We start from the raw sequence: 57,671 nt of genomic DNA, 5'->3' as shown, positions 1-57,671 counted from the left end.
AGTTGCGCTCAAGCACCAGGTGAAGCGGCTAGTCAGCCTGGGTTTCATTCGTGTTCATGTACCGGGTGTATCCAATGGTTTTTTCGTTGGGGCCAAGGTTCGCAGTACCTACTACCTGAACCTCGATCATCCGCAACTGGGTGAGCAGCACCCTAGATGTGCCGTGCTGGTTTATGCGGAGGCTGGGCCATCTCGCAATGAAAGGCTGGCCAGCGGCCTGCCTCCTGATGTTACAGGGGCTCTTCTTTCTTTGGGGCCCGCGGTGCTGGATGTGCTCTATCACAAGGTGGCCAGGTACACGTCGCATCTACTTTCATTGACATGGGGAGAGGGGCAGTGTGAGAAGTATGGCAACGTTCCTGCGTCTTTGGACGGCATGATCTTCCGAGAGCTAGAGCAATTGAAGGTCGGCAAGCCGGGGCAGAGCGATGCCGGTTACTACTGGCCTGGAGCGCCCGACCACTTCTTTGAAGTGGCATTTGAGTGGGCGGAGCACCTGAAGAAGAGGCTCAATGGAAAGGCTTGGCCGGGATACAAGCCCAAGTTGATCAGGCTGATCCCGGAGCCGAAACCAAGGTTGGAAGAGGGGGATGACCGCTTGAGGGTCGTTTCCCTGATCGTCTATCCGGTTCCCGAGAATCAGAAGGCCTGCATTGTCTACAAGGATGTCCGTGGTGGATTCCTTCGTGAGTTCGACAGCGAGGCTGACCTGAATGTGCGGAACCGCTACGAGTTTGGCTTGCTAACCGAGTAGGTGTCCGAGCCTTCGAGTTTTTTCATACCGCCTTTGCAGATCCTCTGAGCCACAGAGGAGCCTGCTCATGCGAATCATCCGCCTGAAAGAAGTCATCGACTCGACCGGCCTGGCCCGGTCGACCATCTACAAATACATCGCGGAAGGCACCTTCCCGAAACCGGTATCACTGGGCGACCGCTGCGTTGGCTGGGTCGATAGCGAGGTGCACGATTGGATCCTGGCAAGGATTGAGGAGCGTGATCTTGCAGAGGGCACTGCAGTACGGTCCACCGGTCACCTGAGTATGGCCAGCTAGAAACCACCATAAGCGCCATGACCGGTTGATAACTGGTCATGGCGCTTATGCCGCTAGGGAAAAGCCTGTGTTCTCAGCTAACTCTCCCAGGATCCAAATGGGTCAATCTCTCGACAGGCTTGGCAATGTTGCTCCCCATTGCCAAGCCTGATCGGAGTCGTCCGCCTTGGGCTGAGGTGCTTCTAGTTATATAGCTATTAACTATCAATCAGCAGTCATTCAATAGCCAATCTATTTCATAGCACCTACTGCTCAAGCTAGCGATACGTCATCGGTTAAAAGTAAACCCACCACGTCCCTGATATGCGAAAAACTAATCAGGTACACCACCATGACCAAGCGCAATACCTACACCTACCTTTCCCAGTCCGACATCGCCATCCAGATTGAACGACTCGTCAAGGCTATCGAACAGCATGACAGCCCAGCCTTTCGGTTCAGGCAAACCCGTATAGGTTATGAGCGAGTTGAGGAGACCAGACTCTCCAGATACTTCACTCACATCCGGCAGATGATGGATCTGTTCGATGACCGGGTTGAATACCGCTACAGCGAGCACCTACGAGCGTTTAGGGAAGCATGTCAGGACATTGGACTGGAGCGTCACCCTGATGGTCCTGTCTGCCTGAATGAAAGGGGTACGGCTTGGCTCGATCACCATCACAGCATGAACGTTTTGGTCGCTCGGATCCGTCAGTTGACACGCGAACTATGGTATCGCCGTAAGAAGGATGACCGTCGTCTTCAAGCCAGGCAGCAGGAGGGCCGTGTTTGTGATTATTCCGATGCCTTATGGGAGCTCTACTCGCGTATCACCATCGTCAGGGTCGACTTTCACTACCGTTCTGAAGCCCAGGTCAGGCTACGAGCCGAGTATGTGTTTAAGGACTTGGAGCAACTGATTGCCGAGCACCGGCGTAACTCAATCTTCGACCACCTTATTGGCCATATCTACTCGGTGGAGCAAGGGGATCGGAATGATGGTGGGGGTTACCACATCCATGCTGCCTACTTTTTCAATGGCAACGAGGTGCGTAGAGATGTCTTCAAGGCCATTCAGCTCGGCGAGTTGTGGGAAGACATCACGCATGGCCAGGGCTACATGTACAGCTGCAACCACGATAAGGATCAGTACGGCGACGAATGTGGTATCGGTCGCATCGAGAGGAGTGATCGAGCGATTCGGCGCCATGTCCACAAGGTGGTGAAGTATCTCGTCAAAGATGCTCAGCACCTGCGCTTGAGGCCTGAGGGAGCTCGATGCCTGCGGACTGGTCTGCTGAAACGTCCTCGTCGAGGGTAGCGGGCAGCGTAATCGTGCAGGGTTCAAGCTAAGCCACTGTTCCAGGGGGCTTGATGTGCATGCCTCCCCTGGAACAGTGGCTCAATCGTTTCAGTGGCAGTGGGTTTCTACACGACCGAAAAGAAACCGAAATTGGTAAATAGCCACATGTTGAGATCCCTCGCTGGGGGGGTAGGCAGCGCAGTGCCTGAAGATTGTATTAGGCTATTACGAATCAAAATGATCTGTAAATATCGTTTTTATGATTTTTGGTTGCTGGCGTTGTGATCGCAATTTATGCTGTCCACCGCTTTCACCACGACCAGCGTAGCCATGACCACTGAAGCTCTCTCGCAGCTAACGCAAGCCCAACGCGACCGCCTGGCTTACCTCGAATTGCGTCTGCGGTTTGTCGGAGAGATAGGGCGACAGGATTTGATTCAGCGTTTCGGCATTCAAACGGCTGCAGCCACGCGCGATCTAGCCACCTATCGCGAGCTGGCAGGCAACAACCTGGAGTACGACCGTAGTAGCAAAATCTATACGCCGACCAAAGAGTTTCGACCGATCTTCACCTTCTCCGCTGACCGGGTACTGGCCTGGCTCGCAGAAGGGTTTGGCGATGGCGAGCCGGCGAGCAGTGCGCCGGGAGTCTCCTGCGTAACGTCCGGGCGGCTTACCCAGCCGGATCTGGACACGCTGGGTATGGTGACCCGCGCCATCTATCACCGCTGCCCTCTGCGAGTGGAGTATCACTCCCTGGCCAGCGGCAAGACCCAGAGAGAAATTGTTCCGTTTGCCTTGATCGATACGGGCCTGCGCTGGCACGTGCGTGGCTATGATCGCAAGCGCGAGGCATTTCGGGACTTCGTGATCACCCGCATCAGACGGCCAAAGCTGCTGGCGGAGTCTCCTGTCGCTGAATACGAGCGCCCAGAACAGGATGTCCAGTGGAGCCGGATACTGGAGGTCGAGTTGGTGCCTCACCCGGATCAACCGCACTCGGATATCACTGAGATGGACTACGGCATGAGCGGTGGGGCATTGCGTTTACGCCTGCGCGGTGCCACCGCTGGTTATGTACTGCGCAAATGGAGCGTCGACTGCTCGCCGGATCATCGGCTGCGTGATCCGGAATACCGCCTTTGGCTGAAAGACCCTCTATTGCTCTATGGGGTTGAAACGGCGTTGCTGGCTCCAGGTTACCGAACAGGGTGAGCAAGTAATTACACACAAACAGTGATTAATCACCCTTGGCTCCGTTGCCTCTGATAGCCGGGGTAAGGCGTTAGGTTCTCTTAGCCTGTCATGGCTGGAAGGCCTCAAGTTAAAAGGAATTGTTTTTCCAATGATCTACAGCCCCTACCAAGCCAAGTATTTTGCTCACTTCTTAACGCGTGAAGGTATCGGTGCCGACGAGTCTTTGACCCAGTCCTTGTCTTCGGCGCGTGTGGATCTGAACCCGCACCAGGTCGATGCGGCTATGTTTGCCTTGCGTTCGCCCTTATCCAAAGGCGTGCTACTGGCAGATGAGGTAGGGCTTGGCAAAACCATCGAGGCGGCGTTAGTGCTCAGCCAGCGTTGGTGGGAGCAGCGCCGAAACCTTCTGTTGGTTGTGCCGGCCTCTCTTCGCAAGCAATGGGCCACGGAGCTCCGTGAAAAATTCTCATTGCCCTCGGTCATTCTTGATGCCAAGCGCCTTAAAGACTTGTCGGCCAGCGGGCAACCCAATCCCATTGGGCGTAAGGAAGGCATCATCATCGTCTCTTACGAATATGCCGCTCGTATCGCCCATCAGCTGCAAAAGGTTGCTTGGGATCTGGTCGTGTTTGATGAGGCGCACAAGCTGCGTAACGTCTTTAAGGCTGCTAACAATTCCCGAGCAGCGGTCCTGCGCGATGCCTTACAGGGTTGTCAGAAGCTTTTGCTGACGGCAACGCCGTTGCAGAACAACCTGATGGAGCTCTATGGCCTCGTTACGATCATTGATGAGGCTTACTTTGGTTCGGAGCAGGCCTTTAAGGCCGAGTTCGGAGGCAAGGGCAATCTTGCCGCTATGACCTTGCTACAGAATCGTTTGGAGCCCATCTGCAAGCGCACCTTGCGCCGTCAGGTCCAAAAGGCTGGACTGATCAACTACACCAACCGCTTGCCGAAAACCTTTGACTTTACCCCCAGCAAGCTTGAGCTGGATCTGTACGAGTCAGTGTCGGCGTACCTGCAAAACCCAGACACCCTTGCCCTAGGTAGAAATGGCCGTCACTTGGTGACCTTGTCCCTGCGCAAGATCCTAGGTTCATCCTCATTTGCCATTGCCAAAACCTTGGACAAGATGGTCAACCGCCTGCAAGCCAAGCTAGTGGTTGATGACGACACCCTAGATGATCTCGATGGCTTTGCTGAGGACGCTGAGGATTGGCGTGATGCTGGTTCTATCGCCGCAACCGAAGCGGATGCTGTCGAAGACCATTCGGATGATGATCTTGATGAGATAGACCCGAAAAAACTTCAGGCCGAGATCGCCGAGCTGACGCACTACCGGGATATCGCCACCTCAATTAACGACAACGCCAAAGGGCGAGCGCTCTTGGAGTGCTTACCCATCGTTATGGCTGAGATTAAGGAAGTCAAAGGCGGTCAGCACAAGGCCGTGGTTTTTACCGAGTCCGTGCGCACCCAAGCCTACTTGCGTGATCTGCTGGAACAAAACGGCTTTGCTGGTCAAACCGTAGTACTCAACGGCTCAAACACCGATAAAGACAGCACAGCCCTCTACAAAGCCTGGCTTGCCAAAAATAAAGGCACTGAGGTCGTCTCCGGCTCTAAATCTGCCGATATGAAAGCAGCCATTGTCGATGCTTTCAAACATGACCGCTCCATCCTCATTTCCACGGAGTCCGGTGCCGAGGGTATCAACCTGCAGTTCTGCTCGCTGCTAATCAACTATGACTTGCCCTGGAACCCCCAGCGGGTTGAGCAGCGCATTGGCCGTTGCCACCGCTATGGGCAAAAGATCGACGTCACCGTGATCAACTTCCTCAATCGCAAGAACCAGGCCGAGGAGCGCATTCACCAGCTCCTAGAGCAGAAGTTCAAGCTCTTCGAGGGCGTTTTTGGCTCATCTGATGAAGTGCTAGGTGCCATTGAGTCTGGCGTAGATATCGAACGGCGCATTTTGGAGATCGTCCAAACCTGCCGCTCGAATGATGAAATCAATGAGGCCTTCGATCGTCTGCAAGAAGAGTTCAGTGTCGAGATTGATGCGGCCAAACAGGATGCACGCAACAAAATCTTGGCTGAGATGGACGAAAAGGTGATTGAGCGCCTGATGAGCCGCAAGGAAGGCGTTCATGCCGCCCTCGGTGACTTTCGTAGGGCTCTGCTGACCCTTGCCCGCGCCGAACTGCCCGAGGCCCGTTTTCACGCTGATCATGCCGAACGCTTTGATTATCAAGACAGCACCTGGTCTACCGAATGGCCTGAGGCAGAGGATAATGGCTGGCGCTTCTTCCGTTTGGGCGATGGAGGATTGGCCGACCAACTGGTGGCGCAGTCTAAAGCGCGATCAACTCCCATGGCCGCGCTTGAGTTTGACTACAGCGCCTACGCTGGCAATCTCGGGGATGTGGCCAGCTTGCGTGGCCAATCAGGCTGGATGCGGCTCTCGCGCCTAACGCTACAAACCCCCGCTCGCACCTGGGATGAGCTGATCTGCGCAGCCTTCATCGATGACGGCAGCATGCTTGACCCGAGTACCGCCGAACGCTTGTTGCATATTCCTGCCCGAGAGCTTGGCTCGTCTATGGGGCAGGCTCCTGAGGCAGAATTGGCGGGCGTTACTGAGGCGCGGCAAACGGCGCTAGTCGGGCATGCGCAAGAGCGTTTGGGCGAGTTTCTCAACGAGGAAGAAGACCGCCTTGATGCGTGGCGTAATGACGCCCGTGTGGCCTATGACCAGCAAATCAAAGAGCTGACTAAGCAGGCCAATGAAAAGAACAAGCTCGCCCGTGCAACAGCTAATCTGGCCGCCAAGCTGGAGCTGCAACACGAAGCCAAGGCCTTAAAACGCCAGGTGGATGATCTGCAGCACCAACTCTATACCCGCTTGCGTGAGATCAATAATGAGCGTGAAGTTATGCTCGACGCCATTGCCGAACAACTTAACTTGACGCCACAGGTGGATCACCTGTTTACGATTCGATGGAGCCTAATATAATGGCCGGTAAAACAAAACTTGAACTGACCTGGATTGGCAAAGACGAGCGTCCGCGCCTTGAACCGCGAATTCTGATTGAAGACCCCGAGTTTTCCTATCACGCCGAAACACGTCGTGAGGGTGATCACTTCGATAATATGCTGATCCACGGGGACAATCTTCTGGCGCTAAAGGCGCTGGAGACTGAGCCAAATGTGCGCGGCAAGGTGAAATGTATCTTTATCGACCCCCCGTACAATACTGGGTCGGCGTTTGAGCATTATGACGACGGAATTGAGCATTCGCTTTGGCTCACAATGATGCGAGACCGAATTGAATTGCTATACAGCCTCCTCGCAGAGGATGGCTCAATGTGGGTAACAATTGATGATAATGAGGCTCATTACTTCAAGGTCATATGCGATGAAGTTTTTGGGCGTTCGAATTTTGTTGCAAACGCCGTTTGGCAAAAAAAATATACAGTAGCAAATGATGCCAAATGGCTTTCCGATAGCCATGATCACGTGATTATTTACGCCAAAAATAAAATGGCTTGGCGACCAAATCGATTGCCTCGAACGTCAGAAATGGATGAGAGGTACAGAAACCCAGATAATCATCCTAAGGGGCCATGGAAAGCCACACCTTTATATGCCAAAAGAACGGGGTCAGAAAAGGAAAGAGCGTTTTCATTTCAATTTAAAAATGGGTTTATCTGGACTCCACCACGGGGAACTTCGCCACGTTTCCCCGCTGATACTCTACGCATGATGGATGATAATGATGAGATCTGGTTTGGCGTGGATGGCACCGCAAACCCCTCTCGTAAAACATTTCTTTCGGAATTGAAAATTTCTGGCACGCCTGCTTCCACTTTGTGGCTACACAGTGATGTGGGCCACAATCATGAGGCGAGAGATGAAGTTAAGGCGATTAATCCGGATGATCCGTTCGACACACCTAAACCTGAGCGCTTAATCAAGCGAATACTTGAGCTGGCCACCACCCCAGGAGACCTCGTACTAGACTCGTTTGGTGGGTCAGGCACAACCGGGGCTGTCGCCCACAAAATGGGGCGTCGCTGGATTATGGTTGAGCTGGGCGAGCACGCTAAAACCCATATCGTGCCGCGCATGCAGAATGTCATCAATGGCACCGATAAAGTCGGCGTCACTGGGGCAGTAAATTGGCAAGGCGGCGGTGGCTACCGCTTTTTCCAACTTGCACCTTCGCTTTTGCAAAAAGACAAATGGGGCAATCTGGTCATTAACAAGGATTATCAGCCGGAGATGCTGGCGGAGGCCATCTGCAAGCATTTCAACTACACCTACGCGCCATCCACCGAACACTACTGGATGCACGGCAAGGCCACAGAAAATGCGTTTATCTATGTCACGACCAACAGTTTGACCATTGATCAGCTCAAGACCCTGTCTGATGAGGTAGGGGAAGAGCGCAGTCTTTTGGTTTGCTGCATGGCTTATGAGGCCGCTGGCGATAACTTAACGAACCTTACCATCAAGAAAATTCCCCGTGTGGTGCTGGATCGTTGCGAGTGGGGTAAAGACGATTACTCCCTAAAAATCGCGGCGTTACCCATGCAAGACGAAGAGCTTGAAGCAGTCGAAATCACGGCGGCTAAACCTAAAAAAAATAAAGCATCGGTAGCACAGGCCAACCTGTTCGACAGTACTGAGGAAAATTGAGATGACTGAACTAAACAAGGATCGTGTAGTTGCCCAAATTAGTCAGCGCCTCTCTTTACGGAAGCCTCAGGCAGAGGCGCTTCGGCGCCTCGATACCATCGTAGGGCTCATTGATCCGAAAAAACGTACTGATGTACAGGCCGCTCGGGAGCAGGTACGTCAGGTATTCAGTGAGGTCACTGATGCGGACTTTGCAGATTTCGAACGCGACTTCCCATCAGTTTGCTTCTCCGTTGCCACTGGGGTCGGCAAGACCCGCTTAATGGGCGCTTTCATCAGCTATTTGCACATGATCGGCAAGAGCCGGAACTTCTTCATTCTGGCGCCGAACCTGACGATTTATGAGAAGTTGCTGTTCGATTTTGATCCGCGCAGCCCTAAATATGTGTTCAAGGGTATTGAAGCCTTTGCCCATACCCCGCCTTTGATTGTTAACGCTGAAAACTATGAAGAAGGTCGTGGTGTGCGCGGCGCGGATCTATTCGGCCGCGAAAGTGTGATCATCAATATCTTCAACATTTCGAAGATCAACTCCGAGGTACGAGGCGGGGCTGCTCCTCGTATCAAGCGCCTGCAGGAGTACATTGGCGACAGCTATTTCTCGTACCTGTCTGAGCTTGAGGACTTGGTTCTGCTGATGGATGAAGCGCACCGTTATCGAGGTAGCGCTGGATTTAAAGCTATTGCCGAGTTGCAGCCGATTATGGGCCTTGAGGTAACGGCGACGCCGAAAACTACGGGTAGTAAGCCCCAGCCATTTAAAAATGTGGTTTACCGCTACGACCTGCCTGATGCGATGGAGGACGGTTATGTGAAGGAACCTGCCATTGGTACTCGGGCGAACTTTAATCCGAAGTCAGTCGATCCCGATGCGCTGGAACGCATCATGCTTGAGGACGGAATTAACTACCACGAGCATGTCAAGGTGGCACTGGAAACCTTCGCCAAAAACTACGATAAGCCGATCGTGCGACCGTTTATGCTGGTGGTGACCAAGGACACCACGCATGCCTCCGAGGTAAGACAGTTTGTGGAGTCAGACGGATTTTTCGGTGGCCGTTACAAAGGTCGTGTTATCGAGATTCACTCAAAAACTTCCGGGGAAGAGAGTGATGAGAATGCGCAGCGCTTGCTAAACATCGAAAAAAGCGGCGATACCGACATCGTTATTCACGTTAACAAACTCAAAGAAGGCTGGGACGTTACTAACCTGTTCACCATTGTTCCATTGCGTGCCTCAGCTTCCGATATTCTGACCGAGCAAACCTTGGGGCGTGGTCTGCGCTTACCTTATGGCAAACGCACGGGGGTGGCTGAAGTCGATCAGCTCACCGTGATTGCACACGACCGCTTCAATGAACTGATTGAGTTGGCCAAAACGGAAAACGGCGTTACCAAGAAATTTAAGCAAGTTTTTATTTGTGAGGACGGTGACGTGACCTCAACGAAACCTGAGGCCGTCACTACGCCAAATGTGGTGCAGCACTTGGTGCAATCCATGCTGCCGAAAGCAGAAGGTAGTGAAAGAAGCACTGCTTACAAAATTCCTGCTCCCTCGAGTCCTGCCGGTGTGGCTGAGGCGCCAGCGCCTTTTATTCTGCAAACAGCGCAAGAAGTGGAAGTGGCTGAGAAGACCCTTCAGATTGTGGTTCAGCAGACCGCTAAACAAGTAGGAAGCCTTGCGGATATCAATAGGCCGGAAGTGCAAGCCGCTATTGTTCTGGCCATTCAAGCTGAGCAAACACCGCAAGCTGAGATTTTCCCGGTTGAAACGCTGAAAATTGAAGCAATCGTGAAGTCGATTTGCAGTCAGTTCGTTGAGCGAATTATTGCCATTCCGGCATTGACCATCACACCGACCCAAAATGTGTCTTTTGGCTTTAAAGCGTTCGCGCTGGATCTTAAACACTGGAACCATCAACCGCTCTCGAACGAGTTATTGATTCAGGTTTTACGCACAGAGAAAACGCAGTCCATTAGCGGCGATGCCCATGATGAGCAGCAAGAGTGTCTAGAAAACTATATCGTTGCCAAACTCATGGACTTCCCAGAGATTGATTACGACACGCACTCCGAAGTTCTTTACCAGCTGGCCGGCCAAGTAGTTGCTCACTATCAAGCCAAATACGATAAGCCCGAAGAGTTGCGTAGTGTGCTGCAAGGCCACTCTAGGCAAATGGCCGACGCCATCTTTGCGGACATGAAGAAAAATATGTGGCGCGGGAAAACAAATTACCGCGTTACTGTGAGTGCGGCCTTCCAAGACCTGCGTCCACAAACTTTCGAGAATGCGGGTAGCCAATATTCATTGGACTTTCGCCAGGCACCGCCAAAGCTTAACGAGATCAAGCGTTATATTTTTAGCGGTTTCAGTAAATCCTGCTATCCATTGGCTAAGTTTGACTCAGATACGGAACGTAAACTGAGCGAGATTTTAGAAAAAGAAAATGGCGTTAAGCTGTGGATGAAACCCGGCCCCAACCAATTCAAACTGTATGACTCAGATGGCTTGCCTTACCAGCCGGATTTTGTGGTTGAAATGCAAGATCGCATTTTGATTATTGAGACCAAGCGCGCGGATGAAATTAGCGATGCGGTGGTATTGCGCAAAGCAGAAACCGCAGCGCTTTGGGCACATATCGCCACTGAGTTCCATGCGAAGAAAACTGGCGGTAAGCCGTGGTCTTATTTATTAGTGCCACATACGGACGTGGTCGGAAACTCTACGTTGGCAGGTCTTGCCGCAAAATACACGCGCCAAGCAGACACAGAGCTTTTGACTCGCTATGAGCTATCTGGCGAGCTGGATGTTGCTCTGCAGGCATAGGGGGGAACCACACAAAAAAGGGTAGCTTCGGCTACCCTTTTTTGCTCATGAATGAGCCAGATCGCATACTTTTCGATAAATCCAACACGCCAGAGCCACGACCAAAATGAGTGGCGGAAATCGCACTATCAGAATCATCAGCAGCAACACTGCACAGCAGCCTGCAAGGATACCTACAAATAAGAATAGTGCCGCAATGGTTCGTAGTAGTTGTTTCATTTGAGCCCCCTCACAGAACACCAAGTTCTGCCATTGAATTGCAACCGTCACGCCCAACCACTATATGGTCGAGCGTACGTATCCCCACAAGACACAAGGCCTCCTTTAACTTTTGGGTAAGTACACGATCTGCCTCACTGGGCTCGGGATCACCGGAAGGGTGGTTGTGTATCAGGATCATCGCTGCAGCGTTGTATTGCAGCGCGATCTTCACTACCTCTCTTGGATATACGCTGGCACCATCCAACGTGCCTCTGAACAGTTCGTGAAAGCCCAACACCCTGTGCTTGCTGTCTAGCATGAGTAGTGCAAAGACCTCATGTTCGTAATCTGCGAGAAGTGTTTGCAGGTGGCTGAATACCTCTTGGGGTGAGGTCAGAGCCCGCCCACGACGTAAGCGCAGATTGGCCAGTTGCCTGGCCATCAGCAGAATGTCGTCTTCGGTTACAGGGGATTCAACTTCATACGCGCCAGCCGTTTCGCTGGCTTTGAGTTTGTGTAATCTCATCTTCAGCTCCGTTGGCTGCTAGGCCCGGTTAGTGGTTGAGTGATTGATGTTGTGCTTCAAGCTTTTCAGCCAAGCTGACCTTGTTGATGGTGACTAGGGTTGGTGTGGACGCAGATGGTTCAGTGCTTTCAGCGGTAAAGAACTCTTCAATCAACGCGCCGCTATCTTCTTCGCTGTCCTCGAATGCACCGTTAGCAAAGCCACGTCGCGCGGCCTCATCCAGTGCGTTCTGATCGAAGCCGGTGCTTAGCCGCTGTTCATCGAGATTGTTGGCAGCTTGCAGCGCCTCGGCCATGTCCATGCCACTGCGTACGGTCAGGTCGACGTAGAAGATCGGCGTGCCATGGCTTTGGCGAGTCGACTTTCCGCGCAGGCGTAGCTCCAGCGGTAGGCAGGCCAGGCGGTTGCCCGAGATGGCCTGGAAGTAATGCAGGCGAGCCGCCAGGGTGCGGATGCTGTTGAAGCCAGTGGTACGGAAGACAAAGCTGCCCAGCGGATCATCATCACCAATCAGCACATTCAGCCGGCCGTAAGGCTTACAGGCGCCACCCTTGGCCAATGGGCAGGCATCTGGCGAAGGGCAAGGCAGCGACTGCATGCCGTCCTGGGTGACTCGCTTGCAGGTCTCGCCATTACCCACGCACAGCGGCCGTCCGGATTGCCTGTCGAACAGTGTGTAGTCGGCACGGAAGTTCAGCTCCGGCTCGTTGAACAGCAGGCGCACCGGAATGCTGCGCAGCTTGTCCTCCTGGCTCTTACGCAGCTCATCATTGAGCGGGTGCAGCAACCAGCCGTCCTTGCCTTGCACCTGGGAGGTGATGGTGAACTGGTCATCCTTCTCCGGCAGGCGCTTGCCGTTCTTCTCGATGACCTTGCCGATGGAAATCCGTCCGAGGACGGGCGGGGTGATTGCCAGACCTTTGAGCATGGTGGTTCTCCTGCAAACGAAAAATGGCCAGCCACGCAGCGCTAACTGCATGGGCTGGCCAATGGGGGGAATGGTTGAGCGGTGTGGGAATCAGCCGACCAGGAAGCGTCGACTACCTTCTTTGAGCTTGGTGTAGCGAACCTGCAGGTAGGGCTTATCTTTGAACAACTGGTTAACATCGAGCACGTTGCTGTCCTTGGACTTCTTCCAGCTGATAAAGCCGTGGCTGAACTCTGCGCGGGTGGCGTCACCCATGGCTTGTTGCAGCATCTGCTTGAGCTGGGCTTCGCGTGTTTCTTTCTCGCTGATGGATTGGCGCACAGCCTTAAGCTCCAGGTAGGCCGCTGCCAAACCGGCCCGGCCACTGAAGTCGACTGTCTGACCGTTGTCCTCTGGGTACAGGCAGCGCAGAGCGGTCTCAGCCGAAGCAGACCCATCCGCAGGCGGTGGCGTATCGGTCTCCACGTACTGCCAGAACTTACGCTCCAGCTCGATCAGGCGGCCAATCATCTGCTCGTCCCGTTCGATGCGGTGGATCTCCAGCGTCTGGCCGCCCAGCAATACAGCGACATCCGCAGCCTGCTTGCCGGTGACTGCAAGCTGATGCATCACCTGTAACTGCACATACTCCGGAACGCCCTCCTTCCAGAGGCGTGCGCCGTTTATGCCGGCTGTCTTGCATTCAAGGATCTGCACATCGTCAGCACCGATTACCTCGCGGTCGATGTTGGCGAGCATCCAAGAGAGCTCTGGATCTGGATGCTGCAGCACGGCGTTGATGCGCCGCACCTTGTTCTGCGTTCGTTTGCTGTAATGCCAGGCCACGGTGGGTTCCAGCACATTGCCCCAGTACATCGGGCTTTCCTCATCGTGCGGATCGGCCTTTGGCAGCGTGGTGTCGCGACCGGTTTTTTCCAACCACAGTTCCAGCTGCGACTTGTAGGGGTTTAGTCCTACCGCAGCACCGGCATCCGAGCTGCCGATGCCCTGTTTACGCACGGCCAGCCAATCTTCACGCGGTAATTCCTTGGTACTGATCAAGCGCAGTGCCGGGCGCGACTTGCTGGCGCTGGTCAACGGATTAGCTTTCATAGCGTCCACCTCGCGGCAAATAGAAGCGCCCGATCAGCAACAAGGCTGATCGGGCGTTATGGGGGGAGTAAGTAAGCGGTCAGGCGACCAGTTGCAGAGCGGTGTCCAGGGCGCGTTGCTTGATCTGCGCACCTTGGCCGAACCAGGCCGAGTCCATGCGGTACTCGTTACTGCGAGCACGGCGTTCGTGGTCGACGTACTCGGTCACAGCGTTGAGCAGGCCCCAGGCCGTGCCGCGTGCCGAGTCCAGCTGGCTGCCTCGGCCACGGACCTCGTACAGCTCTTGGACCTTCCGCAGGGCGCGCTCGTTGGGCAACACCTCCGGCAGCGCGCCGGTCGGATTGGTTTCGCAGAGCACATTCATGAAGAAGCCCAGCGCCTCATGCCACTGCACTTTGCGTTCGGCTAGGGCACGCATGCGGTACATAAAGTCGTCCCATTGCGAGACGGCAATGCCGAGCTGCTTCTTCACCGCCTTCGGATCGAAGCGCGTGTTGTGCGGGACTTTGATCGCACGGCTAGTGCCGTCCAGGGCGATGGTCAAGGTATTGTTGCAGACCACGCGCACGGTGGTGGGTGTTGCTGTGGTGGCCAGGGTGCCGTCGCAGGACGTGGCCAGCAGCAGGTAGCCGTTGACCTGATCGTTACCCTTGAGCGCAGCACCTTGACCGGTACGCGCCAGCGCCCAGAACTTGCGACCGCCCTTGAGTACCCCCGCAGTCTCCAGCTCGTAGCCGGAGACCTCGGTGAGGTCGCGGTAGAACTCGAGCACCTCTCGCGGCTGCACGGTATGGTAGCGCTGGGAAACCACCGACAGCGGTGCTTTGGTGTCCGAGCGGAAGAGGACCTTCTGCTCGGGGAAGGAATGGATCGCGCCCAGGTGGCCGACGGTCTCTGATTTGAAGTGAACCGGGCTTTCCTGGATCTCCCAGTCCATGCCGGCTTCGCGTTGCCAAACTTCGATGGGTTGCTTCTGAGTGAGCTGATTGCCCAGGCCATGCCAGGGAGTTTCGCCAGCATAGGCCATAGTTTCGACGAGATGAGCCATGGTTGTAATTCCTTTAGGTGCAAGCCGGCATAAAGCGCCACGCAGAGCGCAGCACCGTCCGGACGTAATAAATAGAAGGGAAGTTGACTTGGTTAGGTCGGGAGGTTGAAGCGATGGCCACATAGCAAGCAGAGGTTGTGGGCCAGGACGTGGCGATCTAGCGACTCACCCAGTTGGGCGCCAAGTGCGCAACCGCCAACACCGCCGGCTAAGCCACCAAGAATGGCACCTGACACTGAGCCGAGGGTTATGCCGACAGGCCCGGCGATAGCGCCGATGAGCGCACCAGCCTGACCACCTGCTAGAGCTGCGCTGACGCCACGGGCGGCACCGCCCACGGTGCCGATGGCAGCCCCGATTTTCATGGCGTGATGGAAAGAGGCTACTTTGGGGGAGTGACAGCGAGGGCACTGCAATGACATGAATCGAAGCTCCGTGGTGGGGATGTCATGGCAATGATGTAGGGCTGAGATAATTTTGAATCGAATGGCTGTTTGGCTGGATACTCAGTTGTAGGAAAGACCCATTTCGGTGTCAACGCACGACCCGTCCGCGGAGTCGAATTACCAACATACGTAGATTTGACATGACCAAAACCTTATCCGAGTTCAAACGGTTCCTAGCGAAAGCCGGTCCAAGCTTGACCGCTAAAGAAAAGCAGCTTGCCAATTTGATGCTGGATCGTTTCTCAGATGTCGAGAATTCCTCGTCGGCGGGAGGGAAACGCGGGAAAGTTTTGGCGAAAATGATTGTCGAGAAAGGAGAGGCTGCGTCTCCGGAACTCAAGATCGAAACCGAAGCGGCGAACACCGGCAAGGATGGGATCGTTCGACTGTCCAAATTGACCGTCGAGCATTTCCGGGGCTTTTCTGACGAGCATACTTTCGAGTTTAAGAATCCCTACACTTTCGTGTACGGTCCGAACGGGACGGGGAAATCAAGCCTGTGTGAGGCTCTCGAGTATGGCCTGCTCGGGTCGATCCACGAAGCTGAATCCAAGCGGATCCCTGTTGCCGAGTATGTTAAGAACGCAGTATCGAAGAAACCGGGGAAACTTCAACTTTTCGGAGACACAGCCAACGCTAAGGCCGTGAGTGTAGAGGCGGATCCGAATCGTTACGAATTCTGTTTCATCGAGAAGAACCGGATCGACGGATTCGCTCGGGTGGCGGCGAACACGCCAGCTACCCAGCAGGCTAGGCTGGCAGCGTTGTTCGGTCTTGAGGAATTCAACACTTTTGCTACGCAGTTCAACGAAAGTATCGAGGGATATTTGGATTGTGTCGGCAAGAAAGGGAAGGAGTTCGCCGAGCTAGCGAAAGGAATTGCCGGCCACCAGGAAATCCTCAAGGGCTTGCCAGCAAAGGAAAAGGACGCCGAAACGCGCTTCGCGGCGATGCTTGCGAAATTCCCGGAATGCAAGACCGATGCGGACATCAAAGTCCAATTGTCCGGCCAGGACGGAAATGGCGGAAAACTGAAGGCGAACAACACCGAGATTGGTCGACTACAGAATTTGAAGTCAGTGGAGAATCCGGGAATCGATGCTCTATCCGGCGATGTCCAGGGCTTGCTCGGATTACTCGCAGAAAGGGCAGAAGCCACCGCGCACCTGAGCCAATATAAAGACCAGCTTTCCCTTCGGGACCTCTACGCCGCTATTCTCAAAAACCGGGAGCAATTCGGGAACGCTTGCCCCGCCTGCGCTTCGGAGCTCTATGTGGGTGGGCAGCTCGTCGTTCCAGTGGATCCTTACGGCCATGCGGCGGAAAAGCTCACCCAATTCGACGAGGCGCTGAAGAAGGAAGCACGTATTGCGGAAATACTGGAAACTTTCAAACAAGGCTGGGAAGGATTGCAAGCGCGATTAGGCAAGCTTCAAGTGACGGCCGCCGCCGTTGGCTACGAGCGAAAGAGCCAAGTTGAAGAGCTATGCGCCGAGGGCTCTAAAGCCAAGGAGTTGGCGACCGTCCAACAATTCCTCAGCGAGGTGGTGGCGGCGCAAGAGCTCATGCAGGGGTTGGCAGCAGCGATCACGTCCCACAACCAAGCAGTAACCGAATCGAAAGTTGCCATCAAGAAACTCGATGATGAGAACGCGTCCATCGCCAAGAACCTCGAAGAGATCGTCTCGATCTCGACGATCCGTAACGCGAATGCCAAGAGTGAGAATGATGCACAACAGGCGATAGCCAAGTTCAACTCCGATAACGAGACCCTCATCAAAGAGGTCGAGACTGAAGCCCCAGGGGTCACGAGGAACCGTGACTACTGCATCGCATATGTTACGTTCCGCAAGAAGCTTCTGGATTACAACTCGTCACTTCCACTTTCCCTTGCGAAAGATCTGAACGAGAAAACGCTCGGGTTCTACAACGAAATTAATAAGAACGACCATCTTTCCGACAAGCTAAAATCCCTGACACTGCCCACGGGGGCCGGCGGGAAAATTTTGATCGAGTTTGAAACTGGCGGAGAGTGCGACGCGCTCCAAGTCCTGAGCGAGGGTCACATCCGTTGTCTGGGATTGGCAATCCTGTTGGCGAAAATGACACGTGACGATTTGCCATTCCTCATCTTCGATGACGTGGTGAACTCCATCGACGACGAACACCGGGGCGCGATCATCGATCTCATCCTGAACCCGGAAGAGATTGGCAAGCGGCAGCTCGTAATCACGACTCACGGAGAAGATTTCGTAAAGCGGCTCGAGAATGCCGTGCCGATGAATGCGTATAAGGAAACGGTAACCCGCATAGATTTCCTGCAACCGTTATCAGCGAAAAAAATCACCGTGAAACTTGACTCACCACGACATTATCTCACGGTCGCCTCGAGAAGCTTCGAAGAGGGGAGGACGCGGGATTCGCTTAGCTACATCCGAAAGTCATTCGAGGAGCTGCTCAATCGGCTTTGGAAGAAGATCGCGAGCAAGGATCTTTCCGCCCAGATCAGCGTGGGTATGAGGGGGCCTGGTTTGCCCGACCTCATGAGTTTGGCGACGGGATTGAACAAATTCTTGGAAAGAAAGGACGTGACGGTTTTCCAAGACGCTCTGCCACATCTTGCCGAGATTCTGGGGCAGGGAGAAAAGAATAGGATCGAGTGGAACTACCTGAACAAGGGGACACACGAAGAGGATCAAGAGGAAGAGTTTGATGCGGCGGTGGTAAAGCATATGCTCGATACCGTGATCAAGCTCGACGGGGCGCTAGCGCCGAAAGCCTAAGGGATCGAACGGATCCGTCCCGAAGCGTCGGCGGAACTGAGCGTCGGGACGGTACGTGTACGTGATGGCTAGCCTAACCCGCCTTTGGCAAGGTTGTATCCAAAAAACCGTCAGGGGGGTATGCCAGTTGATTATCGCATTGAGACGACTTTTTTATCTCGATTTTCCGTGATTGCTGATACTGACAGGTTGCCGGTAGAAGCTTCCTGGATGTGCTCGCTCCACCACTTCATCATTGGGCGTCTGCGCTCGATGTAGTCCGCTCGGTTATAGGCACTGCGTACCTCGTCTTTATCGACGTGTGCAAGCGCTACTTCAATCAACTCGGGATCCCAAGCGTGTTCGTTGAGGATGGTGCTGGCCATAGAGCGCATCCCATGGCTTACCAGGCGTCCTTCGAATCCCATGCGTTTCAGTGCCATGTTGGCGGTTTGGCTGTTGCAGTGGGTTCGAGGATTACGGTCTGCAGGGAACACGTACTCCCGGTGTCCGCTGTAGGGCTTGATTGCTTCAAGCAGGGCTAGGGCCTGGTCTGTTAGCGGCACGATGTGGATGCGGCGTTTCTTCATGCGCTCAGCTGGAATCGTCCAGACCTTCTTCTCGATGTCGATGTCAGCCCAGCGGGTGGTAGCAGCCTCTGCGGGTCGGGTCATGGTGTGGAGCTGCCATTCGATTAGGCAGCGGGTAGTCCTTTTTATGCTGGCATTGGCGATTGCCATCATGAGCTCTTTCAGCTCATCGGGTGGGAGTGCCGCCATGTTCTTCTTTTTGGGCTTTTTAAATACGGAACGGATTCCGCTGAGCGGGTTTGCGTGAATCAGTCCTGAATTGACCCCGTAGATCATGATCTCGTTGAGTCGCTGTGTTAAGCGTTTAACTGTTTCGAGGCTGCCTTTGGTTTCCAAGGGTCTGAGCAAATCGATGACCTTAGGGGAATTGATGGCTGAGATCGGTGTGGTGCCCAGGTCCGGGAAGATGTGCAGCGTGAGCGAGCGCCAAATGTCTTCGGCATAGGCTGGGGTGACTGAGTCCTTTTTGAGCTCAAACCATGCCGTCGTCACGTTTTCAAAAGTGTGTTCTGTGGCTGCTTTTTTCGCTTGCCGCTCCGCATCGCGCCTCTCTTTCGGATCCAGCCCCTGAGCGACGAACTCCCTCGCCTCAACGGTTCGCTTGCGTGCTTGAGCCAGGCTCACCTCGGGGAAGGTGCCTAGTCCCATGTTGATCCGTTTTTTGGTTACGGGATGGATGTAGTTGAAATTCCATAGCTTAGAGCCATTGATTCTCACTCGCATTTGAAGGCCGTTGCCATCAGTCAGCGTGTAGTCCTTTTCCTTAGGCTTGGCGGCTTTGACTTTGAGGTCTGAGAGGCGCGTGGCTTGGGCACCCATGTTGTATTCCAGTACTGTTTATGTATTCCAAAAAATAGCAGCTAGAGGCTTGGAATACCACTTGGAATACACGAACGCGTAGATGGTCACGGATGCTGATGGACGTTGGTGGACCCTAAGTCACTGTATTTACTGGATTTCAGGCACAAAAAAAGACGTCCGTGGACGTCTTTAGATGATGAAGTGGTGGAGCCGGGGGGATTTGAACCCCCGTCCGCCAGTACTCCGCTGTCGGTACTACATGCTTAGCCGTTTCTATTAAGTTAACCCTCAGCGACCCGAAGGGCAGGGTGCTTTGGGCGAGTTGTGTAAGTTTTAGCCGCTTCGTCCACAACGTACTGCACGGCGATTCTGTTCTATATGACAATCACTTTGGGTTTACAGACATCCCCTGGTGATTGCTGGACCCGAAGGTACCAGAAGCTCAGGGCTAAGGCTGCTTACGCAGCGAGAGCGAATTCCTGGCCGTAGTTTTCGTCATTGGCAACTATAAGAAGTTGCAACAGTGGATTTACGAGTTCTGTTACCAACTCGGCATGCACCTAAAGTTTCGCGACCGGCGTCGAATCCTAAACGGCCCCGTGCTTGTAACTCGTTGTTTCTTAGTGAGTGACAAGCCTGTGCAGTGTACGCCAAAACGTCAGCGAAGGCCAACCCGAAGGTTGGCCCTCTCGCTTACTGGCCGCCTTTCTCGCTGTTCTGCAGGTCTTGCAGGGCCTTGGAGGTGATTTCGATGCACTTCTTCTCGTCACCTGCGGCGTGGGCGGCCTTGGCCTGGGAGACGGCGGTGTCTATTTCGCCACTTTTACCGCTGGTGTCGGTGGCGAGCAGGGCTTTGCCGTTGTTGATTTTGTCCAGGTTGATCTGGCACAGGTCTTTGTCACTGGCGGCGAAAGCGGGGGAGGCGAGCATCGCAGCGGTCATGAACAAGCCAGCAAGAGCGGAACGCTTCATAGGGTGTCTCCTTGCGCAAAAGGGCTCGACGCTGCTGGCGTGCAACCGCTGCCAGCGACATCACTGATGGGCCTCGTTTGTCGAGGCCTATGCAGATGACTGCGCCGGCGCGCGAGGGTTCGGTTTTTTTGCCGGGTCAGTGGGCGCGGGCGCGGGTGACGCGGTCTACCAGGTAGACCAGGCCGTGGTAGTCGATGCCGCCATGCTGGCTCAGGCCGATCTCGCAGGTGCGGCTGGTGGAGATGCCTTCGCTGCAATATTGCACGGCGTCCTTGAGTGAGCGCAGGGCGTGGGCGTTGAGCTCTGGTGTGGTGAAGCCTTTGTCGCCGGCAAAGCCGCAGCAATGAATACCTTCGGGGATCACCACGGTTTTTGCGCAGCGTCGCGCCAGTTCGATCAGGGCCTGGCTTTCGCCCAAGTGTTGGGTGCTGCAGGTGACGTGCACGGCGATGGGGGCTTCCTGGGGCGTGAAGTCGAGGCGGTCCATCAGGTGGGTGCGGATAAAGCGCACGGGGTCGTAGAGGTCCAGGCGCGTTTCTCCCAATTCTTGCACCAGGCGCAGGGTGCAGGGGCTGGTGTCGCAGTAGATCGGGTCGAGGCCGCCGCGGCTGGCGTGGAGCAGGGCGCCGATCAGTTCCTGGCGCTTGTGTTCGGCCTGCTCGGCGTAGCCTTTGGAGGCGAAGGGTTGGCCGCAGCAGAGGCTGTCCTGGTTGTCGGGGAAGACTACCTGGTAGCCGGCTTTTTCCAGCAACTGGCGGGTTTTGTCGTACAGCGACATTTGCTCTTTATCGCCGACTGCCGGGCCCATGGCGCGGGAGACGCAGGCGGCCAGGTAAACCACGCGTGGGCGCGCGTCCGTCACTGCCGGGCTGAAGCGGATGGCTTTTTCGGGCTGCGGCATGGCGTTGGTCCACTGCGGAATTTGCCCTTTGGACAGCTTGGTCAGTGTGCTCGAGAGCTTGGCCAGCCGTGGGGCGCCCAGCAGCATGCGTGCGCCATTGGCGACGTGCAGGGTAAAGCGCGCACCTTGCAGTGCGGTGGCGAAATGGCTGGCGAGCCAGTCGGCGGTTTTCGTACGGTCGGCTTCGCGGCTGCGCAGCTTTTTCACCAGGTCGCCGGTATTGATGCCTACAGGGCAACGTTGCGCGCATAAGCCGGTGGCGGCGCAGGTGTCTATGCCCTGGTAGTGGTAGGCCGCTTCCAGTTCGGAGGTGTCGACGCCTGCGCGTTTTTTCGCCTGGATATCGCGCCAGATCACGATGCGCTGGCGCGGGCTCAGGGTCAGGCCTTTTGAAGGGCACACCGGTTCGCAGAACCCGCATTCGATGCACTTATCCACAAGCTCATCGGCGGCGGGCAGGGGCTTGAGGTGTTTGAGGTGGATTTGCGGGTCTTCGCTGAGCACCACATCGGGGTTGAGGATGCCGTTAGGGTCGAGCAGGCGCTTGAGTTGCCACATCAGTTGATAGGCGTCGCTGCCCCATTCCAGTTCAACGAACGGCGCCATATTGCGGCCGGTGCCGTGTTCAGCCTTCAGCGAGCCACCGAACTCCACGGCCACCAGTTGCGCGACGTCGTCCATGAACGCTTGATAGCGTGCGACTTCTTCGCTGCTGTTGAAGCCTTGAGTGAACACAAAGTGCAGATTGCCTTCCAGGGCATGTCCGAAAAGGATGGCTTCGTCGTAGTGATGTTTGTCGAACAGTGCGATCAAGCGGTTCACGCCAATCGCCAGTTGTTCGACCGGGAAGGTCACGTCTTCGATGATCACGGTGGTGCCGGTTTTGCGTACGGCGCCTACGGCCGGGAAGGTGTCTTTGCGGATCGCCCACAGGCGGGCGTTTTCCAGTGGGTCTTCGGTGAAGTCGACGTGTTTCTCCACGGGAAACGCCGCCAGGGACGCCATGATGAGCGTCAGTTGTTCGTGCAGCAGTGATGACGAAGCGGCGCGGGATTCGATCAGCAGTGCGCAGGCGTTTTCCGATAGGTGCTGTACGAAAGCAGGCATGCCCGGTTTGTCCTGCACCGAACGCATGCTGCGTCGGTCCAGCAGTTCAACGGCGGAGACCGGCTGGGTTTTCAGCACGGTGACGGCGTTGCAGCAGGTTTCGACATCCGGGAAGACGATCAGCGCCGAGGCTTTGTTGGGGTGATCGATCACGGTGTCGTAGGTGACCGCACTGATAAACCCCAGGGTGCCCTCGGAGCCGACCAGCAGGTGGCTGAGGATATCCAGCGGGTCATCGAAATCCACCAGGGCGTTGAGTGACAGGCCGGTGGTATTTTTCAGGCGGTATTTGTGGCGGATCTTTGCCGCCAGCTCAGTATTTGCCCGTGTTTCGCGACCCAACAGGGCCAGGCGTTCAAGCAGTGCACTATGTGACTGGCGGAAGGCTTGCACGCTGGCGGCATCTTCGGTGTCCAGGCGGCTGCCATCGGCCAGCACCAGACGGATGCCCGCCAGGGTGTGGTAGGTGTTTTGCGCCGTGCCGCAGCACATGCCACTGGCGTTGTTGGCGACGATACCGCCGATCTTGCAAGCATTGATGGACGCAGGGTCCGGGCCGATCTTGCGCCCGAACGGTGCGAGCCAGGCGTTGGCCTGGGCGCCGATCACACCCGGTTGCAGGCGTATCTGGGTGCCTTGCCCGCGAATTTCGCGGTGGTTCCAGTTATCACCCAGCACGATCAGCACCGAGTCACTGATGGCCTGGCCCGAGAGGCTGGTGCCTGCGGCACGGAAGGTCACCGGCACGCGGTCGCGCTGGGCCAGTTGCAGCAGGGTTACCACTTCGTCTTCTGACTCCACACGGATCACCAGCTGTGGGATCAGTCGGTAGAAGCTGGCGTCGGTGCCGAAGGCGAGGGTGGAAAGTGGATCGTCGAAGCGACGATCTTGCGGGATCAGTTGTGCGACGTCGCTCAGGAAAGCAGCAGGCAGGCTCATCGGTCCTCCAGAAATAGCAGACGCCGGAAGGGTGCCCCGGCGTCGATTCTTACCCTATTACGTGCAGGTCTCAGTGCACCAGCATACCGGTGAACCAGTACGCCTGCGCCAAGGTGATCAGCCCGACGATGGTGGCAAAAAACAGGCTGTGCTTGAGGGTAAAGCGGAACAGGTCGGATTCCTTGCCCACCAGGCCGGTGGCGGCGCAGGCCACGGCGATTGATTGCGGCGAGATCATTTTGCCGGTCACGCCACCGCTGGTGTTCGCGGCTACCAGCAGGGTGTCGTTGACGCCGATCTGGTGCGCGGTAGTGGCTTGCAGTGAGCTGAACAGGGCGTTGGATGAGGTATCGGAGCCTGTCAGGAAAACTCCCAGCCAGCCAAGGAATGGAGAGAAGAACGGGAAGGCAGCACCGGTGCCAGCCAGAACCAGGGCCATGGTCGAGGACATACCGGAGTAGTTGGTGACGAAGGCGAATGCCAGCACCATGCCGATGGACAGGATCGGCCAGCGCAGCTCAAAGAAGGTTTCTTTTAAAGTGGTAAGACCAGTTTTGACGTCGATTTTCAACACCAGCATGGAGACCAGTGCCGAGAAGAAGATTGCAGTGCCGGTGGCAGATATCGGGTCCAGCTTGAAGACGGCCGGGATGGCGGTGGGGTTGGTCACGATGGGCGCGACTTTAACCACCAGTTGATCCAGGTGCGGGATCGCGAAATTGAACACCCAGCCGTACATCGAGCCGCCCGCGGCGAACAGGGCCTTGAAGGGTTTGAGAGTCCAGATGGTCACCAGTACGGTGAGGATCAGGAACGGCGACCATGCCTTGAAAATTTGCCCCAGGCTGTAGGGCGAAACCACGGTGTTGCGTGGCAAGCCGAAGCCGCCGGCGCTGGAAGTGACCGCTACGCTGGAGGTGGCGCCGGCAATTTGTGCGCCTGCGGTGCGCTTGGGCTGCCAGACTTTCAGGAACAGCGTCAGGGCAATCAGGCTGGCGAGTGCCGAGGTGATGTCCGGCAGCTCTGGGCCAATGAAGTTCGAGGTGAAATATTGGGTGACGGCAAAGCTCAAGCCCGCCACCAAGGCTGCCGGCCAGGTTTCGCGAACGCCGCGCAGGCCGTCCATCATGAACACCAGCCAGAACGGCACGAACAACGACAGCAGCGGCAGTTGGCGGCCGGTCATGGCGCCAATCTTGAACGCATCAATACCGGTGACCTGGCCTGCGACAATGATCGGAATGCCTAATGCGCCGAAGGCCACAGGCGCGGTATTGGCGATCAGGCACAGGCCGGCGGCGTACAGCGGGTTGAAACCCAGGCCTACCAGCAGCGCGGCGGTGATTGCCACGGGCGCGCCGAAACCGGCCGCACCTTCCAGGAAGGCGCCAAAGCAAAAGCCGATCAACAACACCTGCAAGCGCTGGTCGTCGGTGATCGACAAAACGGAGCTGCGGATGATTTCGAACTGGCCGCTCTTGACCGTCAATTTGTACAGGAATACAGCCGCGACGATGATCCAGGCGATGGGCCACAGGCCGTAGGCAAAACCATAACCGGCCGCAGCCAGTGCCATGTCTACGGGCATCTGGAAGGCGAAAATGGCGACCAGGATCGACAGGGCCAGGGTGATGCTGCCGGCTACATGGCCTTTGAGGCGGAACACGGCCAGCGCCAGGAAGAAGAATACGATAGGAATGACGGCGGCCAGTGCGGACAGGCCGAGGCTGCCGAGTGGGCTGTAAAGCTGTTGCCAGGTTTGCATATGGGGTGGCCCCTGATTGTTGTTGTTTGGTGAGCTTGGTTAATTGGTATTACCAATTTACAGTCGCTGTGGGCTAGATTAAGAGCCTGGGCAGGGGTGTGTCAATTTGCGCCTGCGAAACTTTGGTCGTAGGTCGGTAGGCGGGGCGTTCTGATCGGCGAAATTGAAGGCGTTCTGATAGGTGCTGCCGGCACGTCGATAGGCCAGAATAGGGGCCCCGGCGAGTGGTCGGGATGGTGGAGAGTGAGTTATGGGGTTTGATCAGGTGCGTCAGCGCCGTTTGTCTGACGATATTGTCGAGCAGCTTGAGGGGATGATTCTCGAGGGCACGCTGAAGTCGGGCGAACGCTTGCCGGCCGAGCGCGCGTTAGCCGAGCGCTTTGGTGTGTCGCGCCCGTCGTTGCGTGAGGCGATTCAGAAACTGGCGGCCAAGGGGTTGTTGGTCAGTCGTCAGGGCGGTGGCAACTATGTGGTGGACTCCCTGGGTTCGACCTTCAGCGATCCGCTGTTGCACTTGTTGGAAAGCAATCCCGAAGCGCAGCGCGATCTGCTGGAGTTTCGCCAGACCCTTGAGGCTTCGTGTGCTTATTACGCGGCGTTACGCGCCACGGAGGTTGACCGTGAACGGCTGACCGCAGCGTTTGAAGCGTTGCAGGATTGCTATGCGCGCGCCGACGAAGTGAGCCGAGTGGAGGAGGGTGCTGCGGATGCAAGGTTTCACTTGGCGATTGCCGAAGCCAGTCATAACGCCGTGTTGCTGCACACCATTCGCGGGCTGTTCGACCTGCTCAAGCGTAACGTGGTGACGAATATTGGTGGCATGTACCAGCAGCGTACCGAGACCCGCGACATGCTGATCAATCAGCATCGGGACTTGTACCTGGCCATCATCGAGGGGCGGGCCGAGCAGGCGCGCGAAGTCTCGACACGGCATCTGCTGTATGTGCAGGAGGTGTTGGAGGAGGTGCGTCAGGAGGTTCAACGCGTGGCTCGGGCGGAGCGACGCAAAGGGATGTAGCCCGCGTGGGCTACACCGTCACAAGGATTATTCTTCCTTGCCCTTGTTGCGCACGGCGCGATGCAGTTCGCGATTAGAATCGCGCTCGCGTTCGGTGTCGCGCTTGTCGTATTCCTTCTTGCCCTTGCCCAATGCGATCTCGCATTTGACCAGGTGCTTGCTCCAGTACCAGGACAAGCAGACACACGCGTAGCCTTTTTGCTGCACGGCTGCGGCGAGTTTTTCGAGCTCGCGGGCATTGAGCAACAACTTGCGCGTACGCACCGGGTCGGCAATCACGTGGGTGCTCGCGGTGGTCAGCGGAGTGATATGACTGCCAAGCAGCCATGCCTCGCCATCCTTGAGCAGCACATAACTGTCGACCAGCTGCAGTTTGCTGGCACGCAGACTTTTTACTTCCCAGCCGGCCAGGACCAGACCAGCCTCGAACCGATGTTCGATGAAGTAATCGTGTCGCGCTTTTTTATTTTGCGCGATGGTCCCTGTGGGGTGTTTCTTTTGTTTAGCCATAGGGGCGGCATTATAGGGAGTTGCGAGCGTGTCGGCTACGGTCAACCTGTGTGCTTGAGCGAGTTGGACGAATCCCGGACAATGCGGGCAGTTCTTTGGTTTTTTTCTCTCGCGGATTGGGCTGTTCTTTCGCGATGTTTGCCTTAAGCAGTGGAAGTAACGCTCACATGACGACGCATATTCAACGTTCGGCCCTGTTGCCCTACCCGGCGCAGGCGCTCTATGACCTGGTCAACGACGTGGCGCGTTACCCGGAGTTTCTGCCTTGGTGCTCGACGGCCGAGGTTCTGGAGAGCAGTGACGAGCACATGGTTGCCAGCGTGGGGGTGGCCAAGGGCGGCCTCAGCCAGCATTTTGTGACGCGTAATGTGCTGGTGCCGGGTCAGTCCATCGAAATGAACCTGCAGGAAGGGCCGTTCACCCAACTGCACGGTGTGTGGGTGTTCAAGGCGCTGACGGACAAGGCCTGCAAGATCAGCCTGGATCTTTCGTTTGATTATGCCGGGCCGATTGTTCGTGCGACGTTGGGGCCTTTGTTCAATCAGGCAGCCAATACCCTGGTGGACGCGTTCTGTCAGCGCGCCAAGCAACTGCATGGTTGAGATTGAGGTGGTGTTCGCCGCTGAGGATCGCCAGGTGTTGCTGGGGGTAAAGGTGGCTGAAGGCACTAGTTTGCGCGAGGCGGTGCGGGCGTCGGGAATAGCGGCGCATTTTCCTGACGTTGATCTGGCTGATTGCCCGCTGGGTATATTTGGCAAGGTTGTCGTGGATGCCGGGGCGCGTTGCGTACAAGCGGGCGACCGTATTGAGATCTACCGGCCTTTGCTGGCCGACCCTAAAGAGGTACGCAGGTTGCGCGCAGCCAAGGCGGCATTGGCCAGGCAAACGAATTCTTGAGCTTGCCAAATGGCAGCCTAGCTATCTGGAGCGCCGCGATCCAACTGTGGGAGCTGGCTTGCCTGCGATGACGCCCTGATAGCCGGCGCATATCTACCTGATACCCGCGATCCAAATGTGGAAGGGGCGGTCCCGATAACGGGTATGTTCTCGATCTGATCCAGGATCCTGGTTGACTGTCAGATCGCTTTCGCAGGCAAGCCAGCTCCCACAGGTTCAGCGTCGCACCAAGGTTATGTAGAGATGCCTATGTAAATGGCAGGCAACAAAAAGCCCGGCATGCCGGGCTTTTTATCGAGCGCAAAATTATTGCGGGCTGGTGTCCAGAGGCTCAGGCGTCGGGACGGGCACGGTTTCCACGTTGTCGATGTCTTTCTGGATGGTGTCCAGCAACGAACCAGGCTTGGCCGGTACCTCGGATTTTGGTTTTTCAGCTTCCTGTGCAGGTGCGGTCACGTTGGTGCCGCTGTCCTTGCCCAGCAAGGCTTCATCGCGGCTTACGCCGGGCATGAAGTCACCGGACAGGCTCACGAGCTGGTCATTGCCATTGAAGATGACACTGACGCGCTCCTGCTGGCGTTCACCGCCACCAGGCTGCAGGCTGTAGAGATAATCCCAGCGATCGGCATGGAAAGTGTCGGTCAGCAGGGGATTGCCCATGATAAACCGTACTTGCCGTCGGGTCATTCCCGGGCGTAACTGGTCTATCATGTCCTGCGTGACGACATTGCCCTGCTGGATGTCGATTTTGTAAACCCCGGGGAATGAACAACCGGCGAGTGCGAGCAGTCCCACAAAGGTGAAACTGGTTAGCAAGAGCTTGGTGTTTTGCATCGGTGGGCGACTTCCACTATCTTGGCTGGGACAACGTAAACGCCGATCATACCCGTATTAAGAGAAGCTGCGAAGCAGCATCCGCGAGAAAGCTAACCATGGTTGAAAATAGCGAACTACGCAAAGCCGGTCTCAAAGTGACTCTGCCACGAGTCAAGATTCTACAAATGCTCGATTCTGCTGAGCAGCGTCACATGAGTGCCGAAGATGTTTACAAGGCGCTGATGGAGTCTAACGAGGACGTCGGCCTGGCCACGGTCTACCGTGTACTGACCCAGTTTGAAGCCGCAGGGCTGGTGGTTCGTCATAATTTCGACGGCGGTCATGCGGTGTTTGAATTGGCTGACGGTGGTCACCATGACCACATGGTTGATCTGGATACCAATGAGGTTATCGAGTTCACCAGCCCTGAAATCGAAGCGCTGCAGCACAAGATTGCTGAAGAGCATGGGTTCGATTTGGTCGACCATAATCTCGTGTTGTACATCCGTAAGAAAAAGTAAAAATCGACGCAGTTTTGCTTTGCGAAACGATTGAAGGCGACCCTCGGGTCGCCTTCGTGCTTTCTATAGAGTGGAAAATATCGCTTCAGGCCTTCGCGGCCACCACCATTTTTTTCGCGTGAGCCAAGGACTCCTTGGTCAAGTCGATACCGCCGAGCATCCGCGCCACTTCTTCCACCCGTTCCGACTTGTTCAGCTTGGAGACGGCGGTGTGTGTCGCGTCACTGCCGCGCACCTTATGCACAAACAGGTGCTGATGCCCTTGGGCTGCCACTTGCGGCAAGTGCGTCACCGTAAGCACCTGGCCGCGATCCCCCAGGCGACGCAGCAATTGGCCAACAATTTCTGCGGTCGGCCCGCCAATGCCCACATCCACTTCATCGAATACCAGGGTGGGTACCCGTGAGGTCTGGGCGGTAATCACTTGGATCGCCAGGCTGATCCGCGAGAGTTCGCCGCCGGAGGCCACTTTGGCCAGGGCCTTGAGCGGTTGGCCGGGGTTGGCACTCACCAGCAGTTCGACGTGCTCCAGCCCATGAGGCTGCAATTCTTGACTGGCGTTGGGATGCAGCTCGATGGTGAAGCGCCCGCCTGGCATGCCCAGGCGTTGGATTTCCAGCTCAACGGCGCTTGCCAGGCTAGTAGCTGCCTGCTGGCGCAGAGCGCTCAGCTCCCGGGCTTTTTCCTGATAATGACGGGCAAACGAAGCGAGCTCTTCGCCCAGTCGTTCGATGGATTCGTCGTTCGCGTTGAGTGTTTCGATTTCATCCAGCAGTTTCTGCTGCATGGTTGCGACTTCTGTCGGCTGGATTCGATGCTTGCGAGCCAGTGTATAAATAGTGTCCAGGCGTTCTTCTATTTCCTGCAGGCGAGCTGGGTCGGCGTCGAAATGGTCCAGGAAACGATTGAGTTCGCCCACGGCCTCTTCAACCTGGATCTGCGCGCTGGTCAACAGGGTGGTCGCTTCGCTCAGTGAGCCGGAAGCATTGTTCACGCTGGACAGGCGGTTGAGGCTGGCGGTCAGTGCATTAAGGACATTGCCGGAGTCGCTCTCACTACATTGCTCGACGACCTGGCGGCAGATACCCAGCAGGGTCTCGGCGTTGGTCAGGTTCTTGTGTTCCTGCTCAAGTTGCTCCAGCTCTGTCTCACCCAGGCCCAGACTCTCGAGCTCTTCCAGTTGATAGCTGAGCAACTGGTGGCGGGCGCGTTGTTCGTCGCCGGAGTTGGAGAGGCGTTCCAGTTCCTGGCGTGTCTGGCGCCAGCGTTGGGCGGCCAGTTGAACTTGCCGGGAAAGATCGGTGGCGCCGGCGTACTCATCGAGCAGGCGACGGTGGGTATCGGTTTTCAACAGGGATTGGTGTTCGTGCTGACTGTGGATATCGATCAGCAATTCGCCCAGGGCTTTCAAGTCGCCCAGTGGGCAAGGCGTGCCGTTGATATAGCCGCGCGAGCGGCCCTCGGCGGTGATCACCCGGCGCAGAATGCAGGGGCCTTCATTATTAAGGTCGCGCTCGGCCAGCCATGCCTCGGCTTCGGGGATGTCCGCCAGGTCGAAGGTGGCCAGTATGTCGGCCTTGTCGGAGCCAGGGCGTACCACGCCACTGTCGGCGCGGTCGCCAAGCGTCAGGCCGAGGGCGTCGAGCATGATCGACTTGCCGGCGCCGGTTTCGCCTGTGATTACGCTCATCCCGCGATCCAGTTCAAGATCCAGATGTTCAACGATGGCGTAGTTATGTACAGACAGGTGCACGAGCATGACGGCCGCTCCCAGGCTTTAGGTCTGGTTATTTATACAGTGTTTTGTTCAGGCCTGACAATCCTGGCACTTAGCTCGATTTGCTTGAGTCGTTAATTTTTTTAGCGCGATGTGGAATGAGCGTGAAGGAAATGATCCAGGTCAATCGAAAGACTTTTGGTAACGCCTGCGCCCTTGAACCTGAAAATTGTGGCCCCATATACCGGAGCAGAAGCGCGAGTTGAGTTCGCGCATGATTTTGAAAGGAGAAATCTATGGCTGACGAACAGACGCAGGATACGCAAACTCCAGACGCCAATTCGGCTGCCGGTGATGAACTGGCGACTCGTGTGCAAGTGCTCGAAGAGCAATTGGCCGCTGCGCAGGATCAATCGTTGCGTGTTGCCGCCGATCTGCAGAACGTCCGCCGCCGTGCCGAGCAGGATGTAGAGAAGGCTCACAAGTTCGCGCTGGAAAAATTCGCCGGTGACCTGCTGCCGATCATCGACAGCCTGGAGCGTGGTCTTGAGTTGTCCAACCCGGACGATGAAAACATCCGCCCAATGCGCGAAGGCATCGAGCTGACCCTGAAAATGTTCCAGGACACCCTGAAGCGTTATCAGTTGGAAGCTATCGATCCGCAAGCCGGCGAGCCGTTCAATGCTGAACATCACCAAGCCATGGCCATGCAGGAAAGCCATGACCTGGAACCCAATAGCGTAATCAAGGTGTTCCAGAAGGGTTACCAGCTCAACGGTCGCCTGATGCGTCCGGCAATGGTGGTGGTGAGCAAGGCTCCTGCACCCGTTGCACCTTCTATTGATGAGCAGGCTTGAAATTCGCCGCAAGGCCCCCATTTATAAGTCAAGCGTTTAAGTGCTACCGCAGTTAGCCAAAACTGCTGCGGCAACCAAATTCAAGTTTCGGGAGAGTAAATCATGGGCAAAATTATCGGTATCGACCTGGGGACCACCAACTCCTGCGTCTCCGTGCTGGAAAACGGCGTTGCAAAAGTTATTGAAAACGCCGAAGGCGCACGTACCACTCCGTCGATCATCGCTTACGCCAACGACGGTGAAATCCTCGTCGGTCAATCGGCCAAGCGTCAGGCGGTGACCAACCCGCACAACACCCTGTACGCGGTAAAGCGTCTGATCGGTCGTAAATTCGACGAAGAAGTCGTACAGAAAGACATCAAGATGGTGCCTTACAAAATCGCCAAGGCCGACAACGGTGACGCCTGGGTTGAAGTGAACGGCCAGAAAATGTCGCCGCCGCAAATCTCGGCTGAAATCTTGAAAAAGATGAAGAAGACCGCCGAAGACTACCTCGGTGAAGCAGTGACTGAAGCGGTGATCACCGTTCCGGCCTACTTCAACGACAGCCAGCGTCAGGCCACCAAAGACGCCGGCCGCATCGCGGGCCTGGATGTAAAACGTATCATCAACGAACCAACCGCAGCCGCGCTGGCTTACGGTATGGACAAGGCCAAGGGCGACCACACCGTGATCGTTTACGACCTGGGTGGCGGTACGTTCGACGTCTCCGTGATCGAGATCGCAGAAGTTGACGGCGAGCACCAGTTCGAAGTGTTGGCCACCAACGGTGACACCTTCCTGGGTGGTGAAGACTTTGACATTCGTCTGATCGACTACCTCGTTGACGAATTCAAGAAAGAAAGCGGCATGAACCTCAAGGGTGACCCGCTGGCCATGCAGCGCCTGAAAGAAGCCGCTGAAAAAGCCAAGATCGAGCTGTCTTCCGCTCAGTCGACTGACGTGAACCTGCCGTACATCACTGCAGACGCTACCGGTCCTAAGCACTTGAACGTGAAGATCTCGCGTTCCAAGCTCGAAGCGCTGGTTGAAGACCTGGTTCAGCGCACCATCGAGCCTTGCCGCATCGCGCTGAAAGACTCCGGTATCGACGTTGGCTCGATCAACGACGTGATCCTGGTGGGCGGTCAGACCCGTATGCCACTGGTTCAGAAGCTGGTTACCGAGTTCTTCGGCAAAGAAGCCCGTAAAGACGTGAACCCGGACGAAGCCGTTGCCATGGGTGCTGCCATCCAGGGTGCGGTACTGGCCGGTGATGTGAAAGACGTGCTGCTGCTGGACGTAAGCCCGCTGACCCTGGGTATCGAAACCATGGGTGGCGTGATGACTGCGCTGATCGAGAAAAACACCACGATTCCTACCAAGAAATCTCAGGTGTTCTCGACTGCCGATGACAACCAGGGCGCCGTGACTATCCACGTGCTGCAGGGCGAGCGTAAGCAAGCTGCACAGAACAAGTCCCTGGGCAAGTTCGACCTGGCTGAGATTCCACCAGCACCACGTGGCGTGCCACAAATCGAAGTGACCTTCGACATCGACGCCAACGGCATCCTGCACGTCGGCGCGAAAGACAAGGCCACCGGCAAAGAGCAGAAGATCACCATCAAGGCCAACTCCGGCCTGTCTGATGAAGAAATTCAACAGATGATCCGTGATGCTGAAACCAATGCTGAAGCCGACAAGAAGTTCGAAGAGTTGGCAGGCGCCCGTAACCAGGGTGACGCGCTGGTTCACTCGACGCGCAAAATGATCGCTGATGCTGGCGACAAAGTGACAGACGAAGAGAAAACCGCAATCGAAGCGGCAGTGGTTGCGCTGGAAGCCGCCATTAAAGGCGACGACAAGGCTGCCATCGAAGCCAAGGTTGAGGAGCTGTCGAAAGTCTCCGCGCCAGTTGCTCAGAAAATGTACGCCGAGCAAGGCCAGCCGGCTGACGGCGCTGCGCAACAAGCAGAGCCTGAAGCCAAGCACGACGATGTTGTCGATGCTGAGTTCGAAGAAGTTAAAGACAACAAGTAAGTTGTCGCCCGGTTGACCGCGCACAAGCGGTGACTGGTAGGATGTCGCCGCGCGGGAGCTTGCTCCCGCGTTGGCGTGTCTGGGGTATGCGAATTTTTACAGCATGCGACAACGCTCGGATGCTGGCGGTGTGAACGGGAATGCTCCTGCTTTCCGAATGACAGTCACCGCGTTTTTGGCCGGCTCCCTGGCTGGAAACAGTAATGACCAGGATCGTTGAATTGACGTGAGTTGGGTCCGGGCCTGTATTGGGGCTCAACGAGTTTGGCAGGGTTCAGGAGGGCCAGGTCGAACGTCCTTAAGAGTGCAAAGACTTATGGCAAAGCGTGACTATTACGAAGTATTGGGTGTGGAGCGTGGCGCCAGCGAGGCGGAGCTGAAAAAAGCCTACCGTCGCCTGGCGATGAAGCACCACCCGGACCGTAATCCGGATAACAAAGAATCCGAAGAGATGTTCAAAGAGGCCAACGAGGCCTACGAATGCCTGTGTGATCCCAATAAGCGTGCGGCCTACGACCAGTATGGCCATGCTGGCGTCGACCCGAGCATGGGCGGCGGCGGTGCCGGTTTTGGTGGCCAGAACTTCTCCGATATTTTCGGCGACGTATTCAGCGACTTCTTCGGCGGTGGCCGTGGCGGTCAGCGTGGCGGCCCTCAGCGCGGCAGCGACCTGCGTTACACCCTGGAGCTGAACCTGGAAGAAGCCGTGCGCGGCACCAGTGTCAATATCCGTGTGCCGACGCTGGTCAACTGCAAGCCGTGCGACGGCTCGGGTGCGAAGAAAGGCTCCTCGCCGATCACGTGCCCGACCTGCGGCGGTATCGGGCAGGTACGCATGCAGCAGGGCTTCTTCTCGGTGCAGCAAACCTGCCCGCGTTGCCATGGCCAGGGCAAGATCATTTCCGATCCGTGCGACTCCTGCCACGGCGAAGGCCGCGTCGAAGAGTACAAGACGCTGTCGGTGAAAGTGCCGGCGGGTGTGGATACCGGTGATCGTATTCGACTGTCGGGCGAAGGCGAGGCGGGTGCCCAGGGTGGCCCTACGGGCGACCTGTACGTGGTGATCAATGTGCGCGAGCACTCGATCTTCCAGCGTGACGGCAAGCACTTGTTCTGCGAAGTGCCGATCAGCTTTGTTGATGCGGCCCTGGGTGGCGAGCTGGAGATTCCGACGCTGGATGGTCGGGTCAAGCTCAAGATTCCCGAGGGGACTCAAACCGGCAAGCAGTTCCGCATTCGTGGCAAAGGCGTTGCGCCCGTGCGCGGTGGCGGTGCTGGCGACCTGATGTGCCGTGTGGCGGTGGAAACCCCGGTGAACCTGAATCGTCGTCAGCGTGAACTGCTGGAAGAGTTCCGCAGCTCGCTGGAAGGCGATGACTCCCACTCGCCGAAGACTACGGGCTTCTTCGACGGTGTAAAACGCTTCTTCGGCGACCTGTAAGGATCTGAATATGCGACGTATAGCCGTAATGGGCGCTGCCGGGCGCATGGGCAAGACGCTGGTCGAGGCGGTGCAGCAACGCTCGCCGGCCTCCGGGCTGACGGCGGCGATTGTTCGCCCAGGCAGTACGTTGATCGGCGCGGACGCAGGTGAGTTGGCCTCATTGGGCCGCATCGGTGTTTCGTTGTCTGGCAACCTTGAGCAGGTGGCTGACGAGTTCGACGTGCTGATCGACTTCACCCTGCCGGAAGTGATGCTGAAAAATCTGGCCTTCTGCCGTAAGGCGGGCAAGGCTATGGTGATCGGTACCACCGGTTTGAGCGCCGAGCAGAAACAGTTGCTGGTGGAGGCGGGCAAGGATATTCCGATCGTCTTCGCTGCCAATTTCAGCGTGGGCGTAAACCTGTCGCTGAAATTGCTGGACCTGGCGGCGCGCGTGCTGGGTGATGAGGCTGATATCGAGATTATCGAGACTCATCACCGTCACAAGATCGACGCCCCGTCGGGCACTGCGTTGCGCATGGGTGAAGCTATTGCCGATGCGCTGGGCCGCGATTTGTCGAAAGTGGCGGTATACGGGCGTGAAGGCCACACAGGGGAGCGCGCACGCGACACCATCGGTTTTGCAACCGTGCGCGGTGGTGATGTGGTTGGCGATCACACCGTGCTGTTCGCCACCGAAGGCGAGCGCCTGGAGATCACGCACAAAGCCTCCAGCCGCATGACTTTCGCCAAGGGCGCGGTGCGTGCTGCGCTTTGGTTGGACGGCCGCGAGCCGGGCCTGTACGACATGCGTGACGTGCTGGATTTGCACTAACCAGTAGCTAAAACGGGGGCTCAGGATTATCCTGTGGCCCCGTTTTTACCCGCTAGGCGACGTCCTGTCGCATTCCCCTGCCTTTAAGGCTCATTAGCGGTGGACCAAAAAAGCCTTTTTCTGTAAGCTACAGCTTTAGTGTGTCCACTAAAAGCGCGCAGAATAATTCAGTGAAGAAGCGGGGTGACGTGTCCATACGTCACTCCGCTTTTTTACAACCTGCGATCGCCCTTTCAGGCTTTATTTACGGGAGGTCTTCTTGACTAAGCCAGCCATACTCGCCCTTGCTGATGGCAGCATTTTTCGCGGCGAAGCCATTGGAGCCGACGGTCAGACCGTTGGAGAGGTGGTGTTTAACACTGCCATGACCGGCTATCAGGAAATCCTTACCGATCCTTCCTACGCCCAACAGATCGTTACCCTGACCTATCCGCACATCGGCAACACCGGCACCACGCCGGAAGATGTCGAGTCTGATCGTGTCTGGTCGGCGGGCCTGGTAATTCGTGACCTGCCACTGGTTGCGAGCAACTGGCGTAACACGATGTCGCTGTCCGATTACCTGAAAGCCAACAACGTTGTGGCGATCGCCGGTATCGATACGCGCCGCCTCACGCGCATCCTGCGTGAAAAAGGCTCGCAGAACGGCTGCATCATGGTCGGTGACAATATCTCCGAAGAGGCGGCGATTGCCGCGGCGCAAGGTTTCCCTGGCCTGAAGGGCATGGACCTGGCGAAAGTCGTCAGCGTTAAAGAGAAGTACGAGTGGCGTTCCACTGTGTGGGATCTGAAGACCGACAGCCACGCGACTATCGAGGCTGCCGATCTGCCTTACCACGTGGTCGCCTATGACTACGGCGTCAAGTACAACATCCTGCGCATGTTGGTCGAGCGCGGTTGCCGTGTGACCGTGGTGCCCGCGCAAACCCCTGCCAGCGATGTGCTCGCGATGCAGCCGGACGGTGTGTTCCTGTCCAACGGCCCGGGTGACCCTGAGCCATGCGACTACGCTATCCAGGCCATCAAGGACGTACTGGAGACCGAGATTCCGGTATTCGGCATCTGCCTTGGTCACCAGTTGCTGGCTTTGGCCTCCGGCGCCAAGACTCTGAAAATGGGCCACGGCCACCACGGTGCCAACCACCCGGTACAAGACCTGGACACCGGCGTTGTGATGATCACCAGCCAGAACCACGGTTTTGCGGTGGATGAAGCCTCCCTGCCGAGCAACGTGCGCGCCATTCACAAGTCGCTGTTCGACGGCTCCCTGCAAGGCATCGAGCGCACCGACAAGAGCGCGTTCAGCTTCCAGGGCCACCCTGAAGCCAGCCCGGGCCCGAACGACGTAGCGCCGCTGTTCGACCGTTTCATCAATGAGATGGCCAAGCGACGCTGACTGAGTGGCCTGCGGGCGGCCCCGGATTGCGGTGGCCCCCGCAGGCTCTTCAAAGATTGTTCAAGACGGCTTGCCGACTGACCTGCGGATTTGAGTGACAAACCCATGCCAAAACGTACAGACATAAAAAGCATCCTGATTCTTGGCGCTGGCCCGATCGTGATCGGCCAGGCCTGCGAATTCGACTACTCCGGCGCCCAGGCCTGTAAAGCCCTGCGCGAGGAGGGCTACCGCGTCATCCTGGTGAACTCCAACCCGGCCACCATCATGACCGACCCGGCCATGGCCGACGCCACCTACATCGAGCCGATCAAGTGGCAGACCGTTGCCAAGATCATCGAAAAAGAGCGTCCGGACGCGCTGCTGCCAACCATGGGTGGCCAGACCGCTCTGAACTGCGCCTTGGACCTGGAGCGCGAAGGCGTCCTGGAAAAGTTCGGCGTAGAGATGATCGGTGCCAATGCCGACACCATCGACAAGGCTGAAGATCGTTCGCGTTTCGACAAGGCCATGAAGTCCATCGGCCTGGCGTGCCCGCGTTCCGGTATCGCCCACAGCATGGAAGAGGCCAATGCGGTCCTCGAGACCCTGGGCTTCCCATGCATCATCCGTCCGTCCTTCACCATGGGCGGCACCGGCGGTGGTATTGCTTACAACCGTGAAGAGTTCGAAGAAATCTGCGCTCGTGGCCTGGACCTGTCGCCGACCAAAGAGCTGCTGATCGACGAATCGCTGATCGGCTGGAAAGAATATGAGATGGAGGTTGTCCGCGATAAGAAGGACAACTGCATCATCGTCTGCTCCATCGAAAACTTCGACCCGATGGGCGTGCACACCGGTGACTCGATCACCGTGGCACCAGCACAGACCCTGACCGACAAGGAATACCAGATCCTGCGTAACGCCTCCTTGGCGGTATTGCGCGAGATCGGCGTTGAAACCGGCGGTTCCAACGTCCAGTTCGGCATCTGCCCGGACACCGGCCGCATGGTCGTGATCGAGATGAACCCACGTGTATCGCGTTCTTCGGCGCTGGCCTCGAAAGCGACCGGTTTCCCGATTGCGCGTATCGCTGCCAAGCTGGCTATCGGCTACACCTTGGACGAGCTGCAAAACGAAATCACCGGCGGCGCTATGCCGGCGTCTTTCGAACCGTCTATCGACTACGTCGTGACCAAGCTGCCGCGCTTTGCCTTCGAGAAATTCGCCAAGGCGGATGCGCGCCTGACCACCCAGATGAAGTCGGTCGGTGAAGTCATGGCCATCGGCCGCACGTTCCAGGAGTCCCTGCAGAAAGCGCTGCGCGGCCTGGAAGTCGGTGTTTGCGGCCTGGACGAGAAGCTCGACCTGAGCAACCCGGAAAGCATGAGCATCCTCAAGCGCGAGCTGACCGTGCCGGGCGCCGAGCGTATCTGGTACGTGGCTGACGCCTTCCGTGCCGGCCTGAGCGTCGAAGATATCTTCGGCATGAACATGATCGACCCGTGGTTCCTGGTGCAGATCGAAGATCTGATCAAGGAAGAAGAGAAGGTCAAGACGCTGGGTCTGTCGTCTATCGACCGCGACCTGATGTTCCGCCTCAAGCGCAAAGGCTTCTCCGACCAGCGTCTGGCCAAGCTGCTGGGTGTGACCGAGAAGAACCTGCGTACTCATCGCCACAAGCTGGATATCTTCCCGGTCTACAAGCGCGTTGACACCTGCGCCGCAGAATTCGCCACCGACACGGCCTACATGTACTCCACCTATGAGGAAGAGTGCGAAGCCGCGCCGACGGGCCGCGACAAGATCATCATCCTGGGTGGCGGTCCGAACCGTATCGGCCAGGGCATCGAGTTCGACTACTGCTGCGTACACGCCGCCCTCGCCCTGCGCGAAGACGGATACGAGACCATCATGGTCAACTGCAACCCGGAAACGGTTTCCACTGACTACGACACGTCCGACCGTCTGTACTTCGAGCCGGTAACGTTGGAAGACGTATTGGAAATCTGCCGCGTCGAGAAGCCTAAAGGCGTGATCGTCCAGTACGGCGGCCAGACCCCGCTGAAACTGGCGCGTGCCCTCGAAGCCGCTGGCGTGCCGATCATCGGTACCAGCCCGGATGCAATCGACCGTGCCGAAGACCGTGAGCGTTTCCAACAGATGGTTGAGCGCCTGAACCTGCGCCAGCCGCCGAACGCCACCGTGCGCAGCGAAGACGAAGCCATTCGCGCGGCCAGCAAGATCGGCTACCCGCTGGTGGTGCGTCCGTCCTACGTACTGGGCGGCCGGGCGATGGAAATCGTCTACGAAGAAGAAGAACTCAAGCGCTACCTGCGTGATGCGGTGAAAGTCTCCAACGACAGCCCGGTGCTGCTGGACCACTTCCTCAACTGCGCCATCGAAATGGACGTGGACGCGGTCTGCGACGGTACTGACGTCGTGATCGGCGCGATCATGCAGCACATCGAGCAGGCCGGCGTTCACTCCGGTGACTCCGCGTGCTCCCTGCCGCCGTACTCGCTGCCGGCGCACATCCAGGACGAGATGCGCGAACAGGTCAAGAAGATGGCCCTGGAACTGGGTGTGGTCGGCCTGATGAACGTACAGTTGGCGCTGCAAGGCGAAGACATCTACGTCATCGAAGTCAACCCGCGTGCTTCGCGTACCGTACCGTTCGTGTCCAAGTGCATCGGTGTGTCCCTGGCCATGATCGCTGCACGTGTGATGGCCGGTAAGACCCTGAAGGAAATCGGCTTTACCAAGGAAATCATTCCGAACTTCTACAGTGTGAAAGAGGCGGTGTTCCCGTTCGCCAAATTTCCTGGTGTGGACCCGATCCTGGGCCCAGAGATGAAGTCCACCGGTGAAGTGATGGGTGTGGGCGATACCTTCGGTGAAGCATTCGCCAAGGCCCAGATGGGTGCCAGTGAAGTGCTGCCGACCGGCGGTACTGCGTTTATCAGCGTACGTGATGATGACAAACCACTGGTTGCAGGGGTCGCCCGCGATCTGATCAACTTGGGCTTTGAAGTCGTGGCTACCGCCGGGACCGCCAAGCTGATCGAAGCTGCCGGCCTGAAAGTACGTCGCGTGAACAAGGTGACGGAAGGACGTCCGCATGTGGTCGACATGATCAAGAATGACGAAGTCACTCTGATCATCAACACCACCGAAGGTCGCCAGTCGATCGCGGACTCCTATTCCATTCGTCGTAATGCCTTGCAGCACAAGATTTACTGCACCACTACCATTGCTGCTGGCGAAGCTATCTGTGAAGCGCTGAAGTTCGGTCCGGAAAAGACCGTGCGTCGCTTGCAGGATCTACACGCAGGATTGAAGGCATGAGCATAACCAAATACCCGATGACCGTTCAGGGCGCGCGCGCCCTGGAAGAGGAGCACGCCCATCTGACCAAGGTCGTACGTCCAAAGCTGAGCCAGGACATCGGTACGGCCCGCGAGCTGGGTGACTTGAAGGAAAACGCCGAATACCACGCTGCTCGCGAGCAGCAGGGTATGGTCGAGGCGCGGATTCGTGACATCGAAGGCCGTATGCAGAATGCGGTGATCATCGATGTCACCACCATCCCGCATACCGGCAAGGTAATTTTCGGCACGACCGTGGAAATCGCCAACGTCGAGACCGACGAAAGCGTGACTTACCAGATCGTGGGTGAGGATGAGGCTGACTTCAAGCAAGGCAAGATCTCTGTCGGCTCGCCGATTGCTCGCGCCTTGATTGCCAAGGAAGAAGGCGACGTGGTTGCCGTGAAAACGCCGAGCGGCGTCATTGAGTACGAGATTGTCGAAGTTCGTCACATCTGAAAGACGGCGCCCGCTGCGTGCGGGCGCCATGCTTTGGCAGCTCTCTCAGATGCTTTGGGTGGGCGGCCTATGGCTGTTACATATTGGTGTATTGCCGGCGTTGGGCCTGATTGGCCTGGCGCCGCTGCTGATCGATGAGATCGACGGATTGCTGAGTGCGCTGCTGGTGGGTTTTGCGGCGACGTGCGTGATGCTTCAGGTGTTGGTGCTGATCAAGGCCGAAGGCCTGAAGAGTTTGTGGCGGGATATCCGCGGGCAACTGCTGTTGATGGCGCTGTATGCATGCGCAATGTTTTGCGTGGTGCATGTGTGGCTGCCGCAAGCGTTGCGCTGGCAGTTATTCAGCTATCTTGTGCTAGGGTTCTCTGGCCTGGTGCTGGTTATGCAACCTGCGCCGGGATGGAGTGGCGGGGCGCGCGAAGCACGCCCTTGACCCTTTTCATCATTTGAAGCGATGAACGTTCGACAGTTGCTTGTTGACGCTGAAGTTCTTGCGATACAGCAGCGCCATCTTGCCGATGACCTGAACCAGGTCCGCTTTGCCGACCTTGCACAGTTCTGCAACGGCGGCCAGGCGCGCTTCGCGATCAAGGATGTTGACCTTGATCTTGATCAGTTCGTGATCGTTCAGTGCGCGCTCGAATTCGGCTAGCACACCCTCAGTCAAACCGTTGTCTGCCACAATCAGAACTGGTTTCAGATGGTGGCCAATGGATTTGTACTGTTTCTTCTGCTCTTGAGTGAGCGGCATAATCTGACCCCTGCGTCTGATCTTGTAAAAAGCGGCGGCCAGTTTACCCGAGCGAGTCCGGGACCGCCCAGTTAATCACGACCCGTTTTATTTTTTCGAGGTGGCCCGTGGCCCGTTCCAAAACCAGCCTTAAGTGGCTACAAGAACATTTCAATGATCCTTACGTCAAAAAGGCGCAAAAGGACGGCTACCGTTCCCGGGCCAGCTACAAGTTGCTGGAGATCCAGGACAAGGACAAATTGATTCGTCCAGGCATGAGCGTTATCGATCTCGGCGCGGCCCCCGGTGGCTGGTCCCAGGTGACCAGTCGTCTGATTGGTGGGCAAGGTCGATTGATCGCTTCGGACATCCTCGAGATGGACAGCATCCCGGACGTGACCTTTGTTCACGGCGATTTCACCGAGGACAAGGTATTGGCCGAGATCCTGGAGGCTGTGGGAAATTCGCAGGTAGACCTTGTGATTTCCGACATGGCCCCCAATATGAGTGGATTACCGGCTGTTGATATGCCGCGTGCCATGTTCCTGTGTGAACTGGCGCTGGATCTGGCAGGTCGGGTGTTGCGTCCGGGTGGCGATTTCCTGGTGAAGGTCTTCCAGGGCGAAGGTTTCGACGAGTACCACAAGAACATTCGCAAGTTGTTCGACAAGGTACAGACACGCAAGCCGGACTCATCCCGTGACCGGTCCAGGGAGCAGTATCTGCTGTGCCGTGGCTTCCGCGGTGTCGAAGGCGCTGCGAGCGAAGAGCGTTTTTGAGAAATTCGAGGAGGGCGATAGGTTTTTTTATATCGCTTTCGTCACGAAGCTTTACGAATATTGAGTAGTCAAAGTTTCACAAAGGGTTACAGACGGCGCCTGCCAGAGTTGTAGGTAATGTAGTAAGTTAGGCCGGTGAATATCATGCGAAGCGCGCGCCAGTAGCGGAGCTTGCTTCAGAGGGTAGTTAATTGAACGATATGGCAAAGAATCTGATCCTGTGGTTGATCATCGCGGCTGTCCTGGTGACGGTGATGAACAACTTCTCCAGCCCTAACGAGCCGCAGACCCTCAACTATTCCGACTTCATCCAGCAAGTTAAGGATGGCAAGGTCGAGCGCGTAGCGGTTGATGGCTACGTGATTACCGGTAAGCGCAACGATGGCGACAGCTTCAAGACCATTCGTCCTGCCATTCAGGACAACGGTCTCATCGGTGACCTGGTGGATAACAAGGTCGTTGTGGAAGGCAAGCAGCCTGAACAGCAAAGCATCTGGACCCAGCTCCTGGTGGCCAGCTTCCCGATCCTGGTGATTATCGCCGTGTTCATGTTCTTCATGCGCCAGATGCAAGGCGGTGCGGGAGGCAAGGGCGGGCCGATGAGCTTCGGCAAAAGCAAGGCGCGCCTGCTCTCCGAAGACCAGGTGAAGACCACCCTGGCTGACGTCGCAGGTTGCGACGAAGCCAAGGAAGAAGTCGGTGAGTTGGTCGAGTTCCTGCGTGATCCGGGCAAGTTCCAACGCCTGGGTGGCCGTATTCCTCGCGGTGTGCTGATGGTGGGGCCTCCGGGTACCGGTAAAACCTTGCTGGCCAAGGCGATTGCCGGCGAAGCCAAGGTGCCTTTCTTCACGATTTCCGGTTCTGACTTCGTCGAGATGTTTGTCGGCGTCGGCGCCAGCCGTGTTCGCGATATGTTCGAGCAGGCCAAGAAGCACGCGCCATGCATCATCTTCATCGACGAAATCGATGCCGTTGGTCGCCATCGTGGCGCGGGCATGGGGGGTGGTCACGATGAGCGTGAGCAGACCCTCAACCAATTGCTGGTAGAGATGGATGGTTTCGAGATGAATGACGGCATTATCGTCATCGCCGCAACCAACCGTCCCGACGTTCTCGACCCTGCGTTGCTGCGTCCGGGCCGTTTCGACCGCCAGGTTGTGGTCGGCCTGCCGGACATTCGTGGTCGTGAGCAGATTCTGAAAGTACACATGCGCAAGGTGCCAATGGGTGACGACGTGGCTCCGGCTGTGATCGCCCGTGGTACTCCCGGTTTCTCCGGTGCTGATCTGGCGAACCTGGTCAACGAGGCTTCGCTGTTCGCTGCCCGTACTGGCAAGCGCATCGTTGAGATGAAAGAGTTCGAATTGGCGAAAGACAAGATCATGATGGGCGCCGAGCGCAAATCCATGGTCATGTCCGAGAAAGAGAAGCAGAACACCGCTTATCACGAGGCAGGTCACGCCATTGTAGGTCGCGTTGTGCCTGAGCATGACCCCGTCTACAAAGTGTCGATCATTCCTCGTGGTCGGGCACTGGGTGTGACCATGTTCCTGCCGGAAGAAGATCGCTACAGCCTCTCCAAGCGTGCGCTGATCAGCCAGATCTGCTCGCTGTATGGTGGCCGTATTGCTGAAGAAATGACCCTTGGCTTCGACGGTGTGACCACTGGCGCCTCCAACGACATCATGCGTGCCAGCCAGATTGCGCGAAACATGGTGACCAAGTGGGGCTTGTCGGAAAAACTCGGCCCATTGATGTACGCCGAAGAAGAAGGCGAAGTGTTCCTGGGCCGTGGCGGCGGTGGGCAAAGCGCCAGCTTCTCGGGTGAGACAGCCAAGCTGATCGACTCCGAGGTTCGCAGCATCATTGACCAGTGCTACGGCACTGCCAAGCAGATCCTCACTGACAACCGTGACAAGCTGGACGCCATGGCTGATGCGTTGATGAAGTACGAAACCATCGATGCCGACCAGATCGACGACATCATGTCGGGCCGCACGCCGCGTGAGCCGCGCGACTGGGAAGGTGGTTCGGGTACTTCGGGCACTCCGCCTGTGGTGCAGAATGAGCGCCCTGAAACGCCTATCGGCGGCCCGGCAGCTGATCACTAAGGTTTGAAATGACTTCTGCTTTGTCCTCTACCCGGTTGCCTTGCGGCAACCGGGTTCTTGATTTGGCCCGGACGCATGTCATGGGCATCCTCAATGTAACCCCTGACTCCTTTTCCGATGGTGGCCGCTTCAGTCAGTTGGACGCCGCGTTGCGCCATGCCGAGGCGATGGTGGCTGCCGGTGCGACGCTGATTGATGTGGGTGGGGAATCGACCCGCCCCGGCGCCCGCGTTGTTTCTCCATTGGAGGAGCTGGAGCGGGTGGCACCGGTGGTTGAGCGCATAGCCCGCGAGCTGGATGTCATCATCTCGGTAGACACCTCCACCCCGGCAGTGATGCGCGAAACCGCGCGTCTGGGGGCTGGGTTGATCAACGATGTGCGTTCCTTGCAGCGCGACGGCGCCCTTGATGCGGCCGCTGCAACCGGCTTGCCTGTCTGCCTGATGCATATGTTGGGTGAGCCCGGCAACATGCAGGACAATCCGCATTACGACGATCTGGTCGGCGAGGTGGGTGGGTTTCTTGCTGAGAGGGTTGCCCAGTGTGTGGCTGTGGGTATTGCGCCCGAACAGATCATCCTCGATCCGGGGTTTGGCTTTGCCAAGACCCTGCAGCACAATCTAAGCCTGTTCAAACACATGGAAGCGCTGCACGCCCTTGGTCGCCCGCTGTTGGTCGGCGTTTCGCGCAAGAGCATGATAGGGCTCGCCTTGAATCGCCCCGTCGGCGAACGCCTGTATGGCGGCCTGGCGCTTGCGGCGCTTGCCGTGACCAAGGGCGCACGTATTTTGCGTGTGCATGATGTCGCCGAAACGGTCGATGTGGTGCGCATGCTCGCTGCTGTAGAATCAGCCGAATAAGAATGATGGAGTACTTATGACTAAAAAATATTTTGGCACCGACGGCATTCGTGGTCGGGTCGGCGAATTCCCGATCACCCCTGATTTCATGCTCAAGCTGGGTTGGGCGGCAGGCATGGCGTTCCGCAGCATGGGCGCCTGTCGCATCCTGGTGGGCAAGGACACCCGTATTTCGGGCTACATGTTTGAGTCTGCGCTGGAGGCCGGATTGTCCGCCGCCGGGGCCGATGTGATGTTGTTGGGGCCTATGCCCACGCCGGCAATCGCTTACCTGACGCGTACCTTCCACGCTGAAGCCGGTATTGTGATCAGCGCCTCCCACAATCCTCATGATGACAACGGCATCAAGTTTTTCTCGGGGCAGGGCACCAAGTTGCCTGACGAGATCGAGTTGATGATCGAAGAGCTGCTGGATGCGCCGATGACGGTGGTCGAGTCCAGCAAGCTGGGCAAGGTGTCGCGCATTAACGACGCGTCAGGCCGCTATATCGAATTCTGTAAAAGCAGCGTCCCGAGCAGCACCAATTTTGCAGGCTTGAAGATTGTTGTCGATTGCGCCCATGGGGCGACCTACAAGGTGGCGCCGAGCGTCTTCAAGGAACTGGGCGCACAGGTTACCGTGCTGTCGGCTCAGCCCAACGGCTTGAACATCAACGACAACTGCGGTTCCACCCACATGGAGCAACTGCAGGCTGCTGTGCTGGCTGAGCATGCGGACCTGGGCATCGCTTTTGATGGTGATGGCGACCGCGTGCTGATGGTGGATCACACTGGCACGATCGTGGATGGTGATGACCTGTTGTTCATCATTGCCCGTGACCTGCATGAGCGTAACAAGCTGCAAGGTGGCGTGGTCGGCACTCTGATGAGTAATCTCGGGCTGGAATTGGCGTTGGCAGAACTGGGGATTCCCTTTATTCGCGCCAATGTCGGTGACCGCTACGTGATCGCCGAGCTGCTGGAGCGTAACTGGTTGGTCGGCGGCGAGAACTCCGGGCACGTGGTCTGCTTCCAGCACACCACCACGGGTGACGCGATCATCGCCGCGCTACAGGTGCTGTTGGCCCTGCGTCGCCGCGAGGAGAGCCTGGCCCAGGCGCGTCAAGCCCTGCGCAAGTGCCCGCAAGTGCTGCTCAATGTGCGTTTTGCCGGTGGCGAAAACCCCATCGAGCACCCTGCTGTCAAAGAGGCTTGCGAGCGCGTGACCCAGGCAATGGCGGGGCGCGGGCGTGTGTTGCTGCGCAAGTCCGGCACAGAGCCGCTGGTGCGTGTGATGGTCGAAGGCGAGGACGAAACACAGGTTCGCGGCCATGCCGAAGACCTGGCAAAACTGGTAACTGAAGTTTGCGCCTGAATTCGGCTTGCCAGTGATGATGTGGTTGGGTAACATCTGCGCCCACTTTGACCGACGGGGTACAGCATGCGTCGCACTATGGTAGCTGGTAACTGGAAGATGCACGGTACCCGCGCCAGTGTCGCTGAGCTGATCAACGGCCTTCGTCACTTGGCCTTGCCTAGCGGTGTTGACGTCGCGGTGTTCCCGCCTTGCTTGCATATCAACCAAGTGGTTGATGGCTTGAAGGGCAAGTCGATTCAGGTCGGCGCGCAGAACTCTGCGGTAGAGCCGATGCAAGGTGCGTTGACCGGCGAGATTTCGCCGAGTCAGCTGGTTGATGCGGGTTGTTCCTATGTGCTTGTCGGGCACTCCGAGCGTCGCCAGATGATGGGCGAGCGGGATGGGACGCTCAACCGCAAGTTCGCCGCAGCACAGGCTTGTGGCTTGATTCCGGTGTTGTGCATAGGGGAGACCCTTGAGCAGCGCGAATCGGGCAAGACTCTTGAAGTTGTCTCGCGTCAGCTGGGCAGCATCATCGAGGAGCTGGGTGTTGGTGCATTTGCAAAGGCAGTTATTGCTTACGAGCCGGTCTGGGCCATTGGCACCGGGCTGACTGCTACGCCGCAACAGGCGCAGGATGTGCACGCAGCCATCCGCGCGCAGTTGGCGGCAGAGAATTCTGAAGTCGCACAAGGTGTGCGGCTTCTATACGGCGGCAGCGTGAAGGCGGCCAATGCGGTCGAACTGTTCGGCATGCCGGATATCGATGGGGGGCTCATTGGTGGAGCTTCCCTGAATGCAGATGAGTTCGGTGCGATCTGTCGCGCCGCGGGAAACTGAAAAAATGCTGGAAACAGTCGTAGTCGTTTTTCATCTGTTGGCTGCCCTGAGCGTAGTTGCTCTGGTTTTGTTGCAACAGGGTAAAGGTGCGGATGCTGGTGCGTCTTTCGGTGCAGGTGCTTCAAATACTGTGTTCGGAAGCCAAGGTTCCTCTACCTTTCTTAGTAAGTTTACTGCTATACTTGCCGCAGGTTTCTTCATAACCAGCTTAGGGTTAGGTTACTTTGCTAAAGAGAAAGCTCATGTGCTGACTCAAGTAGGTTTGCCAAACCCAGCAGTGTTGGAAGTTCCAAAAGCAAAACCGGCTTCTGATGATGTCCCGGTGCTTCAAGAGCAAAAGTCGGCTACTCCAGCGACTGACGTACCTCCAGCTCAAGAGCAGAAGTAAGAAGGGTTGTAAGCGCTGTATTGCCGAGGTGGTGGAATTGGTAGACACGCAACCTTGAGGTGGTTGTGCCCATAGGGTGTAGGGGTTCGAGTCCCCTTCTCGGTACCAATTATCAGGAGAGCCCGCTGTTGCGGGCTTTCTTGTAGGTGGAAGGTTACATTGACCCTGTAAGGGATCGGTCGTATACTTCCGCCCCAGCTTTGTCGCGGGGTGGAGCAGTCTGGTAGCTCGTCGGGCTCATAACCCGAAGGTCGTCGGTTCAAATCCGGCCCCCGCAACCAGTTTTAGCGGAGCCCCTTTTAAGGGGCTTTTTGTTAGCTGGACACTTTCAACGCCGCTGTTCGACGGCGTTTCAAGGATGGGCGTTTCGCCCATTTTTTTATTTTGCACAGCATGCACATACATGCACGAGGGGGTTCAGGTGTCGAGCAAGCTAGAAGAGTTGCAGGCCTTGTTGGCCCCGGTGGTCGTGGCCCTAGGCTATGAATGCTGGGGTATTGAGTTTTCGGCTCAAGGTCGCCACTCAATGTTGCGCGTTTATATCGATAAAGAGGGCGGTGTGCTGGTGGACGATTGTGCCATTGTCAGCCGTCAGATCAGCGGTGTGCTGGATGTTGAAGATCCAATCTCCGTTGAATACACCCTTGAAGTTTCCTCGCCAGGCATGGAACGCCCACTGTTCACTATCGAGCAGTTTGCTAAATATGCCGGTGAACAAGTGAAGATCAAGCTGCGCTCCCCCTTTGAAGGGCGACGCAACTTTCAGGGCCTTCTGCGCGGTGTAGAAGAGCAGGATGTCGTGGTGCAGGTAGAAGACCACGAGTTCCTGTTGCCGATCGATATGATCGACAAGGCCAACATTATTCCCAGTTTTGACTGAGACGCGGATCCCGCGGATCCAATGGCTTGCGAAAGGCGAGGCGTACGATGAGCAAAGAAGTACTGCTGGTTGTTGAGTCGGTATCCAATGAAAAGGGTGTACCGGCAAGCGTGATTTTTGAAGCGTTGGAGCTGGCCCTGGCCACTGCTACCAAGAAACGTTTTGAAGACGAAGTAGATCTGCGTGTGGAAATCAACCGCCACACCGGTGCCTATGAGACTTTCCGTCGCTGGACGGTGGTCGAAGAGGACGATCTTGATGATCCGGCCATCGAAACCTGGCCAAGCAAGGTTGCGCAAACGCATCCGGGCGCTCAGGTTGGCGATGTTGTCGAAGAAAAGATCGAGTCGATCGAATTCGGCCGTATTGCTGCACAGACCGCCAAGCAGGTCATTGTGCAGAAGGTTCGCGAAGCCGAGCGCGCTCAAGTCGTTGACGCCTATCGCGAACGCCTGGGTGAAATCATCTCTGGCACCGTGAAAAAAGTTACCCGCGACAACGTGATCGTCGACCTGGGCAACAACGCCGAAGCGTTGCTGGCCCGCGAAGACATCATCTCTCGCGAAACCTTCCGTGTCGGCGTGCGTCTGCGTGCGCTGCTCAAGGAAATCCGCACCGAGAACCGCGGCCCGCAGTTGATCCTGTCGCGTACCGCGCCGGAAATGCTGATCGAGCTGTTCCGTATCGAAGTGCCGGAAATCGCCGAAGGCCTGATCGAAGTGATGGCTGCGTCCCGTGACCCGGGTTCGCGTGCCAAGATCGCGGTCCGCTCCAAGGACAAACGCATCGACCCGCAAGGCGCTTGCATCGGTATGCGCGGTTCGCGCGTCCAGGCAGTGTCGGGAGAATTGGGCGGTGAGCGTGTGGACATCGTCCTGTGGGACGATAACCCGGCGCAGTTCGTGATCAACGCCATGTCGCCAGCTGAAGTGGCGGCAATTATCGTTGACGAAGATGCCCATGCAATGGACATCGCCGTTGGCGCAGACAATCTGGCTCAGGCCATTGGTCGTGGTGGTCAGAACGTGCGTCTGGCCAGCCAACTGACCGGCTGGACCCTGAACGTGATGACCGAATCGGACATCCAGGCTAAGCAGCAAGCTGAAACCGGTGACATCCTGCGCAACTTCATCGAAGAGTTGGAAGTCGATGAAGAACTGGCACAGGTGCTGGTAGATGAAGGCTTCACCAGCCTGGAAGAGATTGCCTACGTACCGTTGGAAGAAATGCTCAACATCGACGGCTTTGACGAGGATATCGTCAACGAGCTCCGCGCTCGGGCCAAGGATCGTTTGTTGACTAAAGCCATCGCTACTGAGGAAAAGCTGGCAGACGCCCATCCGGCCGAAGACCTGCTCTCGCTTGAGGGTATGGACAAGGATTTGGCGATGGAACTGGCGGTGCGCGGCGTAATTACCCGCGAAGACCTGGCCGAGCAGTCTATTGACGATCTGCTCGACATCGACGGCATTGACGAAGATCGTGCCGGCAAGTTGATCATGGCCGCCCGAGCCCATTGGTTCGAGTAATTAGGCGCGGCCTGAGGAGAGAAGTGCATGACGCAAGTCACGGTGAAACAACTGGCCGATGAGGTCAAAACACCGGTAGAGCGCCTGTTGCAGCAGATGCGTGAGGCAGGTCTGCCGCACACCGCCGCCGATGAAGGTGTGAGCGATAGTGAGAAGCAGTCTTTGCTGACTCACTTGAAGAGCAGCCACAAGGCGAAAGTGGAAGAACCGCGCAAGATTACATTGCAGCGCAAAACCACCAGCACCCTGCGGGTTGCAGGTAGCAAGAGCATCAGCGTTGAAGTACGCAAGAAGAAAGTCTTCGTACAGCGCAGCCCGGAAGAAATCGAAGCCGAGCGCAAACGCGAGCTGGAAGAACGTCGCGCAGTAGAAAATGCTGCACGTCAGAAGGCTGAAGAAGAAGCCAAGCGTCGCGCCGAAGAAGAAGCGCGTCGCCAGCCTGCTGCTGCGCAACCTGCTGCCACTGACGCGGTCGCCGCCCCTGTTGAAGCTGTGCGTGAGGCTGCCCCGGCTGCCGCCGCACCTGCTCCTGCAGCAGACGCCCGCAAGCGCGACGAGCCTCGTCGTCCGGACAAACCACGTGCTGACGACAACAATCGTCGCGGTGGTGGTGGCGATGGCGAGCGTAAAAACGCTCCGCACCGCGCCTCGGTCAAAGAGAAAGCGCCTGCGCCACGCGTTGCCCCACGTACCACCGACGAAGAAAGCGATGGCTTCCGTCGTGGTGGTCGCGGCAAGGCCAAGCTGAAGAAGCGCAACGCCCACGGTTTCCAGAGCCCAACCGGCCCTGTCGTGCGTGAAGTGAAGATCGGCGAGACCATCACTGTGGGCGATCTGGCCCAGCAGATGTCGGTCAAGGCTGCTGAAATCATCAAGTTCATGTTCAAGCTGGGCACTCCGGCCACCATCAACCAGGTACTGGACCAGGAAACTGCCCAGTTGGTTGCTGAAGAGCTGGGCCACAAAGTGACCCTGGTCAGCGACACCGCCCTGGAAGATTCCCTGGCCGAGTCCCTGAAGTTTGAAGGTGAAGCGGTTTCCCGTGCGCCGGTCGTGACCGTAATGGGCCACGTTGACCACGGTAAGACTTCCCTGCTCGACTACATCCGTCGTGCCAAGGTTGCCGCAGGCGAAGCCGGTGGTATTACCCAGCACATCGGTGCATACCACGTTGAAACCGAACGCGGCATGGTCACCTTCCTCGACACCCCAGGTCACGCCGCGTTTACCGCAATGCGTGCCCGTGGTGCCAAGGCGACCGACATCGTCATCCTGGTGGTTGCAGCGGACGACGGCGTAATGCCGCAGACCATTGAAGCCGTCCAGCACGCCAAGGCTGCCGGTGTTCCTCTGGTCGTTGCCGTGAACAAAATCGACAAGCCGGGCGCCGATCTCGATCGCATCCGTAGCGAACTGTCGGTTCACGGCGTGACGTCCGAGGAATGGGGTGGCGAGACGCCATTCGTATCGGTCTCGGCGAAAATGGGTACCGGCGTTGACGAACTGCTCGAAGCGGTCCTGTTGCAAGCCGAAGTCCTGGAACTGACCGCTACTCCATCGGCTCCTGGCCGTGGCGTCGTGGTGGAGTCCCGTCTCGACAAGGGCCGTGGCCCGGTTGCCACCGTGCTGGTCCAAGACGGTACCCTGCGCCAAGGCGACATGGTACTGGTCGGTTCGAACTACGGCCGTGTACGTGCCATGCTCGACGAGAACGGCAAGCCAATCAAGGAAGCAGGCCCTGCTATCCCAGTCGAGATTCTCGGCCTGGACGGTACGCCGGACGCTGGCGACGAGATGAGCGTAGTGGCTGATGAGAAGAAAGCCCGTGAAGTGGCTCTGTTCCGTCAAGGCAAGTTCCGCGAGGTCAAGCTGGCCCGTGCTCACGCCGGCAAGCTGGAAAACATCTTCGAGAACATGGGCCAGGAAGAGAAGAAGACGCTTAACATCGTCCTCAAGTCTGACGTTCGTGGTTCCCTCGAAGCGTTGAACGGCGCCTTGAACGGCCTGGGTAACGACGAAGTGCAAGTGCGCGTTGTCGGTGGCGGTGTCGGTGGTATCACCGAATCCGACGCCAACCTGGCACTGGCTTCCAACGCTGTACTGTTCGGCTTCAACGTGCGTGCCGATGCTGGCGCTCGCAAGATCGTCGAGCAGGAAGGCCTGGACATGCGTTACTACAACGTCATCTACGACATCATCGAAGACGTCAAGAAGGCCCTTACCGGCATGCTTGGCAGTGACGTCCGGGAGAACATCCTGGGTATCGCCGAGGTGCGTGACGTGTTCCGCTCGCCGAAATTCGGCGCGATTGCCGGCTGTATGGTGGTTGAAGGCACTGTGTACCGTAACCGTCCAATCCGTGTACTGCGTGAAGACATCGTTATCTTCGAAGGCGAGCTGGAATCCCTGCGCCGCTTCAAGGATGACGCTGCCGAAGTACGTGCCGGCATGGAATGCGGTATCGGCGTCAAGAGCTACAACGACGTCAAGGTTGGCGACAAGATCGAAGTCTTCGAGAAGGTTCAGGTTGCTCGCAGCCTCTAACTCGCGCACTTCAGGAGCCGCGCAGCGTCAGGACTCTAAACGCAACGCCCGGTCTGGCTTTTGTCAGGCCGGGCGTTTGCCGCTTTCAGACCCCACGGGTTTCACCGTGTGGCAGTAACAGGTAACAAGACATGGCAAAAGAATACAGCCGTACCCAGCGTATCGGCGATCAGATGCAGCGTGAGCTGGCCCAACTGATCCGCCGCGAAGTCAAAGACCCACGCGTTGGCCTGGTCACCATTACCGCTGTTGAAGTGAGCCGTGACGTGGGTCACGCCAAGATCTTCATCACCGTAATGGGGCAGGACAACAGCGAAGAAATTGCGCAAAGCATCAAGGTGCTCAACTCTGCTGCAGGTTTCCTGCGTATGCAGTTGGCCCGTGAAATGAAGCTGCGCAGCGTTCCACAGTTGCACTTCCACTACGACGAAAGCGTCGTGCGTGGCGCGCACCTGTCGGCCCTGATCGAGCGCGCCGTGGCTGAAGACAGCCAGCATCCGTCCACACCTGAAGACGCCAAGGAGTAAGCGGTGGCTCAGGTCAAACGTATTCGTCGCAACGTCAGTGGCATCATTCTGCTCGACAAACCCATTGGCTTTACCTCCAATGCCGCGTTGCAGAAGGTTCGCTGGCTGCTCAACGCCGAGAAGGCCGGGCATACCGGCAGCCTTGATCCATTGGCCACCGGTGTATTGCCGTTGTGCTTTGGCGAGGCCACCAAGTTTTCGCAATACCTACTTGATTCCGACAAGGGTTACGAAACCCTGATGCAACTGGGCAAGACCACCACCACGGCGGATGCCGAAGGTGATGTTTTGCGGGTTCGCGACGTGACCGTTGGTCGTGCGGATATCGAAGCTGCCTTACCCGCTTTTCGTGGGCAAATCAGTCAGATACCGCCGATGTACTCGGCACTCAAGCGCGATGGCCAGCCACTTTACAAGCTGGCACGTGCGGGCGAAGTAGTGGAGCGCGAACCGCGTTCTGTTACTATTGCGCGCTTGGAATTGCTCGCTTGTGAAGGCGACACTGCCCGTTTGGCCGTGGACTGCAGCAAAGGCACCTATATCCGTACCCTGGTGGAAGATATTGGTGAAAAGCTCGGTTGCGGCGCGTACGTTGCAGAACTGCGACGCACCCAGGCCGGGCCTTTCAGCCTGGCCCAGACGGTCACGCTGGAAGAGTTGGAAGCGGTACACGCCGAGGGCGGCAATGAAGCGGTTGATCGCTTCCTCATGCCATCGGACAGCGGTTTGCTCGATTGGCCGCTGCTGCACTTCTCGGAGCACAGCGCGTTCTACTGGCTCAACGGCCAGCCGGTACGCGCCCCGGATGCCCCGAAGTTCGGCATGGTGCGAGTACAGGATCATAACGGTCGCTTTATCGGTATCGGTGAAGTGAGCGAAGACGGGCGCATCGCGCCGCGTCGGCTGATTCGGTCAGAATGACCGAACGAGTGTGGCTGTTAACAGGCATGGTCAACACTCATTTTTAGATACAGGGATTTGTCCCTGGCCTGTTGAAACTGCCCTTTGGGTGGTTTCCTGAAAAAAGGATTGCCTCATGGCTCTCGACGTTCAAGAAAAAGCACAAATCGTAGCTGACTATCAGCAAGCTGTTGGTGACACTGGTTCGCCAGAAGTGCAAGTTGCACTGCTGACCCACAACATCAACAAACTGCAAGGTCACTTCAAGGCCAACGGTAAAGACCACCACTCCCGTCGTGGTCTGATCCGCATGGTAAACCAGCGCCGTAAGCTGCTGGACTACCTGAAAGGCAAGGATCTGGGTCGTTATCAGACTCTGATCGGTCGCCTGGGTCTGCGTCGCTAATAAGCGATTGCGCTAGAGGTTGGTTGTCTGCCGCGTGTCATCGGGATTCCCGTTGGCCCGTGGTAGGCTCCCAGCCTCAAGTTTTATCTGGATACACGTTTTACCCTGGACGAGCGTCGGGCCGATTCCCGGCATTGCCCAAGAATTTCGCAAGAAGACAAGTTCCCCCAAGAGCCACAAAGAAGGTAGGACACCGTGAACCCGGTTATCAAAAAATTCCAGTTCGGTCAGTCGACCGTTACCCTCGAGACAGGCCGTATCGCCCGTCAAGCCTCCGGCGCAGTGCTGGTTACCGTTGACGACGACGTGACCGTATTGGTGACCGTTGTTGGCGCCAAGACCGCTGACCCGAGCAAGGGCTTCTTCCCTCTGTCCGTTCACTACCAGGAAAAGACTTACGCTGCCGGTAAGATCCCTGGCGGTTTCTTCAAGCGCGAAGGCCGTCCTTCCGAGAAAGAAACCCTGACTTCCCGACTGATCGACCGTCCGATCCGTCCGCTGTTCCCAGAAGGCTTCATGAACGAAGTGCAGGTTGTCTGCACCGTCGTTTCCACCAGCAAGAAGACCGATCCGGACATCGCTGCGATGATCGGTACCTCGGCTGCCCTGGCCATCTCCGGTATTCCTTTCGATGGCCCGATCGGCGCTGCCCGCGTTGCGTTCCACGAAAGCACCGGCTACCTGCTGAACCCGACTTACGAGCAACAGAAAGCCTCGAGCCTGGACATGGTCGTTGCCGGTACGTCCGAAGCCGTATTGATGGTTGAATCGGAAGCCAAAGAGCTGACCGAAGACCAGATGCTGGGTGCCGTACTGTTTGCTCACGACGAGTTCCAGGTTGTGATCAACGCGGTTAAAGAACTGGCTGCCGAAGCTGCCAAGCCGACCTGGACCTGGGCTGCTGCCCCGGAAGCCACCGAACTGCTGGGCGCTATCCGCTCCGAGTTCGGCGCTGCCATCTCCGACGCCTACACCATCACCGTCAAGGCCGACCGCTACGCTCGCCTGGGTGAGCTGAAGGACCAGGTCGTCGCCAAGCTGTCCGGCGAAGAAGGCCAGCCTTCCTCCAGCGAAGTCAAAGCTGCTTTCGGTGAGATCGAATACCGCACCGTTCGCGAAAACATCGTTAACGGCAAGCCACGTATCGACGGTCGCGACACCCGCACCGTGCGTCCGCTGAACATCGAAGTCGGCGTACTGCCGAAGACTCACGGTTCGGCGCTGTTCACCCGTGGCGAAACCCAGGCCCTGGTCGTTGCGACCCTGGGTACTGCCCGCGACGCACAACTGCTGGACACCCTGGAAGGCGAGAAAAAAGACCCCTTCATGCTGCACTACAACTTCCCTCCGTTCTCGGTGGGCGAGTGTGGTCGTATGGGCGGCGCGGGTCGTCGTGAAATCGGTCACGGCCGTCTGGCTCGTCGTTCGGTTCAGGCCATGCTGCCTGCCGCTGACGTGTTCCCGTACACCATCCGTGTTGTATCGGAAATCACCGAGTCCAACGGTTCCAGCTCCATGGCTTCGGTCTGCGGTGCTTCCCTGGCGCTGATGGACGCCGGTGTGCCAATGAAGGCACCGGTTGCCGGTATCGCCATGGGCCTGGTTAAAGAAGGCGAGAAGTTCGCCATCCTGACCGACATCCTGGGTGACGAAGACCACCTGGGCGACATGGACTTCAAAGTAGCCGGTACCGCCAAAGGTGTGACCGCGCTGCAGATGGACATCAAGATCAAGGGCATCACCGAAGAAATCATGGAAATCGCCCTGGGCCAAGCCCTGGAAGCGCGCCTGAACATCCTCGGCCAGATGAACCAGATCATTGGTCAGTCCCGCACTGAACTGTCGGAAAATGCTCCGACCATGATCGCGATGAAAATCGACACCGACAAAATCCGTGATGTCATCGGTAAAGGCGGCGCGACCATCCGTGCGATCTGTGAAGAAACCAAGGCTTCGATCGACATCGAAGACGACGGTTCGATCAAGATCTTCGGCGAAACCAAGGAAGCGGCTGAAGCAGCACGCCAGCGCGTACTGGGTATCACTGCTGAGGCCGAGATCGGCAAGATCTACGTCGGCAAGGTTGAGCGCATCGTCGACTTCGGCGCGTTCGTCAACATCCTCCCGGGCAAAGACGGTCTGGTTCACATCTCCATGCTGAGCGATGCTCGCGTTGAGAAAGTGACCGACATTCTGAAAGAAGGCCAGGAAGTGGAAGTGCTGGTACTGGACGTGGACAACCGCGGCCGTATCAAGCTGTCCATCAAGGACGTAGCAGCAGCCAAGGCTTCGGGCGTTTAATCACCCGCAGGCTTCACGCTGAAAAAAGGACTCCTCGGAGTCCTTTTTTATGGGCGCGAGAAAATGAAGCAGAATCAGCTGTTTAGCGCCGCCCAAAAGCCGCAACTTGCATGCAGGCACGATGAGCTTCATGCAAGTTGCACGATTTCGAAAATTTATGCTTTTCATAAGTCATTGTTTAATAAGGGATTTAATCTGTTCAGCGAGTTGGCACACTGTCTGCAATATCCCTGGTAGCGCTGCAGCATGAAGGTTTACGCCTGCAGACTTTTAATAAAACAGGAGTTACTCGTATGAAGAAGTTCGCTCTCGCTACTGCTACCGCTCTGACCCTGGCCATGGGTGCTAACGTAGCCTTTGCTCAGACTTCCCAAGCCCCTATGACTTTGGCGGCCGGTGAAGCGACCAAGGCTAAGGAAAGCGTTTCGGATACTTGGATCACCACTAAAGTCAAAGCTGACCTGCTGACCGAAAAAGGCATTCCAGGTTCGGACATCAAGGTTGAGACCAACAAAGGTGTGGTTTCCCTGTCCTCCGACGTAGCAGTCTCGGATTCGCAGAAAGCTACTGCTGTAGCCATCACCA

General features: G+C 56.9%; 47 protein-coding genes, 2 tRNA genes and 1 other RNA gene (2 of these 50 running past the window's edge). 36 read left to right on the top strand and 14 right to left on the bottom strand.

What is annotated here, in order from left to right; translation table 11 throughout:
• The 7 genes from RHM69_RS16245 to RHM69_RS16215 form a co-directional block, all read left to right on the top strand.
• Nucleotides 1-754, top strand: the 3' portion of a protein-coding gene (locus RHM69_RS16245; RefSeq protein WP_322255304.1) for a hypothetical protein. Its footprint begins 560 nt before the window's first position; 754 of the gene's 1,314 nt are visible here — the last part of the coding sequence; its start codon lies off the left edge, out of view; it ends in the stop codon at nt 752-754.
• A 67-nt stretch (nt 755-821) separates the two neighbouring features.
• Nucleotides 822-1,052, top strand: a complete 231-nt coding sequence (locus RHM69_RS16240) for a helix-turn-helix transcriptional regulator (RefSeq protein WP_282480066.1) — start codon at nt 822-824, stop codon at nt 1,050-1,052.
• 331 nt (nt 1,053-1,383) lie between these two features.
• Nucleotides 1,384-2,355: an inovirus-type Gp2 protein gene (locus RHM69_RS16235; protein WP_322255303.1), complete on the top strand. Its 972-nt coding sequence runs from the start codon at nt 1,384-1,386 to the stop codon at nt 2,353-2,355.
• Between the two features lie 312 nt (nt 2,356-2,667).
• Nucleotides 2,668-3,552: a helix-turn-helix transcriptional regulator gene (locus RHM69_RS16230; RefSeq protein ID WP_322255302.1), complete on the top strand. Its 885-nt coding sequence runs from the start codon at nt 2,668-2,670 to the stop codon at nt 3,550-3,552.
• A gap of 130 nt (nt 3,553-3,682) precedes the next feature.
• On the top strand, nt 3,683-6,550 hold the full coding sequence (locus RHM69_RS16225) for an SNF2-related protein (protein WP_322255301.1): 2,868 nt from the start codon (nt 3,683-3,685) through the stop codon (nt 6,548-6,550).
• Nucleotides 6,550-8,235 (top strand): site-specific DNA-methyltransferase, encoded by a 1,686-nt coding sequence (locus RHM69_RS16220; protein WP_322255300.1) that lies wholly within the window; start codon nt 6,550-6,552, stop codon nt 8,233-8,235. Before RHM69_RS16225 ends, RHM69_RS16220 begins: the two co-directional genes overlap by 1 nt.
• Before the next feature lies 1 nt (nt 8,236).
• Nucleotides 8,237-11,062 (top strand): DEAD/DEAH box helicase family protein, encoded by a 2,826-nt coding sequence (locus tag RHM69_RS16215; RefSeq protein ID WP_322255299.1) that lies wholly within the window; start codon nt 8,237-8,239, stop codon nt 11,060-11,062.
• 229 nt (nt 11,063-11,291) lie between these two features.
• Here RHM69_RS16215 and radC read toward each other — a convergent pair whose 3' ends face one another.
• The 5 genes from radC to RHM69_RS16190 all read right to left on the bottom strand — a co-directional run bounded on the left by radC (nt 11,292) and on the right by RHM69_RS16190 (nt 15,222).
• Nucleotides 11,292-11,789 carry a RadC family protein gene (gene radC, locus RHM69_RS16210; RefSeq protein WP_322255298.1) on the bottom strand — a complete coding sequence of 166 codons (498 nt, stop codon included), beginning with the start codon at nt 11,787-11,789 and terminating at the stop codon, nt 11,292-11,294.
• A 28-nt stretch (nt 11,790-11,817) separates the two neighbouring features.
• Nucleotides 11,818-12,717 carry a hydrolase or metal-binding protein gene (locus RHM69_RS16205; RefSeq protein WP_322255297.1) on the bottom strand — a complete coding sequence of 300 codons (900 nt, stop codon included), beginning with the start codon at nt 12,715-12,717 and terminating at the stop codon, nt 11,818-11,820.
• Nucleotides 12,718-12,807: 90 nt separating this feature from the next.
• Nucleotides 12,808-13,809 carry a lambda-exonuclease family protein gene (locus RHM69_RS16200; RefSeq protein ID WP_322255296.1) on the bottom strand — a complete coding sequence of 334 codons (1,002 nt, stop codon included), beginning with the start codon at nt 13,807-13,809 and terminating at the stop codon, nt 12,808-12,810.
• A 79-nt stretch (nt 13,810-13,888) separates the two neighbouring features.
• Nucleotides 13,889-14,857 carry a DUF932 domain-containing protein gene (locus RHM69_RS16195; protein ID WP_322255295.1) on the bottom strand — a complete coding sequence of 323 codons (969 nt, stop codon included), beginning with the start codon at nt 14,855-14,857 and terminating at the stop codon, nt 13,889-13,891.
• A 92-nt stretch (nt 14,858-14,949) separates the two neighbouring features.
• On the bottom strand, nt 14,950-15,222 hold the full coding sequence (locus RHM69_RS16190; protein ID WP_175304774.1) for a hypothetical protein: 273 nt from the start codon (nt 15,220-15,222) through the stop codon (nt 14,950-14,952).
• Nucleotides 15,223-15,443: 221 nt separating this feature from the next.
• On the opposite strand from RHM69_RS16190, the gene RHM69_RS16185 reads away from it, so the two are divergent.
• Entirely contained in the window at nt 15,444-18,086 is a 2,643-nt protein-coding gene (locus RHM69_RS16185) for an AAA family ATPase (RefSeq protein ID WP_322255294.1), read from the top strand.
• Nucleotides 18,087-18,217: 131 nt separating this feature from the next.
• On the opposite strand, the gene RHM69_RS16180 is transcribed toward RHM69_RS16185, so the two are convergent.
• The 5 genes from RHM69_RS16180 to RHM69_RS16160 all read right to left on the bottom strand — a co-directional run bounded on the left by RHM69_RS16180 (nt 18,218) and on the right by RHM69_RS16160 (nt 25,140).
• Nucleotides 18,218-19,474, bottom strand: a complete 1,257-nt coding sequence (locus RHM69_RS16180; protein ID WP_322255293.1) for an integrase domain-containing protein — start codon at nt 19,472-19,474, stop codon at nt 18,218-18,220.
• Nucleotides 19,475-19,658: 184 nt separating this feature from the next.
• Nucleotides 19,659-20,055, bottom strand: a transfer-messenger RNA (tmRNA) gene (gene ssrA / locus RHM69_RS16175).
• A gap of 94 nt (nt 20,056-20,149) precedes the next feature.
• Nucleotides 20,150-20,428, bottom strand: coding sequence for a hypothetical protein (locus tag RHM69_RS16170; protein ID WP_003194233.1), 279 nt, complete (start codon nt 20,426-20,428; stop codon nt 20,150-20,152).
• Nucleotides 20,429-20,564: 136 nt separating this feature from the next.
• Complete coding sequence (locus tag RHM69_RS16165; RefSeq protein WP_137270810.1) at nt 20,565-23,375, bottom strand: FAD-binding and (Fe-S)-binding domain-containing protein; 2,811 nt, start codon at nt 23,373-23,375, stop codon at nt 20,565-20,567.
• 70 nt (nt 23,376-23,445) lie between these two features.
• Complete coding sequence (locus RHM69_RS16160; protein ID WP_020301770.1) at nt 23,446-25,140, bottom strand: lactate permease LctP family transporter; 1,695 nt, start codon at nt 25,138-25,140, stop codon at nt 23,446-23,448.
• 250 nt (nt 25,141-25,390) lie between these two features.
• Here RHM69_RS16160 and RHM69_RS16155 point away from each other — a divergent pair, with 250 nt between their 5' ends.
• Nucleotides 25,391-26,158: an FCD domain-containing protein gene (locus RHM69_RS16155; RefSeq protein ID WP_014719963.1), complete on the top strand. Its 768-nt coding sequence runs from the start codon at nt 25,391-25,393 to the stop codon at nt 26,156-26,158.
• A gap of 27 nt (nt 26,159-26,185) precedes the next feature.
• Here the strand turns inward: RHM69_RS16155 and smpB are convergent, their stop codons facing one another.
• On the bottom strand, nt 26,186-26,668 hold the full coding sequence (gene smpB / locus RHM69_RS16150) for an SsrA-binding protein SmpB (RefSeq protein WP_014719962.1): 483 nt from the start codon (nt 26,666-26,668) through the stop codon (nt 26,186-26,188).
• Between the two features lie 167 nt (nt 26,669-26,835).
• Between smpB and RHM69_RS16145 the strand changes: the two genes are divergently transcribed.
• Together RHM69_RS16145 and RHM69_RS16140 are read left to right on the top strand one after the other, a co-directional pair.
• The gene (locus RHM69_RS16145; RefSeq protein ID WP_003194226.1) at nt 26,836-27,270 is read left to right on the top strand and encodes a type II toxin-antitoxin system RatA family toxin; all 435 of its coding nucleotides are present in this window, start codon (nt 26,836-26,838) and stop codon (nt 27,268-27,270) included.
• The gene (locus RHM69_RS16140) at nt 27,263-27,565 is read left to right on the top strand and encodes an RnfH family protein (RefSeq protein WP_014719961.1); all 303 of its coding nucleotides are present in this window, start codon (nt 27,263-27,265) and stop codon (nt 27,563-27,565) included. Before RHM69_RS16145 ends, RHM69_RS16140 begins: the two co-directional genes overlap by 8 nt.
• 306 nt (nt 27,566-27,871) lie before the next feature.
• Here the strand turns inward: RHM69_RS16140 and RHM69_RS16135 are convergent, their stop codons facing one another.
• Nucleotides 27,872-28,399, bottom strand: a complete 528-nt coding sequence (locus RHM69_RS16135) for an outer membrane protein assembly factor BamE (protein ID WP_019817954.1) — start codon at nt 28,397-28,399, stop codon at nt 27,872-27,874.
• A 98-nt stretch (nt 28,400-28,497) separates the two neighbouring features.
• On the opposite strand from RHM69_RS16135, the gene fur reads away from it, so the two are divergent.
• Entirely contained in the window at nt 28,498-28,902 is a 405-nt protein-coding gene (fur, locus tag RHM69_RS16130; RefSeq protein WP_003194220.1) for a ferric iron uptake transcriptional regulator, read from the top strand.
• Between the two features lie 85 nt (nt 28,903-28,987).
• Here fur and recN read toward each other — a convergent pair whose 3' ends face one another.
• The gene (gene recN / locus RHM69_RS16125; protein WP_003194217.1) at nt 28,988-30,661 is read right to left on the bottom strand and encodes a DNA repair protein RecN; all 1,674 of its coding nucleotides are present in this window, start codon (nt 30,659-30,661) and stop codon (nt 28,988-28,990) included.
• Nucleotides 30,662-30,915: 254 nt separating this feature from the next.
• Here recN and grpE point away from each other — a divergent pair, with 254 nt between their 5' ends.
• The 8 genes from grpE (at nt 30,916) to RHM69_RS16085 (ending at nt 41,388) form a co-directional block, all read left to right on the top strand.
• Nucleotides 30,916-31,476: a nucleotide exchange factor GrpE gene (gene grpE / locus RHM69_RS16120; protein ID WP_003194215.1), complete on the top strand. Its 561-nt coding sequence runs from the start codon at nt 30,916-30,918 to the stop codon at nt 31,474-31,476.
• Between the two features lie 102 nt (nt 31,477-31,578).
• Complete coding sequence (gene dnaK, locus RHM69_RS16115; RefSeq protein ID WP_014719959.1) at nt 31,579-33,495, top strand: molecular chaperone DnaK; 1,917 nt, start codon at nt 31,579-31,581, stop codon at nt 33,493-33,495.
• Nucleotides 33,496-33,811: 316 nt separating this feature from the next.
• Entirely contained in the window at nt 33,812-34,936 is a 1,125-nt protein-coding gene (gene dnaJ / locus RHM69_RS16110; RefSeq protein ID WP_014719958.1) for a molecular chaperone DnaJ, read from the top strand.
• Between the two features lie 10 nt (nt 34,937-34,946).
• On the top strand, nt 34,947-35,753 hold the full coding sequence (dapB, locus tag RHM69_RS16105) for a 4-hydroxy-tetrahydrodipicolinate reductase (RefSeq protein ID WP_014719957.1): 807 nt from the start codon (nt 34,947-34,949) through the stop codon (nt 35,751-35,753).
• A gap of 259 nt (nt 35,754-36,012) precedes the next feature.
• Complete coding sequence (carA, locus tag RHM69_RS16100; RefSeq protein ID WP_003194208.1) at nt 36,013-37,149, top strand: glutamine-hydrolyzing carbamoyl-phosphate synthase small subunit; 1,137 nt, start codon at nt 36,013-36,015, stop codon at nt 37,147-37,149.
• A 105-nt stretch (nt 37,150-37,254) separates the two neighbouring features.
• The gene (gene carB / locus RHM69_RS16095; RefSeq protein ID WP_003194205.1) at nt 37,255-40,476 is read left to right on the top strand and encodes a carbamoyl-phosphate synthase large subunit; all 3,222 of its coding nucleotides are present in this window, start codon (nt 37,255-37,257) and stop codon (nt 40,474-40,476) included.
• Nucleotides 40,477-40,478: 2 nt separating this feature from the next.
• Nucleotides 40,479-40,955 carry a transcription elongation factor GreA gene (gene greA / locus RHM69_RS16090; RefSeq protein ID WP_032873232.1) on the top strand — a complete coding sequence of 159 codons (477 nt, stop codon included), beginning with the start codon at nt 40,479-40,481 and terminating at the stop codon, nt 40,953-40,955.
• Between the two features lie 28 nt (nt 40,956-40,983).
• Complete coding sequence (locus RHM69_RS16085; RefSeq protein ID WP_014719955.1) at nt 40,984-41,388, top strand: hypothetical protein; 405 nt, start codon at nt 40,984-40,986, stop codon at nt 41,386-41,388.
• 9 nt (nt 41,389-41,397) lie between these two features.
• Here RHM69_RS16085 and RHM69_RS16080 read toward each other — a convergent pair whose 3' ends face one another.
• Nucleotides 41,398-41,706 carry a YhbY family RNA-binding protein gene (locus RHM69_RS16080; RefSeq protein WP_003176146.1) on the bottom strand — a complete coding sequence of 103 codons (309 nt, stop codon included), beginning with the start codon at nt 41,704-41,706 and terminating at the stop codon, nt 41,398-41,400.
• A gap of 107 nt (nt 41,707-41,813) precedes the next feature.
• On the opposite strand from RHM69_RS16080, the gene rlmE reads away from it, so the two are divergent.
• From rlmE to RHM69_RS16000, 16 genes are all read left to right on the top strand, one after another.
• Nucleotides 41,814-42,464: a 23S rRNA (uridine(2552)-2'-O)-methyltransferase RlmE gene (gene rlmE, locus RHM69_RS16075; protein ID WP_014719954.1), complete on the top strand. Its 651-nt coding sequence runs from the start codon at nt 41,814-41,816 to the stop codon at nt 42,462-42,464.
• Between the two features lie 200 nt (nt 42,465-42,664).
• Complete coding sequence (ftsH, locus tag RHM69_RS16070; protein WP_019817951.1) at nt 42,665-44,575, top strand: ATP-dependent zinc metalloprotease FtsH; 1,911 nt, start codon at nt 42,665-42,667, stop codon at nt 44,573-44,575.
• 8 nt (nt 44,576-44,583) lie between these two features.
• Complete coding sequence (folP, locus tag RHM69_RS16065; RefSeq protein ID WP_014719952.1) at nt 44,584-45,435, top strand: dihydropteroate synthase; 852 nt, start codon at nt 44,584-44,586, stop codon at nt 45,433-45,435.
• 16 nt (nt 45,436-45,451) lie between these two features.
• A complete protein-coding gene (glmM, locus tag RHM69_RS16060) occupies nt 45,452-46,789 on the top strand; it encodes a phosphoglucosamine mutase (protein ID WP_003194195.1) in 1,338 nt (445 codons plus the stop codon).
• A 66-nt stretch (nt 46,790-46,855) separates the two neighbouring features.
• A complete protein-coding gene (gene tpiA / locus RHM69_RS16055; protein ID WP_003194193.1) occupies nt 46,856-47,611 on the top strand; it encodes a triose-phosphate isomerase in 756 nt (251 codons plus the stop codon).
• Nucleotides 47,612-47,615: 4 nt separating this feature from the next.
• Complete coding sequence (gene secG / locus RHM69_RS16050; RefSeq protein WP_003194191.1) at nt 47,616-47,999, top strand: preprotein translocase subunit SecG; 384 nt, start codon at nt 47,616-47,618, stop codon at nt 47,997-47,999.
• Nucleotides 48,000-48,021: 22 nt separating this feature from the next.
• Nucleotides 48,022-48,107, top strand: a tRNA-Leu gene (locus tag RHM69_RS16045).
• 96 nt (nt 48,108-48,203) lie between these two features.
• Nucleotides 48,204-48,280 (top strand) — tRNA-Met (locus RHM69_RS16040).
• 140 nt (nt 48,281-48,420) lie between these two features.
• Nucleotides 48,421-48,879: a ribosome maturation factor RimP gene (gene rimP / locus RHM69_RS16035; protein WP_032873230.1), complete on the top strand. Its 459-nt coding sequence runs from the start codon at nt 48,421-48,423 to the stop codon at nt 48,877-48,879.
• A 47-nt stretch (nt 48,880-48,926) separates the two neighbouring features.
• Nucleotides 48,927-50,408: a transcription termination factor NusA gene (nusA, locus tag RHM69_RS16030; protein ID WP_003194187.1), complete on the top strand. Its 1,482-nt coding sequence runs from the start codon at nt 48,927-48,929 to the stop codon at nt 50,406-50,408.
• 27 nt (nt 50,409-50,435) lie between these two features.
• A complete protein-coding gene (infB, locus tag RHM69_RS16025; RefSeq protein WP_003194185.1) occupies nt 50,436-52,952 on the top strand; it encodes a translation initiation factor IF-2 in 2,517 nt (838 codons plus the stop codon).
• A gap of 131 nt (nt 52,953-53,083) precedes the next feature.
• Nucleotides 53,084-53,479: a 30S ribosome-binding factor RbfA gene (gene rbfA, locus RHM69_RS16020; RefSeq protein ID WP_003176137.1), complete on the top strand. Its 396-nt coding sequence runs from the start codon at nt 53,084-53,086 to the stop codon at nt 53,477-53,479.
• A 3-nt stretch (nt 53,480-53,482) separates the two neighbouring features.
• A complete protein-coding gene (gene truB / locus RHM69_RS16015) occupies nt 53,483-54,400 on the top strand; it encodes a tRNA pseudouridine(55) synthase TruB (RefSeq protein WP_019817949.1) in 918 nt (305 codons plus the stop codon).
• A gap of 115 nt (nt 54,401-54,515) precedes the next feature.
• Nucleotides 54,516-54,785, top strand: a complete 270-nt coding sequence (rpsO, locus tag RHM69_RS16010) for a 30S ribosomal protein S15 (RefSeq protein ID WP_003177875.1) — start codon at nt 54,516-54,518, stop codon at nt 54,783-54,785.
• A 195-nt stretch (nt 54,786-54,980) separates the two neighbouring features.
• On the top strand, nt 54,981-57,086 hold the full coding sequence (gene pnp, locus RHM69_RS16005; RefSeq protein ID WP_003194180.1) for a polyribonucleotide nucleotidyltransferase: 2,106 nt from the start codon (nt 54,981-54,983) through the stop codon (nt 57,084-57,086).
• Between the two features lie 293 nt (nt 57,087-57,379).
• Nucleotides 57,380-57,671, top strand: the 5' end (the start) of a protein-coding gene (locus RHM69_RS16000) for a BON domain-containing protein (protein ID WP_014719949.1). The gene runs 329 nt beyond the window's last position; 292 of the gene's 621 nt are visible here — the first part of the coding sequence; its start codon is at nt 57,380-57,382; the stop codon falls past the right edge of the window.

It is taken from the genome of Pseudomonas sp. CCI1.1, assembly GCF_034348165.1.
Lineage (GTDB): Bacteria > Pseudomonadota > Gammaproteobacteria > Pseudomonadales > Pseudomonadaceae > Aquipseudomonas > Aquipseudomonas paracarnis.
The sequence above is the reverse complement of the archived record's forward strand: the minus strand, read 5'-3'. Positions and strand labels throughout refer to the sequence as shown.

What these genes read in the sequence shown, in the direction of transcription:
- folP (WP_014719952.1), top strand. Translation starts at nt 44,584, where the DNA reads ATGACTTCTGCTTTGTCCTCTACCCGGTTGCCTTGCGGCAACCGGGTT.
- ftsH (WP_019817951.1), top strand. Translation starts at nt 42,665, where the DNA reads ATGGCAAAGAATCTGATCCTGTGGTTGATCATCGCGGCTGTCCTGGTG.
- RHM69_RS16180 (WP_322255293.1), bottom strand. Translation starts at nt 19,474, where the DNA reads ATGGGTGCCCAAGCCACGCGCCTCTCAGACCTCAAAGTCAAAGCCGCC.
- RHM69_RS16190 (WP_175304774.1), bottom strand. Translation starts at nt 15,222, where the DNA reads ATGAAAATCGGGGCTGCCATCGGCACCGTGGGCGGTGCCGCCCGTGGC.
- RHM69_RS16165 (WP_137270810.1), bottom strand. Translation starts at nt 23,375, where the DNA reads ATGAGCCTGCCTGCTGCTTTCCTGAGCGACGTCGCACAACTGATCCCG.
- RHM69_RS16205 (WP_322255297.1), bottom strand. Translation starts at nt 12,717, where the DNA reads ATGCTCAAAGGTCTGGCAATCACCCCGCCCGTCCTCGGACGGATTTCC.
- RHM69_RS16200 (WP_322255296.1), bottom strand. Translation starts at nt 13,809, where the DNA reads ATGAAAGCTAATCCGTTGACCAGCGCCAGCAAGTCGCGCCCGGCACTG.
- RHM69_RS16160 (WP_020301770.1), bottom strand. Translation starts at nt 25,140, where the DNA reads ATGCAAACCTGGCAACAGCTTTACAGCCCACTCGGCAGCCTCGGCCTG.
- tpiA (WP_003194193.1), top strand. Translation starts at nt 46,856, where the DNA reads ATGCGTCGCACTATGGTAGCTGGTAACTGGAAGATGCACGGTACCCGC.
- rpsO (WP_003177875.1), top strand. Translation starts at nt 54,516, where the DNA reads ATGGCTCTCGACGTTCAAGAAAAAGCACAAATCGTAGCTGACTATCAG.
- fur (WP_003194220.1), top strand. Translation starts at nt 28,498, where the DNA reads ATGGTTGAAAATAGCGAACTACGCAAAGCCGGTCTCAAAGTGACTCTG.
- RHM69_RS16170 (WP_003194233.1), bottom strand. Translation starts at nt 20,428, where the DNA reads ATGAAGCGTTCCGCTCTTGCTGGCTTGTTCATGACCGCTGCGATGCTC.
- RHM69_RS16080 (WP_003176146.1), bottom strand. Translation starts at nt 41,706, where the DNA reads ATGCCGCTCACTCAAGAGCAGAAGAAACAGTACAAATCCATTGGCCAC.
- RHM69_RS16195 (WP_322255295.1), bottom strand. Translation starts at nt 14,857, where the DNA reads ATGGCTCATCTCGTCGAAACTATGGCCTATGCTGGCGAAACTCCCTGG.
- rbfA (WP_003176137.1), top strand. Translation starts at nt 53,084, where the DNA reads ATGGCAAAAGAATACAGCCGTACCCAGCGTATCGGCGATCAGATGCAG.
- grpE (WP_003194215.1), top strand. Translation starts at nt 30,916, where the DNA reads ATGGCTGACGAACAGACGCAGGATACGCAAACTCCAGACGCCAATTCG.
- smpB (WP_014719962.1), bottom strand. Translation starts at nt 26,668, where the DNA reads ATGGCTAAACAAAAGAAACACCCCACAGGGACCATCGCGCAAAATAAA.
- infB (WP_003194185.1), top strand. Translation starts at nt 50,436, where the DNA reads ATGACGCAAGTCACGGTGAAACAACTGGCCGATGAGGTCAAAACACCG.
- RHM69_RS16235 (WP_322255303.1), top strand. Translation starts at nt 1,384, where the DNA reads ATGACCAAGCGCAATACCTACACCTACCTTTCCCAGTCCGACATCGCC.
- RHM69_RS16225 (WP_322255301.1), top strand. Translation starts at nt 3,683, where the DNA reads ATGATCTACAGCCCCTACCAAGCCAAGTATTTTGCTCACTTCTTAACG.
- dapB (WP_014719957.1), top strand. Translation starts at nt 34,947, where the DNA reads ATGCGACGTATAGCCGTAATGGGCGCTGCCGGGCGCATGGGCAAGACG.
- RHM69_RS16135 (WP_019817954.1), bottom strand. Translation starts at nt 28,399, where the DNA reads ATGCAAAACACCAAGCTCTTGCTAACCAGTTTCACCTTTGTGGGACTG.
- RHM69_RS16085 (WP_014719955.1), top strand. Translation starts at nt 40,984, where the DNA reads ATGCTTTGGCAGCTCTCTCAGATGCTTTGGGTGGGCGGCCTATGGCTG.
- RHM69_RS16185 (WP_322255294.1), top strand. Translation starts at nt 15,444, where the DNA reads ATGACCAAAACCTTATCCGAGTTCAAACGGTTCCTAGCGAAAGCCGGT.
- nusA (WP_003194187.1), top strand. Translation starts at nt 48,927, where the DNA reads ATGAGCAAAGAAGTACTGCTGGTTGTTGAGTCGGTATCCAATGAAAAG.
- RHM69_RS16145 (WP_003194226.1), top strand. Translation starts at nt 26,836, where the DNA reads ATGACGACGCATATTCAACGTTCGGCCCTGTTGCCCTACCCGGCGCAG.
- RHM69_RS16230 (WP_322255302.1), top strand. Translation starts at nt 2,668, where the DNA reads ATGACCACTGAAGCTCTCTCGCAGCTAACGCAAGCCCAACGCGACCGC.
- secG (WP_003194191.1), top strand. Translation starts at nt 47,616, where the DNA reads ATGCTGGAAACAGTCGTAGTCGTTTTTCATCTGTTGGCTGCCCTGAGC.
- RHM69_RS16215 (WP_322255299.1), top strand. Translation starts at nt 8,237, where the DNA reads ATGACTGAACTAAACAAGGATCGTGTAGTTGCCCAAATTAGTCAGCGC.
- dnaJ (WP_014719958.1), top strand. Translation starts at nt 33,812, where the DNA reads ATGGCAAAGCGTGACTATTACGAAGTATTGGGTGTGGAGCGTGGCGCC.
- radC (WP_322255298.1), bottom strand. Translation starts at nt 11,789, where the DNA reads ATGAGATTACACAAACTCAAAGCCAGCGAAACGGCTGGCGCGTATGAA.
- carB (WP_003194205.1), top strand. Translation starts at nt 37,255, where the DNA reads ATGCCAAAACGTACAGACATAAAAAGCATCCTGATTCTTGGCGCTGGC.
- RHM69_RS16220 (WP_322255300.1), top strand. Translation starts at nt 6,550, where the DNA reads ATGGCCGGTAAAACAAAACTTGAACTGACCTGGATTGGCAAAGACGAG.
- RHM69_RS16240 (WP_282480066.1), top strand. Translation starts at nt 822, where the DNA reads ATGCGAATCATCCGCCTGAAAGAAGTCATCGACTCGACCGGCCTGGCC.
- glmM (WP_003194195.1), top strand. Translation starts at nt 45,452, where the DNA reads ATGACTAAAAAATATTTTGGCACCGACGGCATTCGTGGTCGGGTCGGC.
- dnaK (WP_014719959.1), top strand. Translation starts at nt 31,579, where the DNA reads ATGGGCAAAATTATCGGTATCGACCTGGGGACCACCAACTCCTGCGTC.
- RHM69_RS16155 (WP_014719963.1), top strand. Translation starts at nt 25,391, where the DNA reads ATGGGGTTTGATCAGGTGCGTCAGCGCCGTTTGTCTGACGATATTGTC.
- RHM69_RS16140 (WP_014719961.1), top strand. Translation starts at nt 27,263, where the DNA reads ATGGTTGAGATTGAGGTGGTGTTCGCCGCTGAGGATCGCCAGGTGTTG.
- recN (WP_003194217.1), bottom strand. Translation starts at nt 30,661, where the DNA reads ATGCTCGTGCACCTGTCTGTACATAACTACGCCATCGTTGAACATCTG.